Origin of the sequence: Antarctobacter heliothermus (genome assembly GCF_900188425.1) — a bacterium.
Lineage (GTDB): Bacteria > Pseudomonadota > Alphaproteobacteria > Rhodobacterales > Rhodobacteraceae > Antarctobacter > Antarctobacter heliothermus.
On sequence record NZ_FZON01000003.1, the window covers coordinates 107,575 to 163,249 of the forward strand.

The 55,675-nt window shown below is 64.8% G+C and carries 53 protein-coding genes (1 of these 53 cut by a window edge); 35 read left to right on the top strand and 18 right to left on the bottom strand.

Annotated elements, in window-relative coordinates; translation table 11 throughout:
* The 6 genes from CHB90_RS02640 to CHB90_RS02665 all read left to right on the top strand — a co-directional run.
* Positions 1-474, top strand: the 3' portion of a protein-coding gene (locus CHB90_RS02640; RefSeq protein ID WP_089276296.1) for an ABC transporter permease. Its footprint begins 447 nt before the window's first position; 474 of the gene's 921 nt are visible here — the last part of the coding sequence; its start codon lies off the left edge, out of view; the stop codon is at positions 472-474.
* On the top strand, positions 474-1,370 hold the full coding sequence (gene nikC, locus CHB90_RS02645) for a nickel transporter permease (RefSeq protein ID WP_089276297.1): 897 nt from the start codon (positions 474-476) through the stop codon (positions 1,368-1,370). The genes CHB90_RS02640 and nikC overlap by 1 nt, the downstream gene beginning before the upstream one ends.
* Complete coding sequence (locus CHB90_RS02650; RefSeq protein WP_089276298.1) at positions 1,367-3,106, top strand: ABC transporter ATP-binding protein; 1,740 nt, start codon at positions 1,367-1,369, stop codon at positions 3,104-3,106. The genes nikC and CHB90_RS02650 overlap by 4 nt, the downstream gene beginning before the upstream one ends.
* Complete coding sequence (locus CHB90_RS02655; protein WP_089276299.1) at positions 3,103-4,032, top strand: DUF6963 family protein; 930 nt, start codon at positions 3,103-3,105, stop codon at positions 4,030-4,032. Before CHB90_RS02650 ends, CHB90_RS02655 begins: the two co-directional genes overlap by 4 nt.
* Positions 4,029-5,486: an N-acyl-D-amino-acid deacylase family protein gene (locus tag CHB90_RS02660; protein WP_089276367.1), complete on the top strand. Its 1,458-nt coding sequence runs from the start codon at positions 4,029-4,031 to the stop codon at positions 5,484-5,486. Before CHB90_RS02655 ends, CHB90_RS02660 begins: the two co-directional genes overlap by 4 nt.
* Before the next feature lie 366 nt (positions 5,487-5,852).
* Complete coding sequence (locus CHB90_RS02665; protein ID WP_089276300.1) at positions 5,853-6,371, top strand: hypothetical protein; 519 nt, start codon at positions 5,853-5,855, stop codon at positions 6,369-6,371.
* A 423-nt stretch (positions 6,372-6,794) separates the two neighbouring features.
* Here CHB90_RS02665 and CHB90_RS02670 read toward each other — a convergent pair whose 3' ends face one another.
* The gene (locus tag CHB90_RS02670; protein WP_089276301.1) at positions 6,795-7,751 is read right to left on the bottom strand and encodes a homocysteine S-methyltransferase family protein; all 957 of its coding nucleotides are present in this window, start codon (positions 7,749-7,751) and stop codon (positions 6,795-6,797) included.
* A 129-nt stretch (positions 7,752-7,880) separates the two neighbouring features.
* Between CHB90_RS02670 and CHB90_RS02675 the strand changes: the two genes are divergently transcribed.
* From CHB90_RS02675 to CHB90_RS02685, 3 genes are all read left to right on the top strand, one after another.
* A complete protein-coding gene (locus CHB90_RS02675; protein ID WP_089276302.1) occupies positions 7,881-8,510 on the top strand; it encodes a TetR/AcrR family transcriptional regulator in 630 nt (209 codons plus the stop codon).
* A gap of 114 nt (positions 8,511-8,624) precedes the next feature.
* A complete protein-coding gene (locus CHB90_RS02680) occupies positions 8,625-9,800 on the top strand; it encodes a biopolymer transporter ExbB (RefSeq protein ID WP_089276303.1) in 1,176 nt (391 codons plus the stop codon).
* A gap of 3 nt (positions 9,801-9,803) precedes the next feature.
* On the top strand, positions 9,804-13,298 hold the full coding sequence (locus tag CHB90_RS02685) for a peptidoglycan -binding protein (protein ID WP_089276304.1): 3,495 nt from the start codon (positions 9,804-9,806) through the stop codon (positions 13,296-13,298).
* Between the two features lie 15 nt (positions 13,299-13,313).
* On the opposite strand, the gene CHB90_RS02690 is transcribed toward CHB90_RS02685, so the two are convergent.
* The 3 genes from CHB90_RS02690 to gloB form a co-directional block, all read right to left on the bottom strand.
* On the bottom strand, positions 13,314-14,288 hold the full coding sequence (locus CHB90_RS02690; protein ID WP_089276305.1) for a M23 family metallopeptidase: 975 nt from the start codon (positions 14,286-14,288) through the stop codon (positions 13,314-13,316).
* Entirely contained in the window at positions 14,285-16,615 is a 2,331-nt protein-coding gene (clpA, locus tag CHB90_RS02695; RefSeq protein WP_089276306.1) for an ATP-dependent Clp protease ATP-binding subunit ClpA, read from the bottom strand. The genes CHB90_RS02690 and clpA overlap by 4 nt, the downstream gene beginning before the upstream one ends.
* Before the next feature lie 153 nt (positions 16,616-16,768).
* Positions 16,769-17,530: a hydroxyacylglutathione hydrolase gene (gloB, locus tag CHB90_RS02700; protein WP_089276307.1), complete on the bottom strand. Its 762-nt coding sequence runs from the start codon at positions 17,528-17,530 to the stop codon at positions 16,769-16,771.
* Between the two features lie 67 nt (positions 17,531-17,597).
* Here gloB and CHB90_RS02705 point away from each other — a divergent pair, with 67 nt between their 5' ends.
* From CHB90_RS02705 to CHB90_RS02745, 9 genes are all read left to right on the top strand, one after another.
* On the top strand, positions 17,598-18,338 hold the full coding sequence (locus CHB90_RS02705; protein ID WP_089276308.1) for a class I SAM-dependent methyltransferase: 741 nt from the start codon (positions 17,598-17,600) through the stop codon (positions 18,336-18,338).
* A 367-nt stretch (positions 18,339-18,705) separates the two neighbouring features.
* Positions 18,706-19,272 carry a F0F1 ATP synthase subunit delta gene (locus CHB90_RS02710; protein ID WP_089276309.1) on the top strand — a complete coding sequence of 189 codons (567 nt, stop codon included), beginning with the start codon at positions 18,706-18,708 and terminating at the stop codon, positions 19,270-19,272.
* The gene (gene atpA, locus CHB90_RS02715) at positions 19,273-20,814 is read left to right on the top strand and encodes a F0F1 ATP synthase subunit alpha (RefSeq protein ID WP_089276310.1); all 1,542 of its coding nucleotides are present in this window, start codon (positions 19,273-19,275) and stop codon (positions 20,812-20,814) included. It abuts the gene before it with no gap.
* Positions 20,815-20,826: 12 nt separating this feature from the next.
* Positions 20,827-21,708 carry a F0F1 ATP synthase subunit gamma gene (locus tag CHB90_RS02720; RefSeq protein ID WP_089276311.1) on the top strand — a complete coding sequence of 294 codons (882 nt, stop codon included), beginning with the start codon at positions 20,827-20,829 and terminating at the stop codon, positions 21,706-21,708.
* A gap of 19 nt (positions 21,709-21,727) precedes the next feature.
* On the top strand, positions 21,728-23,152 hold the full coding sequence (gene atpD, locus CHB90_RS02725; RefSeq protein WP_089276312.1) for a F0F1 ATP synthase subunit beta: 1,425 nt from the start codon (positions 21,728-21,730) through the stop codon (positions 23,150-23,152).
* Positions 23,153-23,243: 91 nt separating this feature from the next.
* On the top strand, positions 23,244-23,675 hold the full coding sequence (locus CHB90_RS02730; RefSeq protein ID WP_089276368.1) for a F0F1 ATP synthase subunit epsilon: 432 nt from the start codon (positions 23,244-23,246) through the stop codon (positions 23,673-23,675).
* Between the two features lie 98 nt (positions 23,676-23,773).
* Positions 23,774-24,991 carry an MFS transporter gene (locus tag CHB90_RS02735; protein WP_089276313.1) on the top strand — a complete coding sequence of 406 codons (1,218 nt, stop codon included), beginning with the start codon at positions 23,774-23,776 and terminating at the stop codon, positions 24,989-24,991.
* Between the two features lie 71 nt (positions 24,992-25,062).
* Positions 25,063-25,713, top strand: a complete 651-nt coding sequence (locus CHB90_RS02740; RefSeq protein WP_089276314.1) for a MarC family protein — start codon at positions 25,063-25,065, stop codon at positions 25,711-25,713.
* Between the two features lie 75 nt (positions 25,714-25,788).
* Positions 25,789-26,139 (top strand): H-type lectin domain-containing protein, encoded by a 351-nt coding sequence (locus CHB90_RS02745; protein WP_089276315.1) that lies wholly within the window; start codon positions 25,789-25,791, stop codon positions 26,137-26,139.
* On the opposite strand, the gene CHB90_RS02750 is transcribed toward CHB90_RS02745, so the two are convergent.
* Complete coding sequence (locus CHB90_RS02750; protein ID WP_089276316.1) at positions 26,133-26,636, bottom strand: hypothetical protein; 504 nt, start codon at positions 26,634-26,636, stop codon at positions 26,133-26,135. The genes CHB90_RS02745 and CHB90_RS02750 overlap by 7 nt on opposite strands.
* Before the next feature lie 87 nt (positions 26,637-26,723).
* On the bottom strand, positions 26,724-27,731 hold the full coding sequence (locus CHB90_RS02755; protein WP_089276317.1) for a ribose-phosphate pyrophosphokinase: 1,008 nt from the start codon (positions 27,729-27,731) through the stop codon (positions 26,724-26,726).
* A 97-nt stretch (positions 27,732-27,828) separates the two neighbouring features.
* On the opposite strand from CHB90_RS02755, the gene CHB90_RS02760 reads away from it, so the two are divergent.
* Positions 27,829-28,428, top strand: a complete 600-nt coding sequence (locus CHB90_RS02760; protein ID WP_089276318.1) for a 2-hydroxychromene-2-carboxylate isomerase — start codon at positions 27,829-27,831, stop codon at positions 28,426-28,428.
* Positions 28,428-29,240: an alpha/beta fold hydrolase gene (locus tag CHB90_RS02765; RefSeq protein ID WP_089276319.1), complete on the top strand. Its 813-nt coding sequence runs from the start codon at positions 28,428-28,430 to the stop codon at positions 29,238-29,240. The genes CHB90_RS02760 and CHB90_RS02765 overlap by 1 nt, the downstream gene beginning before the upstream one ends.
* Positions 29,241-29,283: 43 nt before the next feature.
* Here the strand turns inward: CHB90_RS02765 and plsY are convergent, their stop codons facing one another.
* From plsY to CHB90_RS02795, 6 genes are read right to left on the bottom strand one after another with little or no spacing between them, the layout of a single operon-like run.
* Entirely contained in the window at positions 29,284-29,865 is a 582-nt protein-coding gene (gene plsY / locus CHB90_RS02770) for a glycerol-3-phosphate 1-O-acyltransferase PlsY (protein WP_245823129.1), read from the bottom strand.
* A gap of 5 nt (positions 29,866-29,870) precedes the next feature.
* On the bottom strand, positions 29,871-31,172 hold the full coding sequence (gene pyrC, locus CHB90_RS02775; protein WP_089276321.1) for a dihydroorotase: 1,302 nt from the start codon (positions 31,170-31,172) through the stop codon (positions 29,871-29,873).
* The gene (locus tag CHB90_RS02780; protein WP_089276322.1) at positions 31,169-31,555 is read right to left on the bottom strand and encodes a hypothetical protein; all 387 of its coding nucleotides are present in this window, start codon (positions 31,553-31,555) and stop codon (positions 31,169-31,171) included. Before CHB90_RS02780 ends, pyrC begins: the two co-directional genes overlap by 4 nt.
* Entirely contained in the window at positions 31,552-32,097 is a 546-nt protein-coding gene (locus CHB90_RS02785) for a hypothetical protein (RefSeq protein WP_089276323.1), read from the bottom strand. Before CHB90_RS02785 ends, CHB90_RS02780 begins: the two co-directional genes overlap by 4 nt.
* A 15-nt stretch (positions 32,098-32,112) precedes the next feature.
* Complete coding sequence (locus CHB90_RS02790; RefSeq protein WP_089276324.1) at positions 32,113-32,655, bottom strand: aspartate carbamoyltransferase catalytic subunit; 543 nt, start codon at positions 32,653-32,655, stop codon at positions 32,113-32,115.
* Complete coding sequence (locus CHB90_RS02795) at positions 32,652-33,602, bottom strand: aspartate carbamoyltransferase catalytic subunit (protein ID WP_089276325.1); 951 nt, start codon at positions 33,600-33,602, stop codon at positions 32,652-32,654. The genes CHB90_RS02790 and CHB90_RS02795 overlap by 4 nt, the downstream gene beginning before the upstream one ends.
* Positions 33,603-33,760: 158 nt before the next feature.
* Between CHB90_RS02795 and CHB90_RS02800 the strand changes: the two genes are divergently transcribed.
* From CHB90_RS02800 to CHB90_RS02820, 5 genes are all read left to right on the top strand, one after another.
* Positions 33,761-34,543 carry a uracil-DNA glycosylase gene (locus tag CHB90_RS02800; protein ID WP_089276326.1) on the top strand — a complete coding sequence of 261 codons (783 nt, stop codon included), beginning with the start codon at positions 33,761-33,763 and terminating at the stop codon, positions 34,541-34,543.
* The gene (locus CHB90_RS02805; RefSeq protein ID WP_089276327.1) at positions 34,540-35,148 is read left to right on the top strand and encodes a LysE family translocator; all 609 of its coding nucleotides are present in this window, start codon (positions 34,540-34,542) and stop codon (positions 35,146-35,148) included. The genes CHB90_RS02800 and CHB90_RS02805 overlap by 4 nt, the downstream gene beginning before the upstream one ends.
* Positions 35,149-35,225: 77 nt before the next feature.
* Complete coding sequence (moaB, locus tag CHB90_RS02810; protein ID WP_089276328.1) at positions 35,226-35,768, top strand: molybdenum cofactor biosynthesis protein B; 543 nt, start codon at positions 35,226-35,228, stop codon at positions 35,766-35,768.
* Positions 35,769-35,850: 82 nt separating this feature from the next.
* Complete coding sequence (locus CHB90_RS02815) at positions 35,851-37,302, top strand: efflux RND transporter periplasmic adaptor subunit (RefSeq protein ID WP_089276329.1); 1,452 nt, start codon at positions 35,851-35,853, stop codon at positions 37,300-37,302.
* A 3-nt stretch (positions 37,303-37,305) separates the two neighbouring features.
* Complete coding sequence (locus CHB90_RS02820; protein WP_089276330.1) at positions 37,306-41,025, top strand: efflux RND transporter permease subunit; 3,720 nt, start codon at positions 37,306-37,308, stop codon at positions 41,023-41,025.
* Positions 41,026-41,131: 106 nt separating this feature from the next.
* On the opposite strand, the gene CHB90_RS02825 is transcribed toward CHB90_RS02820, so the two are convergent.
* Positions 41,132-41,953 (bottom strand): protein-disulfide reductase DsbD domain-containing protein, encoded by an 822-nt coding sequence (locus tag CHB90_RS02825; protein WP_089276331.1) that lies wholly within the window; start codon positions 41,951-41,953, stop codon positions 41,132-41,134.
* 141 nt (positions 41,954-42,094) lie between these two features.
* Between CHB90_RS02825 and CHB90_RS02830 the strand changes: the two genes are divergently transcribed.
* Entirely contained in the window at positions 42,095-42,676 is a 582-nt protein-coding gene (locus tag CHB90_RS02830; RefSeq protein ID WP_089276332.1) for a YqgE/AlgH family protein, read from the top strand.
* A gap of 30 nt (positions 42,677-42,706) precedes the next feature.
* Here CHB90_RS02830 and CHB90_RS02835 read toward each other — a convergent pair whose 3' ends face one another.
* Entirely contained in the window at positions 42,707-43,648 is a 942-nt protein-coding gene (locus CHB90_RS02835; protein ID WP_089276333.1) for an L-threonylcarbamoyladenylate synthase, read from the bottom strand.
* A 124-nt stretch (positions 43,649-43,772) separates the two neighbouring features.
* On the opposite strand from CHB90_RS02835, the gene CHB90_RS02840 reads away from it, so the two are divergent.
* The 4 genes from CHB90_RS02840 (at position 43,773) to CHB90_RS02855 (ending at position 47,480) form a co-directional block, all read left to right on the top strand.
* Positions 43,773-45,473, top strand: a complete 1,701-nt coding sequence (locus CHB90_RS02840; RefSeq protein WP_089276334.1) for an acyl-CoA dehydrogenase family protein — start codon at positions 43,773-43,775, stop codon at positions 45,471-45,473.
* Positions 45,473-46,513 (top strand): MBL fold metallo-hydrolase, encoded by a 1,041-nt coding sequence (locus CHB90_RS02845; RefSeq protein WP_089276335.1) that lies wholly within the window; start codon positions 45,473-45,475, stop codon positions 46,511-46,513. Before CHB90_RS02840 ends, CHB90_RS02845 begins: the two co-directional genes overlap by 1 nt.
* 160 nt (positions 46,514-46,673) lie before the next feature.
* Complete coding sequence (locus CHB90_RS02850) at positions 46,674-46,808, top strand: aa3-type cytochrome c oxidase subunit IV (RefSeq protein ID WP_089276336.1); 135 nt, start codon at positions 46,674-46,676, stop codon at positions 46,806-46,808.
* Between the two features lie 36 nt (positions 46,809-46,844).
* On the top strand, positions 46,845-47,480 hold the full coding sequence (locus CHB90_RS02855) for a hypothetical protein (RefSeq protein WP_245823130.1): 636 nt from the start codon (positions 46,845-46,847) through the stop codon (positions 47,478-47,480).
* Positions 47,481-47,486: 6 nt separating this feature from the next.
* Here CHB90_RS02855 and CHB90_RS02860 read toward each other — a convergent pair whose 3' ends face one another.
* Positions 47,487-47,804, bottom strand: coding sequence for an AzlD domain-containing protein (locus CHB90_RS02860; RefSeq protein ID WP_089276337.1), 318 nt, complete (start codon positions 47,802-47,804; stop codon positions 47,487-47,489).
* Positions 47,801-48,526: an AzlC family ABC transporter permease gene (locus CHB90_RS02865; RefSeq protein ID WP_089276338.1), complete on the bottom strand. Its 726-nt coding sequence runs from the start codon at positions 48,524-48,526 to the stop codon at positions 47,801-47,803. The genes CHB90_RS02860 and CHB90_RS02865 overlap by 4 nt, the downstream gene beginning before the upstream one ends.
* 47 nt (positions 48,527-48,573) lie before the next feature.
* On the opposite strand from CHB90_RS02865, the gene CHB90_RS02870 reads away from it, so the two are divergent.
* The 4 genes from CHB90_RS02870 to CHB90_RS02885 are packed head-to-tail and all read left to right on the top strand — an operon-like array spanning position 48,574 to position 52,713.
* Positions 48,574-49,476: a formate dehydrogenase accessory sulfurtransferase FdhD gene (locus tag CHB90_RS02870; RefSeq protein ID WP_089276339.1), complete on the top strand. Its 903-nt coding sequence runs from the start codon at positions 48,574-48,576 to the stop codon at positions 49,474-49,476.
* Positions 49,473-50,102 (top strand): molybdenum cofactor guanylyltransferase MobA, encoded by a 630-nt coding sequence (gene mobA / locus CHB90_RS02875; RefSeq protein WP_089276340.1) that lies wholly within the window; start codon positions 49,473-49,475, stop codon positions 50,100-50,102. The genes CHB90_RS02870 and mobA overlap by 4 nt, the downstream gene beginning before the upstream one ends.
* Positions 50,099-50,605: a molybdopterin-guanine dinucleotide biosynthesis protein B gene (gene mobB, locus CHB90_RS02880; protein ID WP_089276341.1), complete on the top strand. Its 507-nt coding sequence runs from the start codon at positions 50,099-50,101 to the stop codon at positions 50,603-50,605. The genes mobA and mobB overlap by 4 nt, the downstream gene beginning before the upstream one ends.
* The gene (locus tag CHB90_RS02885; RefSeq protein WP_089276342.1) at positions 50,602-52,713 is read left to right on the top strand and encodes a molybdopterin-binding protein; all 2,112 of its coding nucleotides are present in this window, start codon (positions 50,602-50,604) and stop codon (positions 52,711-52,713) included. The genes mobB and CHB90_RS02885 overlap by 4 nt, the downstream gene beginning before the upstream one ends.
* Before the next feature lie 203 nt (positions 52,714-52,916).
* Here CHB90_RS02885 and CHB90_RS02890 read toward each other — a convergent pair whose 3' ends face one another.
* Together CHB90_RS02890 and greA are read right to left on the bottom strand one after the other, a co-directional pair.
* The gene (locus CHB90_RS02890) at positions 52,917-53,918 is read right to left on the bottom strand and encodes a hypothetical protein (RefSeq protein ID WP_089276343.1); all 1,002 of its coding nucleotides are present in this window, start codon (positions 53,916-53,918) and stop codon (positions 52,917-52,919) included.
* A 10-nt stretch (positions 53,919-53,928) separates the two neighbouring features.
* A complete protein-coding gene (gene greA, locus CHB90_RS02895) occupies positions 53,929-54,399 on the bottom strand; it encodes a transcription elongation factor GreA (protein ID WP_089276344.1) in 471 nt (156 codons plus the stop codon).
* A 175-nt stretch (positions 54,400-54,574) separates the two neighbouring features.
* Here greA and CHB90_RS02900 point away from each other — a divergent pair, with 175 nt between their 5' ends.
* Positions 54,575-55,612, top strand: coding sequence for a hypothetical protein (locus CHB90_RS02900; protein ID WP_089276345.1), 1,038 nt, complete (start codon positions 54,575-54,577; stop codon positions 55,610-55,612).
* Positions 55,613-55,675: the final 63 nt, after the last annotated feature.

Here is a 55,675-nt window from a genome sequence, read left to right on the forward strand (position 1 = left end):
CTGCTCCTCCTTTTCCTTTTTGCGCTGCAGTTGCAGTGGCTGCCAGTCGCGGGCGGCGACTGGCGCAGCCTGATCCTGCCCGCGCTGACATTGGGCCTTGCGAATGCGGCCGTGCTGGCACGCCTGACCCGCTCGGCGATGATCGACATTTTCGATCAGGACTTCATCCGCACCGCCCGCGCCAAAGGCCTGCCGCGCTCCATCGTGCTCTACCGCCATGCCCTGCGCTCGGGCCTCGTGCCGGTCGTCTCGATGCTGGGCCTGCAGTTCGCCTACCTCATGGGCGGGGCCATCGTGATCGAGAACGTCTTTGCCTGGAACGGCGTCGGGCGGCTCGCGATCGAGGCGGTGCTGTCGAGGGATTATCCGCTCATCCAGGGGTTCATCCTTTTCTTTGCAACCGTGGTCGCGCTGGCATCCGTGGTGATCGACATCGCCTACGCCTTCCTCGACCCCCGCATCCGGTATTCGTGATGATCCATTCGTCCTCAACGGTCGAACTGGCCGACGACCTCGCCGCTGACTACGCCCCGCACAAGCGCAGTTTCTGGCGCGCGCTGGTGGCAAGCCCTTCGGGCCTCATCGGCCTCGTGGTCGTGGCGGTGCTCATCCTCGCCGCGCTGCTGGCCCCGGTCATCGCGCCATATGATCCGCTGCGCATGGCGGCGGGCCCCCGGCTGCAGCCGCCATCGCTGAACCACCTCATGGGCACCGACGATTTCGGTCGCGACGTGATCAGCCGGATCATATACGGCGCGCGGTTGACGCTGCAGATCGGGGTGATCGCCGTTGGCATCTCCCTCACAGCCGGACTGCTTCTGGGCCTCGTCGCGGGCTACTCCTCGGGCTGGACCGAACGCATCCTGATGCGACTGGTCGACGTGCTGTTTTCCTTCACCGAGATCGTGATCGCCCTTGCCTGTCTCGCCATCTTCGGCGTCGGGCTGACCAACGCCATGATCGCCATCGGCATCGCCTCGATCCCCTTCTACGCCCGCGTGACCCATTCGGTCGTGCTGGTGGAAAAGGGCAAACCCTATTTCGAAGCCGCCGTCGCGGCCGGGGCAGGGCATATGCGTCTGATCTTCCTGCACCTGCTGCCGAACGTCGTGCCGACGCTGATCGTGATCGGGACACTCGGCGTCTCGACCGCGATCCTTGCCGCCGCAGGCCTGTCGTTCCTTGGCCTCGGCGCACAGCCGCCGCAGCCGGAATGGGGCTTCATGCTGTCATCCTCGCGTGACCTGATTTCCCGCGCGCCCTGGATGATGATCTTTCCCGGCCTCGCCATTGCCATCACCGTCCTCGGGTTCAACCTGCTGGGCGACGGCATCCGCGAGGCCCTCGACCCGAGGCAGAAAGAACGATGACATCTGACACGACTGAACCCCTCCTGTCGGTCAAGGGGCTGACCATCTCCTTCGGCCGGGGCCGGTATCGCAACGTCGTTGTGAAGGACCTCAGCTACGACCTGCATCCCGGCGAAACCCTCGCCATTGTTGGCGAAAGCGGGTCCGGCAAGAGCGTCTCGTCCATGGCGCTGCTCGGCCTGCTGCCGCCCGGCGCGGCGAATGTCGAAAGCGGCACGGCGAGTTTCGACGGGCAGGACCTGCTGCAGCTTTCGGACGAAGAGCTGCGCGGCATCCGGGGCGACCGGGTGACGATGATCTTTCAGGAACCGATGACCTCTCTCACCCCCGTTCTGCGGATCGGCCAGCAGCTGACCGAGGCGCTGATCGAGCACAAGGGCATGTCCGGCAGCGAAGCGGCTGCGCGGGGGCGCGAGATGCTCACCCTCGTCGGTCTCGACAAGGTGGAGCGCCGGATGCGGCAGTTCCCGCACGAACTTTCGGGCGGGATGCGCCAGCGGGTGATGATCGCGATGGCCATGGCCTCCGACCCGGCGATCCTGCTGGCGGACGAACCGACGACGGCGCTGGACGTGACGGTGCAGGCGCAGATCCTCGACCTGATGCGCGATCTGAAGACGAAGTTCGGCACCTCGATCATCCTGATCACCCATGACATGGGCGTGGTGGCCGAAATGGCCGACCGTGTCGTCGTCATGCGCAAGGGCGTGAAGATCGAAGAGGGGCCGGTCGAGTCCATTTTCGAAGTGCCGCAGCACGACTATACCAAGGCCCTGCTGGCCGCCGTGCCGCGCCTTGGCGCCCATGCGGCTGCGGCGCAACCCCGAACCGTTGTGGACGACCCGGCCCGCCCGGGCGACAGGCTGCTGCACACCGAAGGCATGTCCAAGACCTTCCGCGAACGCGGGCTCTTTGTCGCGAAATCCGGCGGGACGGCGGCGATGCAGGACGTCGGCTTTGACCTGGCGACGGGCGAGACGCTGGCGCTGGTCGGCGAAAGCGGCTCGGGCAAGTCGACGACGGGGCGGGCAGTTCTGCGCCTTCTCGACCTTGACGAGGGGGTGATCGAGATCGGCGGCACCGACATGCGCAAGCTGTCGGGCACAGCGGTGCGCAAGGCCCGGCGCGAAATGCAGATGATCTTTCAGGACCCCTTCGCCTCGCTCAACCCGCGCCTCTCTGCGGGGCGGCTGGTGGCGGAGCCGATGGTGATACACGGCCTGGCCTCGGGCAAGGAACTGCAGGACCGGACCGAACAGCTGTTCTTGCGCGTGGGGCTGGAGGCCGACCACATGCGCCGCTTCCCGCACGAATTCTCAGGCGGGCAGCGTCAGCGCCTGTCGATCGCCCGTGCCCTGTCGGTGAACCCCAAGCTGATCGTCGCGGATGAACCGACCTCTGCCCTCGACGTCAGCGTGCAGGCGCAGGTGCTGGAGCTCATGCTGGAACTGCAGCAGAGCCTCGGCCTCGCCTACCTCTTCATCAGCCACGACATGGCCGTGGTGGAAGAGGTCGCGCATCGTGTCGCCGTCATGCGCCGCGGCCGGATCGTGGAGATCGGGCCGCGTCAGGCGGTGCTCAACGATCCCCACCACGCCTACACCCGTGCCCTGCTTGCGGCGGTGCCGGTGCCCGATCCGACCCGGACACGCGGGACCCTGCCGGTGCTGGATATCGACCAGCTGCCTATGGGTCCGCTGGCCGAGGTCGCCCCCCAACACATGGTGGCCAGTTGACCATAGGAATAGCAGTGAATTCATCAGGCGCCGCCCGTGCGGCGCTTGCCGGGCTCGAAGCAGTCGAAGCCGTCGGACGGGGCGCCATCGGCGGCTTCGTTAGCCTCTCGGCGATCCTGCCGGACGGCAGCCTGCACGATCTGGGCGTTCAGCGAGGCGGGGCACAGGCGATGCTGGCGGACCCATCCTTCGCGGCGCTGGCGGAGGCGCGGCTGGCGGTCCTCATGTCCTCCGGTCCCGACCGGCCGGAGCCGCTGTCGCAGTTCACCCCCTGCGCGGCCAACGCGGGGCTGATGACCGGACACCGCCTGCCCAACATGCCAGGTCCGGACGGCCAGCCGCCGAACCTCGTCGCCCTGCAGGCCCTGCGCGAAGGGCGGACACCACAGGACGCCATCTCCCTTGCGCTTGATGCCGCGCCCGACCTCGATGCCGGGCTGATCGCCATATCGACGGCGGGTGAGGTGGCGCTTGGCAATTCCGCCTCCGTTGCCGCGCGGGACGATATCGGGCAGGCGCTGGTGGTCGAACCGGACCTGTCGGTCGCGGTGCTGCACAACTCCATCCTCCCGCATGAGGCGCTGGCCGATCTTGCCGTCTCGGCCATCCGCGACAGGCTGGCCCCGCGCGACGGCTGGTCCGGGTCGGGCAGTGCCATCGGCCTGTCGGTCCATGCCGGTCCTGAGACCCGCGCCCTGATCATCGACCCCGACAGTGGTGCGCCCCTGCGCTTTGTCGCGGCGGGGAAAGAATGGCTGCGCCTGGAATGGGAAGGCTGCCCGGTGCGCCGGGGCGATCCGGTTATCGCCGGGGGACGCACCGTCGGGCGTGTCATTCACGAGGCCTACTGCATCCTGCGTGACGGAACCGTGACGAGCACACGCGGCGGCGACCTGATCACATGGACGGCGGGGGCCGGAACATGAGCGATTACGAATGCGATCTTCTGATCCGCGGCGCAGAGGTTTTTGACGGGTCCGGCGGCGCCCCCTTTGCGGCGGATGTCGCCGTGGCGGGCGACCGGATCGTGGCCGTCGGCCCGGGCCTGACCCTCAAGGCGCGCGAGGTGATCGCGGCGGAGGGGCTGGCCCTCGCCCCCGGTTTCATCGACGTGCACACCCATGACGACATGGCCGTCATGGCCTATGACACCAGCCTGCCGAAGCTCAGCCAAGGGGTGACCACGGTCGTCACGGGCAATTGCGGTATCAGCCTCGGCCCGACGCCCCTTGGCCGCCGGGACACGCCCGTGCCACCGTTGGACCTGATCGCCACGGCAGAGGAATACCGCTACGCGACCTTCGGCGATTTCCTGACTGCGCTACGCGACTGCGGCCCGGCGGTGAACGTCGTGCCGCTGGTCGGGCATACGGTGCTAAGGGCGCGGGCGGTCGACGACCTGACCGGCCCAGCCAGCGCGGAGGAGACGGAGGCCATGCGCCGCGACGTCATCGCCGCACTGGAGCAGGGGGCCGCCGGCCTCTCGACGGGTCTCGCCTATCCGCCCGCCAAGGGCGCCACAACGGACGAGGTGCTGGCGCTGGTGCGCGAGGTCGCCTCATTCGACGCGATCTGGACGACGCATATGCGGGACGAACGCACCGGCGTTGTCTCGGCGGTGGCGGAAACCATCGATATCGCCCGGCGCAGCGGCGCGCGCACGCTGATTTCGCATCACAAATGCTGTGGCGAGGCCGCCTTCGGCCTGTCGCGCACCACGCTGGCGATGATCGAGGAGGCGCGGCGCGAGATCCGGCTGGATATCGACGTCTATCCCTATACCGCCAGCTCCACCGTTCTAATCGAAAGCTTCGCCAAGGACAGCCGCAAGGTCACGGTCAGCTGGTCCGATCCCCATCCCGAAATGGCCGGACGCGACCTTGACGAGATCACGGCTGACTGGGGCATCGCGCCGATGGAGGCGCTGGCGCGCCTCCGTCCAGGCGGGGCGATCTATCACCAGATGGACGATGGCGATCTGGAACGGATCCTCGCCTGGCCTCCGTCGCTTGTCGGATCCGACGGTCTGCCGCGCGACCGTCGCCCGCATCCGCGCCTCTGGGGCGCTTTTCCCCGCGTGCTGGGCCATTACGCCCGGGACCAGGCGCTGCTGACCATGTCGGCGGCCATCGCCAAGATGACTGGACAGACGGCTGACGTCCTGAACCTGCCCGATCGCGGTCGGATCGCCGCAGGCGCCGCCGCCGACCTCGTGCTGTTCGACACTTCTCGCATCCGCGACGCTGCAAGCTTCGATGAGCCGACGCTGCCCGCAGACGGTATTCGGGCGGTCCTTGTCAACGGCACGCTGGCCTACGAGCCTGACATATCGGGTGCTACGCAGGCAGGCCGGATATTGTCGCCGACCGGAGCGCCTTGAGGCAGGCGTCGCCTGCACCTCTGACCGTGGGGTGACCTCGACAAGCATTGCGAGAAACGCCGCTTCCTCACCGATGATTACCGTCATGCAGCTCAGTCAGCACTTCGCGCACTGGCACGGCTGGAGCCCGAACTGGCGCCGGGGTTGATCGACAGCGCCATGCGGAACCTGCGTGACGCGCTTGAAGCGTCGCACCGGGTCGCGGATCTACTTGCCGCCGAGCAAGAGATCGCCCGGAGCCGCGGTCACCACAGCTGACACCGAGATCGGCGGGACTGGATCCCCCGTAGTCAGGGCGCACTGGCCCGGAAACTACCCTTTCTGCTGCAACAGCCGGTGCGCCCGATCCCCCAAAGGAAACCAAACATGACAAATTTTCTGAGCGAGGTCTTCTTCCTCGACCTCGAGGCAAGTTCGCTCGCCCCAAACGGCTGGCCGATTGAGATCGGGCTGACATGGATCGATGAGCTGGATGAACTGGTCACCTGGTCGAGCCTGATCCGCCCGCACCCGAGCTGGAGCACTACCGCTTGGTGTGCCGAAGCCGAAGCGATTCATCGGCTGACACAGGCCTACCTTGGGATCGCACGGCCAGCGGAGGAAGTCGCAGCTGAAGCCAACGCTATGATCGCAGACCGTCTGATGATCTCTGACGGCCGCAAAGCGGACGCGCGCTGGCTGGATCAGCTGTTGGCAACAGCCGAACATGCACGAGGCTTGCCGATCCTCGACTTCGACGCGACGGCTATGCGGCGCTTCGAAGGTGACGCTCTCGACGCCCTCTACACCTCGCCAACCCGCCGCAGGGCACCGCATCGGGCGGGCCCGGACAGTCGCCGATTGGCCCGTGCATGGATGCGCACTCGCAGCCGAGTGGGGGGGTGAACCCCCTTGAGAGGGTCCGACGTTCGCGCCGCCTCCGACCGCACCTCCTGCTCGGTCGGAAAAGGTCCGGCCAGCGACCACCGGCAAAGGTGGATAGGACAAGGATAATAGCATGCCCAAATCTGACACTTCCCCGCGCACGAATTCCGCGCCCACGACCACGATCACTTACCCACTGGCGATGACCAGTCTGATCGGCCTGCTTGCAAATGTTTGGGACCGGTTCGGACGGGCACATCGAGAACGCTCCAGACCAGCTGATCTGCTAAGGCATTGAAATTAAGGTGCGCCGGGGCATATCGTGCTCCGGCGATCTCTCTTAGGCGAAAAGTACAAATAACAGTTGAGCAAGGGGCGCTGCCCCCGTCTCCCTTTGGTCGACTCCCCCGGGATATTTGTGGCCAGAAGAAGCCGGGGCGCAGGTTATGCCGGACCGCGGCGCGCGGCCAGGACCGCCGGAGCGATCAGGGCGAGGTGTTTGTCCCAGCTGCCGCAGCAGCCGCCCCAGATGTCGGCGAGTGGAAATCGGCGGGCGAGCGTGCCCATCTGGCGGCCGAGATCTTTGGGGTCGCCCTCTTCGAGGTGGTTCAGCTTGCACAGGGCGATCTTGTCCATGGCCGCCGCGTTGGGGCGAAAGCTGCGCAGGCGGCGCTGCCAGTCGCCTGTCTCTAGCGCCGGTTCGAATTCCAGCGGGTGTGAGCAGTTGACGCCATAGCTGTCCGGTCGGGCCTCGGGACCGCAGGCGGCGTCCGTGGCGGTGACGGCTTCGGCTAGGCTGGGCCCGGCACGCAACCGGTGGTCCGAGGTCAGGGTGAAGGAGATGTTCACCGGGATGCCCGCGCGCGTGGCAGCGCGCGCGATCCCTTCGGCCTCTGGTACGTTGTTGATGGTGGCGGCCCAGATCAGGTCGACGCCATCATCGGCGTAGGTGCCGATTTGTTGCGCGTGGTAGTCTTCGGATTCTTGCGCCGTGATGGTCCGGTTGAGCGCGTAGGCATCGCCACGCGGTCCTAGGATACCGGCAATGCGGATCTCGGGGATTTGTCCCACATAGGGCGCACTGACCTCACGCAGAAAGGCGATGTTGCGCAGTTGGATCTCTTGCAGGGCAGCGCCCTCATAGCCCACCAAAGTCCCCCAATCGGCGCTGGCGCGATAGTCCAGCCCGCCAAGCAGCGCGCATCCGCCTGCCTTGGCGATCTCGTCCAGCAAACGGCGGTACATATCCGTTGTCACCTGCAGGGCGTTTGGGTTGTCCAGCAGGGTGAAGGCGCAAAAGTGGTCAAACTCGAACCCATGGCGGAACATCAGCTCCGTCTCTGTGCCGCCTTCGGTGAACCAGGGCAGGCCGTCGGGGTGGGGGGCGAAGACCGGGGGCATGGTGCGGCTCCTTTTGCGTCAGTGTGGCGGACGGATGGCGCGCGCGCCAGTGGACTCGTGGTACACTTGACCTTGGGTACAGTGACCCGGGCGTTGCCTTGCGGTATGTTGATCGCAAAAGGAGGGGCCATGACCTTCATCAAGCCACGCAGCACGGCGACGACGCGCGATCGGCTGCTGACCGCGGCCGAGATGGCCATTCTGGACAAGGGATTTGCTGCCACCTCGATCGAGGAGCTGATCGTTGAGGTTGGCATCACAAAGGGCGGTTTCTTTTATCATTTCAAGGACAAGAGCGCGCTGATCGAGGCGATATTGGAGCGCCATCTGGTTGCCGAAGAGGTCTGGCTGGATGACCTGTTCGCCAGCGCGGCGAAAGAGACCGAGGAGCCGCTGGCACAGTTTCTGGTCTTTCTCCGACTGTTGCAGGAGCAGATGGCGGCGCTGCCGGATGTCCATCCCGGTTGCCTGATCGCCGCCACCTGTTTTCAGGAGCGCCTGTTCACGCAGACGGTGCACGATCTGGCGCAGCAGAACCTGTTGAACTGGCGGAGCCGGTTTCACGCCCGGCTGACCGCAATCGCAAAGGTCGATCCGCCCCGATACCAGATCGATCTGGAGGCGATGGCGGACATGTTGGTGGTTCTGGTGGACGGGGCGATCATCCTGTCCAAGACCGTGCGTGAGAAAGAGGTGCTGCCCCGGCAGATCGCCTTGTACGCGTGCTTTGTCGCCGGGGTGTTCGGGGATGTCGGGTAACTGTTGCGCAAAGCGCCGTTTTCTCCCCGATCCTGCGGGAATTGTTCATAACTTCTTGGCTCTGCAGCGCTAAACGCTTAGATGTAGCGCAAGAGAACAAGCGTCAGGTGTCCAATGGACCAGCCCGACCCCGAGGCCGAGCCACAATTCACGCAACCGTTCCGTCAGGTGATCCTCATGCTGGCGGTGCTTGGCCTGTCGGGGTTCGGCGGCTTTCTGGCGTTGCCGCGCGTTTTGCCGGTGTTTCAGTCCAACCCCTACCTGAACGGCTTTATCCTGTTCGTCTTTGTTGTCGGGGTGCTCGCCTGTTTCTGGCAGGTCGCGCAGCTGATGGTTTCGGTCCGCTGGATAGAACGGTTCACCGCACGCGGCGATCAGGGGGTGCGCGCCGTGCCGCCGCGCCTGCTGGCACCGTTGGCGGCGCTTTTGCGACGCCGCCGGGACAAGCGGATGCAGATAACCACCACCTCGACCCGGTCGATCCTTGATTCTGTGGCCCAGCGCATTGACGAGGCGCGTGAGATCACGCGCTACATCGTTTCTCTGCTGATCTTCCTCGGCCTTCTGGGCACCTTTTACGGCCTTGCCACCGTGGTGCCCGCGCTGGTCGAAACGATCCAGAGCCTTGCACCGCAAGAGGGCGAGACCGGCACCGATTCCTTTGCCCGCCTGATGTCGGGGCTGGAGGGGCAGTTGGGCGGCATGGGCGTGGCCTTTGCCAGTTCGCTGCTGGGGCTGGCCTGTTCGCTGATCGTCGGCTTGCTGGAACTGTTCGCGGGCCACGGCCAGAACCGCTTTTACCGTGAGCTTGAGGAATGGCTGTCCTCAATCACGCGGCTGGGCTTTTCCTCTGACAGTGAGGGGCCGGATCTGGGGGCTGCGGGTCTTGTTCTGGACCAGATGGCCGAGCAGATGGAGCGCCTGCAGTACCTCTTTGTCGAATCCGAACAGGGCCGGTCAGAGGTGGACGCCCGGTTGGCGCAACTGGCCGACAGCGTCGAACGCATGACCGAACGGATTGAGGCGACAGCGCCCTCGGCCAATTCACTGGCGCGCATCGCCGAAGGGCAAGAACTGCTGGCGCAGGCGATTCGCGAAAAGGAAACGGATGAGGGGCTGGATGCCGAAAGCCGGATGCGGCTGCGGTCGATCGACGTGCAGATGTTGCGCATCCTTGAGGAAATCAGCGCCGGCCGGCAGGAAAGCATGGCCGAACTGCGGACCGATCTGGCGACCCTGTCGCGGTCTCTTGGTGTGACGCGCAGCGTTCGGCCGCGCGGGGACGGGTGATCCATGGCGCTGTCGCGACGCACCGGCGCGCGCTTTCAGGCCTCTATCTGGCCGGGCTTTGTCGATGCCATGACCGGGCTGTTGCTGGTGCTGACCTTTGTGCTGTCGATCTTCATGGTCATGCAGTTTGTGCTGAACGAGACGATCACCGGGCAGGAATCCGAACTGGACACGCTGAACTCGGAAATCAGTGCCCTGGCGCGGGCGCTGGGCGTCGAAAAGACCAAATCAACGCGGCTGGAAAATGAAGTTGGCCAGCTGAGTTCGACCCTGTCGGACCGTGACTTGCGGCTGGCTGAGCAGGAGAGCATCATCAACAGCCTGACCGCCACACGCGACCGGCAGGCGGATCAACTGACGGCCGCCGCGGCACAGATTGCGTCGTTCGAGGATCGGGTGGCCGCGCTGCTGTTGGAACGTGATACAGCGCAGGCCGAGGTCCGCGATGTGACCGCTGCGCGGGATGCGCTGGTCGAGGAACGGACGGCGCTGTTGGCGGTGCGCGACGACCTGACCGAAGAACGCGATGCGTTGACTGCCGCCTTGACCAGCGCCCGCGATGAGATCGACGATCAGGCCGAGGCGGCAAAACTGGCCGCCGCCCGGCGAGAGGCGTTGGAGGCGTTGATCACCGATCTGCGCGCGCGCAACGCTGATCGAGACGCGCGGATTGGTGCGTTGACCGCCGAACTGACAGAGCTTGAGGCCGACCTGACCGACGAAGAAGCCGCGCGCCTGGCCGAATCAGAGGCCGCGGTGGCGCTGCGCAAACGGTTGGAAGAGGCGGACGCCGACCTGACAGCGATGACCATGGCGTTGGAACAGGAACGCGCGAGGGCCGAGGAAACCCTGACCCTGCTGGCGGCGTCGCGTGAGGCAGAGACGGATCTGAACGCCCGTCTGGCCGCCGCGCTGTTGGCGGGACGTCAACAAGGCGATGACCTTCAGGCGCGCATCGACACGTTGGAGGCGCAATTGGCCGATGCCCGCCGCGCCCAGACGCGGCTGTTGGCGCAATTGGCCGATCTCCAGGACGAAACGGCGCTGACGGCGCAGACGCTAAAGGCGCGTCTGGATGAGGCCACCACCCGGATTGTGCAGTTGGAGGCCGCGCTCAGCGATGCCGAACAGACCGAAAAGCAACTGACCGCCGATCTAGACCGCGCGCGCAGCACCGGGGCAGAGACGGCAGTGACCCTGCAAACCCAGGTGGACGCGGCGCTGGCCCGGATCACTCAGCTAGAGGCGTCCTTGTCCGAGGCGCGTCAGGCCGAAGCGCGGCTCAATCAGGAACTCGCCACGGTTCTGGCAGAGGACGAGGTTGAGGCGCGCGTGCTGCAGAACCGGATCGATGTGGCGCTGGCGCGGATTTCCGAACTGGAGGAAACGCTTGCCGATGCGCGCGCGCAAGGGGCGCAGACCGATAGTCGATTGGCGGCTTTGCGCGATGATCTGACGGCGTCACGCGCCACGCAACGCGATGCAGAGCGGGCGCTGGCCCGCGAAGAGGCCGCGCGCGCATTGGCAGAACGCGGTCTGAAAGACGCGCAGGCAGAGGCAGCGGCGCGCGCCTCCCGGTTGACCGATCTGTCTGCGCAACTGGCGCAGGCGCTTGCCCGTCTGGCTGAGGCCGATGCGCTGAAGACCGAACTGGAGGCGCTGCGCGCCCGCAATCTGGCGTTGGTGTCGGATCTATCAGCGGCCGAGGGCAAGGCTGAGGACCGCGCCGCCGCACTGACTGAACTGCGGTCCGAACGTGACCGGCTGGATGTTGCGCTGGCCCTTGCCCGCAATGAGATCGGCGAGGCGCAGGGCGCCGTGGCGTCCTTGGGCGATGAAGTCGATGCATTGACCGGGCAACTCGCGCAGGCCCGCACAAGGGAAACAGAGCGCGTCGATGTGATCGAGGCGATGCGCGGGCAGATTGCCCAAATCGAAGCGCGGTTGGACGCGGCGTTGAAACGGGTCGAGGATCGGGGCGATCGGATCGACCGGCTGCAAAACGAAAATGCCGACCTGTCCGCCCGACTGGCGCGTTTGGGCGGCGCGGCGGCCCAGCAGGAATCGGCGGTCACGGCACTGGGCGCAGCCAATGCGCGCCTCTCGGCCGAACTGGATGCGACCCGCGCTCGCGCGGTCGAACGCGATGCCCAGATGGCCCGCCTGCAACAGGAATTGGCGCAGGCCGAGGCGCGGGCCGAAGATCGCACCGCAGAGGCGGCAGAACTGGAAACACTGCGCGGTGATCTGGCGCAGTTGCGCACCCGGTTGGAGGCCGCCCAGCGCAGGGCGGCGCAGGGCCTGTCGCGTATCATCACGCTGGACTCTGAAAATGCCGACCTGACGCGCAAGTTGGCCGTGGCGGATGGGCGCGGCGCGGAACGCGACGCAGAGATCGGCCTATTGAAAGGCCGGATCGACCGGATTGCCGCCGAATTGCAGGCGCTGCGGGCCCGCGATGCCCAGCGAGACGGGTTGATTGCCGACCTGCGCCAACAGTTGGCCGAGGCCGAGGCGCGCGCTTTGGAACAGAGTGGCGACAACCGCTCGCTGGAGGAAAAACTGGCTGCAGCGCTGGCCGCCCGCTTGGCCGCCGAGGCATCGGTTGCGGAAACGCGGGACCGGTTGGCGTCAGCGCTTGCGGCGCAAGAGGCGGCAGATGCACAGCTGAACGCAAGACTGGACGCGGCGGAAGAGCGGCAAATTCTGCTCAACCAGGCGCGCGAAAAGCTGGGTCAAACCGAAGAACGCGCGACCCGGGCAGAGTTGCAGGTCGAGGCACTCAACCAGAACGTTGCGGAACTGCGCCGCCAATTGCGCGAATTGCAGGCGTTGCTGGACGATTCACAGGCAAAGGATGCCGCGTCAGAGGTGCGGCTGCAGAATCTCGGCTCTGAGTTGAACGCAGCCATCGCACGCGTGGCATCCGAAGAACGGCGCCGCCGTCTGGCAGAAGAGGCCAGGCGCAAGGCCGAAGAAGAAAAACGCAAGCTGGAACAAGAGCGCGCGGAACGGCTGGAGGCGGAAAAGAAAGATCTCGAAGCGTACCGGTCAGAGTTCTTTGGCAAGCTGCGCGCGGTGATCGGCGACCGCGATGGCATCCGGATCGAAGGGGACCGTTTCGTGTTCTCGTCCGAAGTTCTGTTCGAGGTCGGATCGGCGGACCTGTCCGCTGCGGGGCGCGGAGAGATTGAGGAAGTCGCCGACATCCTGCTGGACATTGCGGACGAGATTCCCAAAGGCATCGACTGGGTGATTCGTGTCGATGGCCACACCGACAACCGACAGATCAGGCCGGGCGGTGAGTTTGCCGACAATTGGGAGCTCAGCCAAGCACGCGCGCTTTCGGTGGTGCGCGACATGATCGACAACTACGGAATCCCGCCACAGCGGTTGGCGGCCAATGGGTTCGGCGAGTTCCAGCCCGTCGATCCGGCGGACACGCCAGAGGCGTGGGCCCGCAATCGGCGGATCGAATTGAAACTGACAGAACGGTAAGGCGGTCTCGCGCGGTCAGTCCGTAACGGTCACATGGGCAAAGCGGTGCGCAATGACCTTACCGGCGCGCGTGAGCCGTGCCCGGCCCAGATAGTCGCCCGAGGGCCAGCCCGCTGCCGGGGCCTTGCGACCAAAGGCGCGCATCTGGCTGACCTGATCGGTGTCCAACGTGATCTCTTTGCGAAACACCTCTGTTCCTGCCGGGCTGTGGGCCGACAGGGTTAACACGTCACCCGGTTGGGGATACCCGGCATGGCCAAACAAAACGATGGGTTGATCGGGGGACAGAGTTGCGCGGCGGGCAGTCCCGTCCGCGACGGATTTCAGCGAGGGCACGTTGTCGGAAAATCCGGCGGTGACCAGCCCGGTCCGGGTGTAGGCGGGGGGATCCGTCCAGAGCGTTTGGACAGGGTCGCCGCAGGTGCCCGTGGCCTGAGGGCGGAAGGGATCGACAACCGCGCCGTCGCGCATCACGGTCATATGCACATGCGGGTGATTGGTCTGGCCTGACAGGCCCACAAGTCCCAATGGATCGCCGGTCTGCACTAAATCGCCAGGTGCGACCGAGACAGAGTTCAGCCGCATATGGCAATACAACGTCTGCCAGCCGCCTTCGTGATCTATCAACACCGCGTTGCCACAGGCGTTTTGCGCGGTGACGCCGCGCATCAACCGATCATCCGGCATTTCGTCACGGATGCGTTTGACGACCCCGGCGGCGGCGGCCAGCACTGGAACGCCGATCTTGATGGCGTCAAAATCCAGCAAGGCGAAATCCGTACCTTTGTGTGCATCGCGCGAATTGATCCCGCAGGCGAAATCACGCTGCCGCCCTTGGGCGGGGTCGTTGTCGACGTAGTCTTCAATGAAACAGGTTTCACCCAGGGTGCAGTCAAGTGGCACGGCTAGGCGAAACGCCTCCGCCCCGGCGACCGGGGCGGAGGTGAGAAGGGCCAGCGCGGCCGCAAGCACGGCGCGCGACCGTGTCATTCCGCCGTCAGCAACGGCGGCTTTTTCGATCCCAGACGTGGCTTGTCCGGGCCGCTCAGGTCAAGGAACAACTCACCATCACGGACCGACACCTTGACGACGCCACCTTTTGCCAGTTGGCCAAAGAGCAATTCCTCGGCCAGAGGTTTCTTGATGTACTCTTGGATCACACGGCCCAGCGGGCGGGCGCCCATCTTGTCGTCATACCCCTTGTCAGCCAGCCATTCGGCGGCGGGTTTGGTCAGCTCGATGGTCACGTTGCGATCCATCAGTTGCGCCTCAAGCTGCAGGACGAACTTTTCGACCACTTGCAGGATCGTGTCCTTTGGCAGCGGACGAAAGCTGATGACGGCATCCAGACGGTTGCGGAACTCTGGCGTAAAGGTCCGTTCGATGGCGGCGGTATCCTCGCCCTCGCGGCGGTCGCGGCCAAAACCGATCGCTGATTTAGCCTGTTCCACAGCGCCTGCGTTTGAGGTCATGATCAGGATCACGTTGCGGAAATCAACCGAACGACCATTGTGATCGGTCAACGTGCCGTGGTCCATCACCTGAAGCAGGATGTTGAACACATCCGGGTGCGCCTTTTCGATCTCGTCCAGCAGCAGCACGCAATGCGGGTGCTGATCGACGCCATCGGTCAACTGCCCACCCTGATCAAAACCGACATAGCCCGGAGGCGCACCAATCAGACGGCTGACGGCGTGTTTCTCCATGTATTCGGACATGTCAAACCGCAGCAGTTCCACACCCAACTGGTCGGCCAATTGCTTGGCGACCTCTGTCTTGCCGACGCCCGTGGGGCCTGCAAACAGATAGTTGCCAATGGGTTTTTCCGGTTCGCGCAGGCCCGCGCGGGCCAGCTTGATTGCCGAAGACAGTGCTGTGATGGCCGCGTCCTGCCCGAAAACCACCCGCTTGAGCGATTTTTCGAGATCCTTGAGCACCTCTGCGTCGTCCTTGGACACGTTTTTCGGGGGAATGCGGGCGATCTTGGCGACCACATCCTCAATCTCCTTGGTGCCGATGGATTTGCGCCGCTTGGAGGCGGCCACAAGATGCTGCGCCGCGCCCGCCTCATCGATGACGTCGATGGCCTTGTCCGGCAGTTTGCGGTCATTGATGTAGCGCGCCGACAGTTCCACGGCGGTCTTGATGGCGTCTGCGGTGTACTTGACGCTGTGGTGATCCTCGAAATAGGGCTTCAACCCCTTGAGGATCTTGACGGTATCCTCGACCGAGGGCTCATTCACGTCGATCTTCTGGAATCGGCGGCTGAGCGCGCGGTCCTTTTCGAAATGCTGGCGGAACTCCTTGTAGGTGGTCGAGCCCATGGTGCGCAGTTTGCCGCCCTGCAACGCAGGCTTCAGCAGGTTCGACGCATCCATCGCGCCGCCAGAGGTGGCGCCCGCACCAATCACAGTGTGGATTTCGTCAATGAAAAGCACGCCATCGGGATGTTCTTCAAGCTCCGTCACCACGGCCTTCAGCCGTTCCTCAAAGTCGCCGCGATAGCGCGTACCTGCCAGCAAGGCGCCCATGTCGAGCGAATAGATGGTCGCATTGGCCAGCACCTCGGGCACTTCGCCAGAGATGATCTTGCGAGCCAGACCTTCGGCGATGGCGGTTTTGCCGACGCCGGGGTCACCCACCAGCAGCGGGTTGTTCTTGCGGCGGCGGCACAGCACCTGGATACACCGCTCTACCTCGGAATCGCGGCCAATCAGCGGGTCAACGTCACCAGCCTGCGCCTTGGCGTTGAGATCCACACAGTATTTGCCCAGCGCCGATTCCTTGTCGGCCCCAGCGGCGGTAGATTCGGCCTGAACGGCCTCTTCCTCGGCGTCGGTGGCACCCTGAACCGGACGCGCCTCGCCGTAGGCGGGGTTCTTGGCAACGCCGTGCGCAATGAAATTCACCGCGTCGTAGCGCGTCATGTCCTGTTCTTGCAGGAAGTAGGCGGCGTTGGATTCGCGTTCGGCAAAAATGGCGACCAGCACGTTGGCACCGGTCACCTCTGTGCGGCCGGAGGACTGCACATGGATCGCGGCGCGCTGGATCACGCGCTGGAACGCGGCTGTCGGCACCGCCTCTGATCCCTCGATGTCGGTGACGAGGTTGGACAGATCGTCGTCGATAAATTCGACCAGCGTGGTGCGCAGCTCTTCGGTATCGACAGAACAGGCTTTCATCACGCGAGAGGCATCGGGCTCATCGATCAGAGCAAGAAGTAGGTGTTCGAGCGTGGCGAATTCGTGGCTGCGCGAGTTCGCGAGCGCCAGAGCCGAGTGAATTGCCTGCTCAAGGGTGTTCGAGAATGAAGGCACGGGCGTGCTCCTCTTGTCTGCGCGGATCCGTTGGTTCGGACCAGCATTGCCTCATAGTGTTAAAGTTTGGTCGATTGCGGCCAACCTTCAAGTTTTTTCTCAGGATTCCTGCATCACTTTTGGACATGGCATCGAAATCTGCCGCGAGCGTGATCAGAAATTGTCCTTGCGTTTGCGCACCTCTGCAAAGACTTCGGCATCGGTTCCGCCGGGCAGTCCGACGGCTTTTTTGACGCTGTCCAGGGGGGCGCGGAGAAACGGGTTCGTGTCCAGTTCTATTGAAAGCGGAACCTGCGCAGTCGGCCGACCCTCGGCGCGGGCGGCGTCGATTTCACTTGCACGAGAGATAAGCGCTTCGTTGCCTGGTTCAATGGTCAGGGCGAAGCGGGCGTTGGCATGGGTGTATTCATGGCCCGAATAGACCATCGTGTCCGGCGGTAGGGCCATCAGCCGCGAAAGGCTGTCCCACATCATGCCCGGCGTGCCCTCAAATATCCGCCCACATCCCAGCGCCATCAGGCTGTCGGCGGTGAACACGGCCTTGGCCTGCGGGTAGTGGTAGGCGACATGGCCCAGTGTGTGACCCGGCACGGCGATCACCTCGCAGCGGCCGTCTCCGGTGCCGCCGGAAAACCCCGGGTCCAGCGCCATGTCCAGTTTCGGCAGCTTGGCCTCTTCGGCCTTGGGGCCCATGACCATGCAGCCGTATTTCTCGCGCAACTCGGCCACGCCTCCTACATGATCGTGGTGATGATGTGTCAGCATGATCACACCCAGCGTCCAGCCACGGGCCTCCAGCGCAGCGATGATCGGGCCGGCCTCTGGGGCGTCGATCAGCGCGGTGCCGTCGGGTCCGTGCACCAGATAGGCGTAATTGTCCGACAGGCAGGGCACGGTCACGATGTCGAGGGGCATGGTCTTTCCTTCGCGGCTTTGTCAGGATGGTTGGGGGCCAGAGTGGCGCATCGTTCGAGGGGGTTCAATGCATCTGGACGTACAGGTGTTGCGGGATTTCTATTATCGCAGTGCGCTTGGGCGCGCTGCGCAAAAAATCCTGCGCGCCCAGGTGTGCAAGTTCTGGCCCGAGGCCAAGGGCCAAACCGTGGTTGGCTATGGCTTTGCGGTCCCGCTCTTGCGGCCCTACCTCAAAAGCTCACGGCGGGTTCTCGCGCTGATGCCGTCGCCGCAGGGGGTCATGCCCTGGCCGGCGGGGATGGCCAACGTGTCTGTCCTGAGCGAAGAGACTCTGTGGCCGCTGGAAACCGGGCACGTCGACCGGCTGATCCTGATGCACGGGCTGGAGACGTCAGAGCGGCCATCTGACCTGCTGGACGAGGCGTATCGGGTGCTGGGTCCTGGCGGCAAGGCGTTGTTCATCCTGCCCAACCGTTCGGGCATCTGGGCGCGGGCCGATCATACGCCATTCGGTTACGGGAGGCCCTACTCTCTGGGGCAACTGGAAACCCAGCTCAAGCGGCATGACTTTGTGCCCGAGGCACATGTCTCGGTCCTGTATCAGCCGCCGTCCACACGGCGATTCTGGATGAAGACGGGGCCGATCTGGGAAAAGGTCGGGCGCGCGGTGCCGGTCACGGCAGGCGGCGTGATGCTGGTCGAGGCGTCCAAACGGCATCCGCCCTCGCGGCGCAGGGTGGGGGAGGCGGCAAAGGTGTTGAACCCGCTGGAGGTGCTGGCCCCCACCGGCAAGGCCAAGCCAGTGTGATCGGGCCGCCGGATCGGCGCTCGTCGCCTGCGGCAACAGTACCCTGCCAACCGTCCTCACCGCGCCCGTCGATTGTGTGTCAGGGGGCGGGATTCTGCCCGGGAATCGTGCATTTGCAGCAAAAATCGTGTCTTCTGTGCATCTTGGCAGGGCACGAATGGTCGCACCAAGAGGGGCATTTCGGTCAAGCCGTTGAAACTAAAACATTTAGCGCAAGCGTTTATCTTTTCTAAGTATGTTGCGAGGTGGGGGTGGCTCTGCTACATCCGCGTCGATTTGATTGCTTTGACGTCGGTCAAGGTATGGAAACGCCGCCAGACGCCGCCCCGGGACGGGGCGCGCGTTGTGTCGGCATACTAACGGAAGGGTGGACGTGTCTGACTCAGCATCGATTTCCTCCGGCATCGCAGAGCGCTATGCCACCGCCGTCTTCGGGATTGTGAAGGAGGCCGGTGAGCTTCCCACACTCGAAGCCAATCTGGATGATCTTTCTGCCGCTCTCAAAGACAGCGCCGACCTGCGGGAGCTCCTGGTGAGTCCCGTGTATTCGCGTGACGCCCAGGGCGCGGCGATCGGCGCGATTGCCGACAAGATGGGCCTGATGCCCGCCTTGAACAACGCGCTGCGCCTCATGGCGTCCAAGCGTCGTCTGTTTGTGGTGCCGCAGATGGTGACCCGCCTGCGCGAGATGATCGCGACGGAAAAGGGTGAAGTGACCGCCGAAGTGACCTCGGCCACCGTGCTGACAGACGCTCAGACCGCCCAGTTGGCGAAAACTCTCAGCGCCAATGTCGGCAAGGATGTAAAGATAAATGCGACCGTCGATGAAAGCCTCATCGGCGGTCTTGTCGTCAAGGTGGGCTCGAAGATGATCGACACTTCGATCCGCTCGAAGCTCAACTCCCTCCAGAATGCAATGAAAGAGGTCGGATAAATGGGTATCCAAGCTGCAGAGATTTCTGCGATCCTGAAGGACCAGATCAAGAACTTCGGCCAAGATGCCGAAGTCGCAGAGATCGGTCGCGTGCTGTCGGTTGGTGACGGTATCGCCCGTGTCCACGGCCTCGACAACATCCAGGCCGGCGAAATGGTCGAGTTCCCGGGTGGCATCATGGGCATGGCGCTGAACCTCGAAACCGACAACGTCGGTATCGTGATCTTCGGCTCAGACCGGGACATCAAGGAAGGCGACACCGTCAAGCGCACCAACTCCATCGTGGACGTGCCCGCGGGCAACGGTCTGCTGGGGCGCGTCGTGGACGGTCTGGGCAACCCGCTGGACGGCAAGGGCCCGATCGAGGCATCCGAGCGCCGCATCGCCGACCAGAAGGCGCCGGGCATCATCCCGCGCAAATCGGTGCATGAACCCATGGCAACCGGCCTCAAGGCCGTCGACGCCATGATCCCGATCGGCCGTGGCCAGCGCGAGCTGATCATTGGTGACCGTCAGACCGGCAAGACCGCCGTGGCGCTCGACGCGATCCTGAACCAGAAGACTTACAACGACGCCGCCGGCGACGATGAAAGCAAAAAGCTGTACTGCGTCTACGTCGCCATCGGTCAAAAGCGTTCGACCGTGGCCCAGCTGGTGAAAAAGCTCGAAGAGACCGGCGCCATCGATTATTCGATCGTCGTGGCCGCCACCGCGTCCGACCCGGCGCCGATGCAGTTCCTGGCGCCCTACGCCGCGACCGCGATGGCCGAGTTCTTCCGCGACAACGGCAAACACGCGCTGATCGTGTACGATGACCTGTCCAAACAGGCCGTGTCCTACCGTCAGATGTCGCTGCTGCTGCGCCGCCCGCCCGGCCGCGAAGCCTATCCCGGCGACGTTTTCTACCTCCACTCGCGCCTGCTGGAGCGTTCGGCCAAACTGAACGAAGACAACGGCTCGGGCTCGTTGACGGCGCTGCCGATCATCGAAACCCAGGGTGGCGACGTGTCGGCCTTTATTCCGACCAACGTGATCTCGATCACCGACGGCCAGATCTTCCTTGAAACCGAACTGTTCTATCAGGGCATCCGTCCCGCCGTGAACACCGGCCTGTCGGTGTCGCGCGTTGGCTCGTCCGCCCAGACGGACGCCATGTCGTCGGTTGCCGGTCCGGTGAAACTGTCGCTGGCTCAGTACCGCGAGATGGCCGCCTTTGCCCAGTTCGGCTCTGACCTTGACGCCGCCACCCAGCAGTTGCTGGCGCGTGGTGCCCGTCTGACCGAACTGATGAAGCAGCCGCAGTATTCGCCGCTGACCAACGCGGAGATCGTCTGCATCATCTTCGCGGGCACAAACGGCTACCTCGACAAGGTGCCAGTGTCGAAGGTGGGTCGTTTCGAAACCGGTCTGCTTGCCTTCCTGCGTGGCAAGAAGGCTGACTTCCTGAACTGGATCGAAACCGAAGATCCCAAGTTCAAGAAGGGTGAGCCGGTTGAAAAGATGAAGGCGGTGCTTGACGAATTTGCCGCCGACTTCTCGTAAGGGGACTCTCTGATGCCCAACCTGAAGGATCTCAAGAACAGGATCGCGTCGGTCAAATCGACCCGCAAGATCACCAAGGCCATGCAGATGGTGGCTGCCGCAAAACTGCGGCGGGCACAGGACGCGGCCGAGGCAGCCCGCCCCTATGCGGAACGCTTCAACGGTGTGATGGCGTCGTTGGCCGCGTCGGTCGGTGACAGTGACAGCGCTCCCCGCCTTTTGGCGGGGACCGGCAAGGACGATGTGCAGCTTCTGGTGGTCATGACCTCGGAACGCGGCCTCTGCGGCGGCTTCAACACGAATATCGTGAAGCTGGCAAAGAGCCGCGCCGAAAAGCTCTTGGCCGAAGGCAAGACGGTCAAGATTCTGACCGTCGGCAAGAAGGGCCGTGAGCAGCTCAAGCGCGAGTACTCGAAGTACTTCGTGGGTCACGTTGACCTCGGGGACGTCAAGCGTCTTGGCTACAACAACGCTCAGGACATCGCGCGCGATGTTCTTGGCCGCTTTGACGCGGGCGAATTCGACGTGGCGACGATCTTCTATGCCGCGTTCCAGTCCGTCATCGCCCAGGTGCCGACAGCGCAGCAGATCATCCCCGCCGCCTACGAAAGCGAAGGGTCGGACGATGCGGGCGAAAGCACGCTCTACGACTACGAGCCCGACGAAGAGGCGATCCTCACCGACCTGTTGCCGCGCGGTGTCGCGACGCAGATTTTCTCGGCCCTGCTCGAGAACTCCGCCTCTGAACAGGGCGCGCGGATGTCGGCGATGGACAACGCCACGCGGAACGCGGGTGATATGATCGACAAGCTGACGATCGAATACAACCGTTCGCGTCAGGCCGTCATCACCAACGAACTGATCGAAATCATTTCGGGCGCCGAGGCGCTCTAAAGAAGACCGGAGACGAAACATGGCAAACGCACAAGGCAAGATCACGCAGGTGATTGGCGCCGTGGTCGACGTTCAGTTCGACGACGACCTGCCGGCAATTCTGAACGCGCTGAACACATCCAACAACGGCAAGAAGCTGGTGTTGGAAGTGGCGCAGCACCTCGGCGAAAACACCGTCCGCACCATCGCGATGGACGCGACCGAAGGTCTGGTTCGCGGCCAGCGCGTCGAAGACACCGGCGGCCCGATCACGGTGCCCGTCGGCAACGCAACGCTGGGCCGCATCCTGAACGTCATCGGTGAGCCGGTTGACGAAGGTGAGCCGCTCAACGCGACAGAGTTCCGCGCCATCCACCAGCCCGCCCCGGAATTCATCGAGCAATCGACCGAATCCGAGGTTCTGGAAACCGGCATCAAGGTCATCGACCTGCTGGCGCCCTACGCCAAGGGTGGTAAAATTGGCCTGTTCGGCGGTGCCGGCGTGGGCAAGACCGTTCTGATCATGGAACTGATCAACAACATCGCCAAGGTGCACTCGGGTTACTCCGTGTTCGCCGGTGTTGGGGAACGGACCCGTGAGGGCAACGACCTTTACCACGAGATGATCGAATCCAACGTTATCAAGCCCGACAACCTCGAAGACAGCCAGGTTGCGCTGGTGTACGGCCAGATGAACGAGCCTCCGGGCGCGCGTGCCCGTGTTGCCCTGACCGGCCTGACGCTGGCCGAACAGTTCCGCGACCAGTCCGGTACAGACGTTCTGTTCTTTGTCGACAACATCTTCCGCTTCACGCAGGCGGGCTCCGAGGTGTCGGCTCTGCTGGGTCGTATTCCTTCGGCGGTGGGCTACCAACCGACGCTGGCCACCGACATGGGTGCCATGCAGGAACGCATCACCTCGACCAAGTCCGGTTCGATCACCTCGATCCAGGCCGTCTACGTTCCCGCGGACGACCTTACCGACCCGGCACCGGCAACCACCTTTGCGCACCTCGACGCGACCACGGTTCTCAACCGTGCGATCTCGGAACTCGGCATCTACCCCGCCGTGGATCCGCTCGACTCCAACTCGCGCCTGATGGACCCGCAGATCGTCGGCGAAGAGCACTATCAGGTCGCGCGTGACGTGCAGGGTATCCTGCAGCGCTACAAGTCGCTTCAGGACATCATCGCCATCCTCGGGATGGACGAACTGTCCGAAGAGGACAAGCTGACCGTGGCCCGTGCCCGCAAGATCCAGCGCTTTCTGTCGCAGCCGTTCGACGTGGCCAAGGTCTTTACCGGCTCGGATGGCATTCAGGTGCCGCTCGCGGACACCGTGTCGTCGTTCAAGGCGGTTGTGGCCGGTGAATACGATCACCTGCCCGAAGCAGCCTTCTACATGGTTGGCGGCATCGACGAGGTGATCGCCAAAGCCGAGAAGCTGGCCGCCGAGGCTGCCTGAGCGTGCGGCGGGGGCAACCCCGCCTTGCGCGAACGATCAAACGCCGGGGGGCAGGCGGGGGTGACCCCGCCACCCGGTACAGGAGATGAACATGGCAGAAACGATGCAATTCGACCTGGTCTCGCCCGAGCGCCGTCTGATGTCGGCCGAGGTGACTTCGGTGCGCATTCCCGGCGCGGATGGCGATCTTACCGCCATGCCGAACCACGCGCCGCTGATCACCACGCTGCGTCCGGGCGTCCTGACGGTCGAAACCGTCAAGGGCGTCGAGGAGTTTGTCGTGACCGGCGGGTTCGCCGAGATCGGCGAAAGCCTGTCGGTGCTGGCGGAAAAGGCGCTGCCGCGCGCGGATGTCGATCAGACCACCTATGAGGCTCTGGTTGACGAGGCGCACCGCGTCTATCAGGTGACCAAGGAAACCGCCGAACATCCCGGTCTGGTGGATGATGCGGTCAAACTGTTGCAGGACATGGTGGCTGTGGGTTCGCATATCGGGCTGGACCCGAAATCGCCCTCGCTCTGAGGCGCTGAGCAAACTATCATTGCAAAGGCTCCGCCACGGCGGGGCCTTTTCATTTTGGACCTGCGCTTTCTGCGCCAAAGAGTCATCGGACGTCAGTCATGTCGGCACCGCGCGGCGCGCTTTGGTTCATCCTTGCGACCATTTTCATTGATGCCATCGGGATTGGTCTGATCTTTCCGATCATGCCCGACCTGATGGAACGTGTCGGGGCCAGCGACACCGCCACTGGCGCGTTCTGGGGCGGGGTGCTGATGTCGGCCTATGCAGGGGCGCAGTTCTTGTTTTCGCCCGCTGTGGGCGGTATTTCGGACGCGCTGGGGCGCAAGCCGGTGCTGCTGTTCACCCTTGCGGCGCTGGCGGTGGACTATGTCATCATGGCGCTGGCGTCGACGTTCTGGGTCTTGCTGATCGGGCGTCTGGTGGCGGGCATCGCCGGGGCGACCTATATCACCGCGACCGCCTATCTGGCCGACATCTCGGACCCCAAGGACCGCGCCGCAAACTTTGGCCTGATCGGCGCAACCTTTGGCGTCGGGTTCATCTTTGGCCCGGCCCTGGGCGGTCTGCTGGCCGGAGTGCACGTGACGGCTCCGTTCTGGGCGGCGGCCGGGCTGGCGGCGGTGAACTTTGCCTTCGGGCTGCTGGTCCTGCCCGAAAGCCTGCCGCCCGCAAAACGCCGCCCCTTTGACCGGCGTGACCTCAACCCCTTTGCCGCGATACTCAAGGCCGCGCGCCTGCCGGGCCTGATGCTGCCGCTGATCGGTCTGTTCCTGTTCGAGTTCGCCAACATGGTCTACCCGGTGCTCTGGGCCTTTTGGACGCGTGAGGCGTTTGGCTGGTCCTCTGCCGTCATTGGCCTGTCTCTGGCCGCTTACGGAGTCGGTGTCGCAATCACCCAAGGCGGGCTGATGCGGGTGCTGATCCCGCGCATCGGCGAATGGCGCACGCTGATGTTCGCCGTGGCGGCGGGCGTTGTCGCCTCGACGGCCTATGGTCTCATATCGGCGGCCTGGCTGGTCTGGGCCTTCCTGCCGTTTGCCTGCCTGTCGGACATGGCCCCACCCAACGCAATCGGCATGGCGTCGAACCTTGTGGACGAGGACCGTCAGGGTCTGTTGCAGGGGGTCATCGCCAGCCTTGCGGCCATCGCCGCCATCCTTGCCCCGTTGATTATCACGCCACTCTTCCGTATATTCGCAGCGCCCGACGCGGTTCTCTACCTGCCAGGTGCACCCTTTCTCGTGACAACTGCCCTGTTGTTGGTCAGTGCGGCGGTATTCTGGCCCATGCGCGCGCATTCCCAAGATGCGGCGTGAGCCTTGCCTTGTGGCGGGTGCCGCCATCTGAAAATAAACTTTCGGTCCCTTTTTTGTGAAAGCTTGCCCATATGGTCTTTGACTTTAGTTCCCTGCTGCGTGAATTCATCACGTTGCTGGTGGTGATCGACCCGATCGGCACGCTGCCTGTGTTCTACTTCGCCACAGCCGCTGTCCCGGCGGCTCTGCATTGGCGCTTTGCCGTGCGGGCGGTCCTTGTCGCCTGGATCGTGCTGATGGGATTCCTTGTGGCCGGGCAGCTCCTGCTCGAAGGGTTGGGCCTGCGCTTTGGGTCTTTCCAGATTGCCGGGGGCATCGTGCTCTTTCTCTTTGCGATGACCATGATCTTTGGCGAGTCCAAACCCCAGCGGGAGATCGAAGAGGCCGGGCGCGGCGACCTGTCCGGCGCGGTCTTTCCCTTGGCGATGCCCTCTATTGCCTCTCCGGGTGCCATGCTGGCCATCGTGGTGCTGACCGACAACCACAAGAACTCGATCCCTGACCAATTGGTCACCGCGGGTCTGCTGACGGTCATCCTTGCCCTGACGCTGGTTCTGCTGCTGTTGGGGACGTTCCTGAAAAAGGTACTGGGAAATTCCGGCGCCTCGGTCATTTCCCGCGTGATGGGGATCATCCTTGCCACGGTCGCGGTGGATGCCATCCTTGTCGGGCTGGATGCGGTTGGTGTCCTGACCGTTGATGCACCCACAAGCCTACTCTGAGTGTAACTGCCTTGCGCCCTTCACATTTTTGCCGGATTGCCCAATTATTCACAGTGCGCGAACAAAGGGCATGAAATGAAGAAACTGACCGGCAGCCGAATTGGCGTGGACCAAGGCGACGATGAAGTCTTTTCGGAATTTGCCACAGGTGGCGAGATGTGGACCGGAGAGGGCAGCCGCGAGCGCCGAAAACGCGTCCGTTTTTCCGAAGCCTTCCGCACGCCGCCTGCGGTTCATGTGGGCCTGTCGCTTTGGGATGTGGATCAGCGCGCCAACGTCCGCGCCGAACTCGTTGCCGAAAACATCGGCAAGGAGGCGTTCGATCTGGTCTTTCGCACCTGGGCCGATACCCGCATTGCGCGCGTTCGGCTCAGCTGGATGGCCCTCGGTGAGGTGTCCAGCGAGGACGACTGGGATCTTTACTGAGCGTTCTGCGGCGGCAGGTTCGTGGTCAGACGCTCTAGGATCACCGGAACCTCCTCTGGCGTCAGCCTGCCGTGCTCTGCCAGAAAATCGGCAATGTCGCGCCCGCTGTAGCGCCCGGTCAACTGACCGTCCCGGGTGATCAGCTTGACCTCGGACAACAGAACAGCGCGCTGATGGCAAACATAACATTTCTGCTGAAACAGCTGGCTGCCCTCCTGGATGGACGTGAAATGCCGCATCAGCACAGCGACCTCTGCCGCCGAAATCCGTCCGTGCCCGGACGCAAGGAACTCGAACACCGGCACGCCGTTGCTGCGACCCACCAGGCCGTCGCCGGTCATCATCAGGCTTTCAAACACAAAATCGCCCGCATGGGCGGCATGGCATTTGGCGCAGGCGCCTTCATACAGTTGATGCGCATCGGTCTGCTGCGCCGAGACCTCAAAGGCCCCCAGCAGCGCCACCAGACCGATCAGCCAAACCCTTGTGAACGACATCGCATACCTCATCCTGAGCTGTTTGCCAGATTGCATGTGCATCCGGCGCGCTCCATGATCCGCGTCAAACCGGGCCCCGACGGCCCCTCAGAGGATTCCCTCGTAGATCGGTCCCAGCGTTCCGGTTTCAAACAGCGACGACACGCTGGTGCCGTTCCAGATGTTCAGGATCGCCTGCGCTAACATCGGCGCGGTCGGCAGGATGCGGATGTTCGGCGCGGCGGCAACGGCGGCAGAGGGCTGGATCGAATCCGTCAGCACCAGCGATTTCATCACTGAATTCGTGATCCGCTCGACCGCCGGTCCGGACATGACGCCGTGGCTGATATAGGCATGAACCTCGGTCGCGCCGTGTTCCATCAGCACCTCCGCCGCCTTGCACAGGGTGCCCGCCGTGTCACACATGTCGTCCACGATGATGCAGCGTTTGCCCTCGACGCTGCCGATCACCGTCATTTCGGCCACTTCACCCGGCTTTTCGCGGCGCTTGTCGACAATCGACAGAGGGGCCTCGATCCGCTTGGCCAGCTCGCGCGCCCGCGCCACGCCGCCGACGTCGGGCGAAATCACCATCACGTCGCTGAGATCCTCGAACTGGTTCTTGATATCCAGCGCAAAGATCGGCGAGGCATAGAGGTTGTCAACCGGAATATCGAAAAAGCCCTGGATCTGGGCCGCGTGCAGGTCCATCGTCAGCACCCGTTCGATCCCGGCCTCGGCGATCATGTTCGCCACCAGCTTGGCGGTGATCGGTGTGCGCGCCTTGGTACGGCGATCCTGTCGGGCATAGCCGAAATAGGGGATCACGGCGGTGATGCGCGCCGCCGACGACCGGCGCAAAGCGTCGGCCATGATCAGCAGTTCCATCAAGTTGTCGTTCGCCGGGTTCGACGTCGACTGCATGATGAACATATCCTCGCCGCGGACGTTCTCGAACACCTCGACAAAGATTTCCTGATCGTTGAACTGTTCGACACGGGCGTCGACCAGTTTGACGCTCATCCCGCGATACAGCGACATGCGGCGGGCGACGGCTTCGGCCAACGGTCTGTTGGCGTTACCGGAAATGATCTTGGGTTCGATGACGGTGGGCATGGGGCATGGCCTTCGGCAGGTGACGGATTCGTGACATTGCGGTCCGGTTAGCATGCGCCTAACGTCTGCGCCAGCGCAGGACCCAGGAGGCGACGACATGGCCCATATCGACTATTTCCTTTCCACGATTTCCCCCTTCACCTATTTCGCGGGTTTGCGGCTGGAGGAGATCGCCGCCAAACACGGCGCCACCATCGCCTACAAGCCGATCGACATCATCGCCCTGTTCGGGCGCACCGGCGGCACCCCTCCGGGGCAACGGCACCAGAATCGGCAGGCGTACCGGCTGCAGGAGCTGGCGCGCGCCTCGGCCAAGACCGGACTGCCCTATCACGAAAAACCAGCGCATTTCCCGACCAATGCCGCGCCGTCCTCCTACGCGGTGATCGCGGCGCAAAAGGCGGGTGGCGGCGACCTGGGCAAACTGTGTCACAGCCTGCTCGCGGCCGTCTGGGCCGAAGAAAGGGATATTGCAGAGGATGCGGTGATCAAATCCTGCCTCGAAGGTGCGGGCTTTGACCCCGCGCTGGCCGACACCGGCCTGCTGACCGGGGCAGAGATCTATCCAGCCAACCTCGAAGAGGCGGTTGAAAAAGGCGTGTTCGGCGCGCCCTTTTACGTCGTGGACAGCGGCCAGCTGTTCTGGGGCAATGACCGGCTTGACGATCTGGACGCGCATCTCGCGGGCAAGCTCTGATGCGTGACCACAGCGCCGGTTCTGACCTGAACTGGCGCACATGGGGAAACGGGCCAGCCCAAGTGCTGGCCCTGCACTGCGGTCTGGGACAGGGCGGAATGTGGCGGGCGGCGGCCGCGCCGCTGTTGGATCGCTGCACTGTGCGCGCGCCCGATCTGCCGGGGCATGGCAAAAGCCCGCCGTTCCCGGTTGGCGAGGACGTGCACGACGCGGCCTGCGCCACCGTGCGCCCGCACCTGACCGATGGCATCCACCTTGTCGGCCACAGCTTTGGGGCGACCCTTGCCCTGCGCCTCGCACTGGGGTCGCCCGCGCGGATCGCCTCGCTGACGCTGATAGAGCCGGTGTTCTTTGCCGCCGCCGCCGACAGCGCGCTCAAACGCGACCACAAGGCGGCGGAGGACGCGCTGTACGCCGAATGTGAAGCAGGCAACCTGAGGCAAGGCGCGCGGCTGTTCAACCGGCTGTGGGGCGGCGGCGTGCCTTGGGACAGCTTTCCGGACAAGGTGCAGCAAGCCATGGCCCGGCAGATGCCCTTTGTCTGCGCCACCGAACCGGCGCTTTGGCAGGACCGTGCAGGGATGCTGGCAAAAGGCGGGCTAGAGCGGATTACATGTCCGGTCTCCCTGTTGCGCGGATCGCAAACCGTGCCGATCATCGCAGAGGTTCACAAAGGTCTCATGGACCGCCTGCCCCTGGCCCGCGAAACCGTCGTCGAGGGCGCGGGCCACATGGTGCTGCTCAGCCATCCGCAGGCGGTCACACAGGCGCTTGCCAAGGCGCTCACCGACCCCAACGCTTCTTCTTTGTAAAAACACCCCGGGGGGAGGCCGAAGGCCGGGGGGCAGCGCCCCCTTACTTTTGCCCGATCTTTGGCTCTGTCCCGGCGCGCAGCCGCGCGATATTGGCCGAATGCCGCCACCAGACCAGCGCCGCCAGCACCACGCCGCTGACCAGCAGTTCGGGCCGCCCCGTCACCACCATCCAGACCAGCGACCCGGCCGAGGCCGCCAGCGCCCCCACCGACGACACCCGCGACAGATAGGCCGCCAGCGCCCATGTGGCGCAGCACAGCAGGCCCACCGGCCAGGCCAGTGCCAGCATCAGGCCCAGAAATGTCGCCACGCCCTTGCCGCCCTTGAAGCCCAGCCAGACCGGAAAGCAATGCCCGGCAAAGGCCGCGACACCGGCCACCTGCATGACCCAGATATCGCCGCCAAAACCCCAGGCCAGCAGCACCGCCATGGCCCCCTTGCCGCCGTCCAGCAGCAGCGTCGCCAGGGCGGCAGGTTTGTTGCCGGTGCGCAGCACGTTGGTGGCGCCGATGTTGCCCGACCCGATCTTGCGCAGATCACCCAGCCCCATGGCGCGAGAGATCAGCACACCAAAGGGCACTGAACCCAGCAGATAGCCCAGAACCGCCCAGAGGATCATCATGCCGCTCATCCCTCGAATACCCGTCGTCCGCCGACCCATGTGCCCAGAACGCGCCCTTGCAGACGTGCGCCGTCAAACGGCGTGTTCTTGGATTTTGAGCGCAGCTTGAACCTGTCCAGCACAATCGGCTTGTCCGCGTCGAACAGCACAAGATCCGCAGGCGCACCCTTGGCGATCCGCCCGCAATCCAGACCCAGCCGCCGCGCCGGGTTATACGACAGCGCGCGAAACAGCGTGGTCAGCTCCAACTCCCCGCCGTGATACAGGCGCAGCAACACCGGCAGCATGGTTTCCAGCCCCACAGCCCCGCTGGCGGCCTCTTCAAACGGCAGGCGCTTGCTCTCCTCGTCCTGCGGCGAGTGATAGCTGCCGATGATGTCGATCAGCCCGCTGCGGACCGCCTCGACAATCGCTTGCCGGTCCTCCTCAGAGCGCAGCGGCGGTGTCACCTTGAAGAAGGTGCGATAGTCGGCCACGTCCAACTCATTCAGCGTCAGGTGATGCATCGAGGTGCCGGCGGTCACGTCAAAGCCGTTGGCCTTGGCGCGTTCCAGCGCGGGCAGGGCGCGGGCGGTGGTGATCTTGTCGGCGTGATAGCGCACGCCCGTCATCTCGATCAGGGCGATGTCGCGGTCCAGCCCCATGCGTTCCGCCATCGGCGACACGGCGGGCAGGCCGCGCAGGGTCGCGAACTTGCCGCTGGTCACCGACGCCCCCTTGGACAGGCCGGGGTCCTGCGGGTGGGCGATGATCAACGCGCCAAGGCTGCGGGCATAGGTCATGGCACGGCTGAGCACCTTGGTGTCGCTGACCACATGGGTGCAATCGGTAAAGGCCACTGCCCCGGCATCCATCAGAAAGCCGATCTCTGTCATTTCGCGCCCCTGCCGCCCCTTGGTCAGGGCGGCCATGGGCAGGACGTTGACAGGGGCCTCTTCCATCGCGCGGCGGCGGATGAACTCCAGCGCCTCTGGCGTGTCGATGCAGGGCAGGGTGTCGGGCCGGGTGACCATGGTGGTCACGCCACCCGCCGCCGCCGCCTGACCGGCGCTGCCATAGCTTTCCTTGTGCCGCTCTCCCGGCTCTCCGACCTTGACGCCGATGTCGACAATGCCGGGGGCGAGAAAGGCATTGCCCGCGTCGACACGATCCGGCGAGATGTTTCGCGCGCGAAACATATCTTCAATATCAATGCCTTGCGTTAATACTTCGGTAATCTTTCCGGCCTCGACCAGCACCGCGCCGGGGGTGATGGTGCCAGCCTCGGGGTCGATCAGTCGGGCGTTGTGGATCAGTGTCGTGGTCATTCGTGGCCTCGTGGGCGGGCGGCCTCGATGCGGGCCTTGGTGGCCTGCGGGTCCGCCTGAAACTTGATCAGGTGTTTGTCGCCAGTCCGGGTGATCACCTGAACGGCGGCCCCGATGGTGCGCAGTTTGTCGATGTCGGACAACGCCACGCGGCGGCCCTGTGGCCCTTCGAGCGTGTCGCCGGTCATTTGCCAGATATGGCCCATTTCCTCATCCATCAGATACCAGCCACGCAGCGCGACGGCGGCCAACCCGCCGATGGCGCCGGTCCAGACATGCGGATTGCCCAGCGCCCAGAGGATCGCCATGCCGACCGCCATCGCCACGGCGGCCATGATCCAGTGGGTGCGGATATAGGTGAGACGGTCAGGTGGGAATGTCATGGCTCGCCCCGTTGAATGTCGCGAAACAGGCCATAGACCTCACGCGCGTCGGCGATATGTTCAAAGCCGATGCGCACGTCGCGGTAGCCGTTCTTGGTCCGCTGCCGTTCTGTGGCAAAGAACACCGACCCCAGCGCGCCGGTCTCCAGCGTCAGCGGGCTGTCCTTGGCAATCGGATAACTCTTGAGCGTCTTGCCGCGCAGCGGCACGTTGGACGCAACAAAGGCGCGCTGATCGGTCAGCGTGTACCAGGTGTGTCGGCGCAGATAGGGACGCCCCAGCACCGGCCACAGCACAATGGCCACGCCGACGCCGAAATGCAGCAGGCCGAACATCCAGAACGATCCGCCCGCGCCCCACACCAGCGCCATCCAGACCAGCGCAAAACCACCAAAGAACAGCCCGAACACCATCAACGCATAGTCGCCGCCGCGCAGGTGGATGCCGCTGTCGGGGCGGCCTTGCCAGTGGATCGACTCGCCGGGATCAAGAATGCCGTCCCAACCGGGCGGCGCCTGGGCGGGGGCGTCGGGCAGGGTCATGTCAGGCCACCCCGCTCATACCAGCGCCAGCCAGAGCACCAGCGCCAGAACCAGCGCGATGGCGGCCAGGATCAGCTTGAGCAGACCGGAATTGCCGCGAGAGGTGGAGGCGGGCGCGCCGCCCGATCCCTGCCCGCGCGCGGATTTGGACGTGACCTTGGGGCCCTTGGGGGCCGGGCGCGCGCCGGAATAGCTGCCGATCAGTTTGAGCGGGCTGGAAATGGTCAGGGTCTGCGAGGTCGCATCGAAGGCCTGCGGCGGCAGCACAAGGACATGGCCCCGGAGCGCATCAAGACGCGTCCGGTCATCGCCCAATGCGCGGGCCTGTACGTCATATGCCTCTGCAAGGTAGCGCGACAGCGGCATCTCGTCCAAATCCCGGATCGACACGACGTCGACAAACGCCTCTCGCAGACGAAGGGCCCCAAGCGCGTATTTCAGCGGCCACTCGCCAGTCCCCGCCATCTGGGTGAATCGCTCGACCGCCTCGGGCGGCAGATCCAGATGCAGCACACGCACCGTGCCGGTGTCCGAACTGTTAACCTCAACCTGTGTCATGCGATGACCTCTGTCGGGCGGGCGCGCAGGTTGCGGGCCAGCAGATCCATCGCGGCCATACGCACCGCCACGCCCATTTCGACCTGATCCTGAATGACGGAGCGGTTGATGTCATCCGCCAGGGTGCCGTCAATCTCGACGCCACGATTCATCGGGCCGGGGTGCATGACAATCGCATCTTCCTTGGCATAGGACAGCTTGTCCGCGTCCAGACCGTAACGGTGGTAATACTCGCGCTCGGAGGGGATGAACCCGCCATCCATGCGTTCCTTTTGCAGGCGCAACATCATCACCACATCCACGCCCTTCAATCCCTCGCGCATGTCGTCAAAGATCTCGACCCCGAAGGCGTCGATGCCCGCAGGCATCAGGGTGGACGGCCCGATCAGCCGGATGCGGTTTTCCATCTTGTGCAGCAGCAGCAGGTTCGACCGCGCCACGCGGCTGTGGGCGATGTCGCCGCAGATCGCGATGGACAGCCGGTGCAGCCGCCCCTTGGCGCGGCGGATCGTCAGCGCGTCCAGCAGCGCCTGTGTCGGGTGTTCGTGCCGCCCGTCGCCGGCATTCAGCACCGCGCAGTTGACCTTTTGCGCCAGCAGGTCGACCGCTCCGGAATGCGGGTGGCGCACCACCAACAGGTCGGGGTGCATGGCGTTCAGGGTCATCGCCGTGTCGATCAGCGTCTCGCCCTTTTTGATAGAAGACGCCTGCATCGACATGTTCATGACGTCCGCACCCAAACGTTTGCCCGCCAGTTCAAAACTGGCCTGCGTGCGGGTGGAGTTTTCAAAGAACATGTTGATCTGCGTCAGACCGGCCAGCGCATTGGCGTGCTTGTCGCGGCGGCGGTTGAAATCGACGTATTGGTCCGACAGATCGAGAATCGTGGTGATCTCATCCGGACGCAGGGGTTCGATCCCCAACAGGTGACGGTGGTCGAAGCGCATCAGGTCCCCTCGGCGGCGTTTGCCCTTCTTAGGTTTGAGGGACGGGCGGGGCAAGCCTCTGGCGGCGTGTTGCGCGGCCGGGTTGGAAGATGGGTATTTTTACAGAGAAGAAACACGGGCGATTTTCTTCCTCTGTGGCGGGCGCTACGGTGCCGGACATGGATCACATGGACTGGTACGCCGCAAAGGCGCTTTTGGAATGGCAGATGGAGATGGGGGTGGACGCGGCGCTGTGCGACGCGCCTGTCGACCGTTTTGCCGCCGAGGCGGACCTGCGGGCGCAGCATGCCGAGCGGGTGAGACAACCGGGTGTGGCGACTGCCGCGCCCGCGCCCAAGGTCGCGGAGGTCGATCCGGTGGCGGAGGCGCGCGCCCTGGCGGCGGCGGCGCAGGATCTGGACGGGTTGCGCGCGGCCATGGCCGGGTTTGAGCATTGCCAGTTGAAAAAGGGCGCGCGCAATCTGGTGTTTGCCGATGGCGCACCGGGCGCGCGGGTCATGCTGGTGGGGGAGGCCCCGGGCCGGGATGAGGATTTGCAGGGCAAGCCGTTTGTGGGCCGCGCCGGGCAGTTGCTGGACCGGATGCTGGCCGCGGTGAGTCTGAGCCGGGCCGATACGGTCTATATCACCAATGTCCTGCCGTGGCGGCCGCCGCAGAACCGCGATCCCAAGCCGGACGAGATTGCCATGCTGATGCCCTTCCTCCAGCGCCATATCGCGCTGGTCAATCCCGATCTGCTGGTGATCATGGGCAACACCTCGGCGCAGGCCCTGTTGGGGCGGCGCGGCATCACCCGGTTGCGCGGCCAGTGGCAAGAGGCGGCCGGTCGTCCCGCGTTGCCGATGCTGCATCCCGCCTATCTGTTGCGGACCCCACATGCCAAGCGCGAGGCCTGGGGGGATTGGCTGGCGCTGAAGGCGCGGTTGAGGGCATTGAAATGATCGCCGATCCGATCCTGTTGCTGGCGTTCATTCCGGTGGGTCTGGCGCTGAACGCCACGCCGGGTCCGGACATGATGTTTTGTCTGGCGCAGGGGTTGCGCGGCGGTGCGCGTTGCGGCTGGGCCGCCTCTGCCGGCGTTGCGCTGGGGGGCATGGTACATGTCCTGCTGGCGGGGTTGGGGCTGGTGGCCCTTGTGGCGGCTGTGCCGGGCGCCTTTGACGTGATCCGCTGGGGCGGGGCGGCCTATCTGGCGTGGATCGCGTGGAAGACGTTGCGAACACCCATCGCGGGCAGCGACGCCCCGGTGATGGTGCCTGCCAGGGCGGCGCGGCAGGGCTTTGTGGTCAATATCACCAACCCAAAGTTCATCCTGTTTGTGCTGGCCTTTGTGCCGCAGTTCATCGACCCCACGCTGCCGGTGCTGCCGCAGTTCCTGATTTACGGGCTGCTCATGTCGACCGGCGGGCTGCTGGTCAACGGGCTGGTCGGGCAATTTGCCGGCCAGATGCGGCGGTATCTGCACAGCGGCGCGACCACGGAGCGCGCCCTGCGCTATGGCTGTGCCACGCTGTTTGGCGGGCTGGCGCTCCGGCTGGCGATCTGAGGGCTGACCTTTCGTCCGCTTGACACGGTCGTCGCGCTGCCGACAGTGCGCGGGGTTCACTGTCCCGGAGAGATCCCATGCCCCGCATCGACGAAACAAAACACTTCATTCCGGTCCGCATTGCCGTCCTGACGGTGTCGGACACGCGGGGCCTGGCCGAGGATCGGTCTGGCGACACACTGGTGCAGCGGTTGACCGAAGCGGGTCATATTCTGGCAGATCGCGCAATCGTGAAGGACGAGCGGGCAGAGATTGCCGACCATTTGCGCGCCTGGATTGCCAATCCGGAGGTGGACGTGGTGATCTCGACCGGCGGCACCGGATTGACGGGCCGCGACGTGACGGTTGAGGCGCACAGGGATGTCTACGAAAAGGAGATCGATGCCTTTGGCACGGTGTTCACCATGGTTTCCTACCAGAAAATCGGCACTTCGGCGGTGCAAAGCCGCGCCACGGGGGGTGTTGCCGGCGGCACTTATCTGTTTGCCTTGCCCGGCTCGACCGGGGCCTGCAAGGACGCCTGGGACGAGATTTTGCGCTGGCAGCTGGACTATCGCCACCTGCCTTGCAACTTTGTCGAGATTTTTCCCCGACTCGACGAACATCAGCGACGGAAGTGATCGGCACTTGCGTATAATCCGATAGGGTTGGAAAGACCCCCTGTGCCGCTATTTCTGCGGTGTGGTCCGCGGAGTTGTAAAAATGCGTTTTCTGCGAAAGAGCCTGACCGGGCTGTTCCTGTTGTCGATAACCCTTGGCCTGCTGGCCTTTGCCGGGATCATGGTGCGGGATGCCGTTGTCGCACAAATGGCCAAGGAGGCCGTTGTGCCACAGGCGCGCGAACGTGTCTTTTCGGTCAACGTCGTGTCTGTCCAGTTGGAAACGGCGGTGCCCGTCCTGACCTCTTTCGGTGAGGTGCAAAGCCGCCGAACATTGGAAATCCGCGCAGCGGCGGCCGGGACGGTGGTGAAACTGGACCCGGCCTTTGTCGAAGGCGGGCAGGTGACAGGGGGGCAGGTGCTGGCGCTGATCGACCCGGCGAATGCCCAGGCCGCGCTGGACCGCGCCGAAAGCGATTTGCTGGACGCCCGCGCCGAGGTCCGCGAGGCCGAGCGCGCGCTGATCATTGCGCGCGATGAACTGACCGCTGCCGAGGATCAGGTGGTGCTGCGTGAGACCGCGCTGCGGCGCCAGCGCGACCTGCTGGAACGCAATGTCGGCACGGCAGCGGCGGTAGAATCGGCGGAACTGTCCTTGTCCAGTGAACGGCAGGCAGTGCTGACCCGGCGGCAGGCGGTTGCCACCGCCGAGGCGCGGATAGATCAGGCCGCAACACGGCTGCGCCGGGGTGAGATCGCCCGCGACGAGGCCGAGCGGCGTCTGGACGACACCGAAATCCGCGCCGAGTATGCTGGTACGTTGTCGGATGTGACGGTTGTGGCCGGGCGGTTGGTGTCGACCAACGAGCAATTGGCGCAATTGGTGGACCCGCAGGCGCTGGAGGTCGCGTTCCGTGTCTCGACCCAGCAATACGCGCGTCTGCTGGATGAGGCAGGCAAGCTGCGCGGCGCGCCGGTGACGGTGACGCTGGATTTCTATGGCACCAACATTTCGGCGCAGGGCGTGATCTCCCGCGAGGGGGCCGCCGTGGGCGAGGGCCAGACCGGCCGTCAGCTGTTTGCCACGCTAGAGGCGCCGCGCGGGTTCAAACCCGGTGATTTTGTTACCGTCAGCATCGAGGAGGCCCCGCTGGACTATGTCGCGCGCCTGCCGGCGACGGCGGTGAATGCCGCACAAGAAGTGCTGGTTGTCGGGGCGGAGGACCGGCTGGAAACGGTGCAGGTGGACGTGTTGCGGCGGCAGGGCGACGACGTTCTGGTCCGCGGGCGGAACATGGCGGACCGTGAGGTGGTGGCCCAGCGCACGCCGCTGCTGGGCGCGGGCATCAAGGTCAAGCCGCTGCGCCAGGGCGCGGCACCAGACGTTCCGGACATGGTCGAACTGACGGATGAGCGGCGCGCGAAACTGGTCGCCTTCATCGAGGAAAACACCCGGATGCCGGAGGCGGCCAAGACCCGCCTGCTGGCACAGTTGTCGCAAAAACAGGTGCCGACAGAGATGGTCGAGCGCCTTGAATCCCGTATGGGGGGCTAAGATATGGCGCGCGCACTTCCCACTGCTGCTGGCGGTCTGTTCGGCTACTTTGTGCGCCATCCCACGGTGGCCAACCTGCTGCTGGTCATGATGCTGGCCGCCGGGGCCTTTGCGGTTCCCAACATGCGGGCGCAGTTCTTCCCCGACGTGATCATTGATGAAATTGACGTCACTGTGACCTGGGACGGGGCCGGGGCCGAGGATGTGGACGCCGCCATTGTGCAGGTGCTGGAGCCGACGCTGCTGTCGGTGGATGGGGTGATTTCCTCCACCGCCGTGTCGCGAGAGGGCCGCGCCGCGATCGAACTGGAATTTGAACCGGGCTGGGACATTGCCCGCGCCGCCGACGATGTTCAGCAGGCGGTGGATGCAATCAACACCTTGCCAGAGGACGCCGACGACCCGAACGTGCGCCGGGGCGGCTGGCGTGACCGGGTTACCGATCTGGTGATCACCGGGCCGGTCGGTGTCGATCAACTGGCGCGCTTTGCCGATGAGATGATCGTGCGTCTGTTCGCCGAGGGTGTGACCCAGACCTCGATCCGGGGTTTAGCCGCGCCGCAGACGGTGATCGAGGTGCCAGTCCAGAATCTGATCGCCCACGGTATCACCATGGTCGAGATTTCAGAGGCCATCGCCGCCGAGGTGCAGGCCGACCCGGCAGGTGACGTCGCGGGCGCGGGCGCGCGGGTGCGCACCGGGATCGAGAAACGCTCTGCCGATGCCATTGCGGCGATTGTGTTGCGCTCGAACCCCGGCGGCACCAACCTGACCGTCGGTGACGTGGCGCGCATCCGGGTCGAGGGGATCGACCGCGAGCGCAGCTATTTTGTTGGTCAGAACCCGGCGATCTCGATCCGGGTCGACCGATCTGCCGGGGGCGACGCCATCGGCATTCAGGCCACGGTCGAAAAGGTCGCCGCCGAGCTGACCGCAGCCCTGCCCGAAGGTGTCGGGATCGACCTGATCCGCACTCGGTCAGAGGCGATCACCGGCCGTCTGAATATTCTGATCGACAACGCGGTGACCGGGCTGGCGCTGGTTGTGGCGCTGCTGTTCCTGTTTCTCAACACCCGCACCGCGTTCTGGGTGGCGGCGGGGATTCCCACTGCGCTGCTGTCGGCCATTGCGCTGATGTATGTCGCCGGGCTGACGATCAACATGATCTCGCTTTTTGCGCTGATCATCACGCTGGGCATCGTGGTGGATGACGCCATCGTGGTGGGCGAACACGCCGACCACCTGTCCCGCCATGGACACAGCCCGTTCGAGGCCGCAGAGGGCGCGGCCCAACGCATGGCCCTGCCGGTGTTTTCGGCGACCATCACCACGGTCATTGCCTTCTTTGGTCTTGTGGCCATCGGCGGACGGTTCGGCGATTTGATCTCGGATATTCCGTTTACAGTGATCGTGGTGCTGATGGCCTCGCTGGTCGAATGTTTCCTGATCCTGCCCAACCACATGGCCCATGCGCTGAAACCACGCCCCCAAACGGCGACCAAGCTGTGGCGCGCTGGGCTGGGGGTGCTGGGCGTGACGCTGGTCTGTGTGCTGGCGGTGGCGCTGGCGGTGTTGGCGGCACTGGCGCTGCCCGGCGTGCTGGAGGCTGTGTGGGGCGTATTCGCCGATGCACCAGAGGCGGTTGTCGCGGCCCGGCAATGGGCGATGGACCTGCGCGCCGCCCTGTGGGCCGATCTCCCGCTGGTCCTTGGCGGGCTTGCGGCGCTGTTCGCGACGGGCATCGTGATCCGGTTGGCGCTGATGCCCACGGCATCGCGCGCGGTCGCGCTGCGCACCCTGTCGGATGGCGGTATCGACATGGCCTCGACCCTGGTCAATCGTGGCTTTCGCTGGGTGCGAGAGACGCTGTTCCGGCCCTTTATGCGTGGGGTGATCGCTGCGCGGTATGCGGTCTTTGCGCTGCTGACGCTGGCGCTGGCAACGCAGATCACCGCCTTTGTCAACGGAGACGTGACCTGGCGCTTTTTCAACTCGCCCGAGCAGGGCTCGGTGACCGGCAACTTTGCCATGTCCCCCAGCGCCACGCGGGCGGATACGCTGGAACAGATGCGCCTGTTTCAGGAGGCGACAGAGGCCTTGGGCCGCGAATATGAAGAACGCTATGGCACCAACCCGCTGGATTATGTGCTGGCCGAAATCGGCGGCAATGCGGGGCGCTCGCTGCCCGGTGCCGATACCAAGGACCCGGAACAACTTGGCGCCATTTCCATCGAACTGATCGACGCTGACCTGCGGCCCTATTCGTCGTTCGCCTTTGTCGGCGAATTGCAGGACCGCGTGACCCGCCACCCGCTGGCGGAAACCATCTCTTTCCGGGGCTGGCGCGGCGGGCCGGGCGGCGATTCGCTGGATGTGCAGTTCTATGGCGCGGGGTCGGAGACGCTGAAGGCCGCCGCCGAGGATCTCAAGGAGGCTGTTCTGCGGTTCCCCGAGGTCTCGGCGGTCGAGGACAACCTGTCGTATGACAAGGATGAGCTGATCCTTGAACTGACGCCACAGGGGCTGGCGCTGGGCTTTGACATCGACGGGCTGGGGCGCACCCTGCGCAACCGGCTGGGCGGGATCGAGGCCGCGACCTATCCCGATGGTCCGCGCTCTGCCGAGATCCGGGTGGAGCTGCCAGAGGATGAGCTGACCGCCGATTTCATGGAGCGGATGCAGTTGCGCACCGCCGCCGGGGCCTATGTGCCGCTGGCGGACATTGTCCGCGTGGACCGCCGCACCGGGTTCTCGACCGTGCGGCGCGAAAACGGGCTGCGGTTGGTGTCGGTCACCGGGGACATTTCCGAGGACGATGCCGCCCGCGCCGAGGCCGTGGTCAAGGCGTTGCAAGAGGAAATCCTGCCGGAAATCGCTGCAAACCGGCAGGTGGAGTACCGCCTTGCCGGACTGGCCGAACAGGAAAACGAGTTCCTGACCGACGCGCGCAACGGGCTGATCATGGTGCTGCTGGGGATCTACCTTGTGCTGGCCTGGGTCTTTGCCAGTTGGACGCGGCCCTTTGTGGTCATGGCGATTGTGCCATTCGGCCTTGTGGGGACCATCTATGGTCACGCGATCTGGGACATCCCGCTGAGCATGTTCACCGTGGTGGGATTGCTGGGCATGACCGGCATCATCATCAACGACTCGATCGTTCTGGTGACGCAGATCGACGCCTACGCCAAGGACCGGGGGCTGATCCCCTCGATAATCGACGGCGCAGCGGATCGTTTGCGGGCGGTGTTCCTGACCACGGCGACCACGGTGCTGGGCCTTGCGCCGCTGCTGTACGAATCCTCGTCGCAGGCGCAGTTTCTTAAGCCGACAGTGATCACGCTGGTCTACGGGCTGGGGTTTGGCGTGGTGCTGGTGCTGATGATCGTGCCCGCGCTGGTGGCGATCCAGCATGACGTCGGGCGACAGGTGGCGGCGCTGAAACGCGGCATGCGGTTCCGGGATGCGGCGGTGCGCAGCGTGCTGGTGATCGGGGCGGCGCTGATGCTGGGCTGGCTGGCGGCGACGCTGGGCTATACCGCGTGGACCGGGACACTGTTGCCCGCGCTGGCGGGTTGGATGCCGCAGGGCATGTCGCCGACACTTGCAGCGCTGGTCCTGTTCCTGATGGGGGCAGTGGTGGTGCCTCTGGCGCTGTACCTGATCAGCGGTCTGGTCGTCGCCGCCCGCCGTCTGATGGGCCGATCCGCAGGGACGGTCGGCTAACCGGCGCGCCGGACCGCAGGCAAAGGCCCCGGGTCAGGACCGGGGCGCGCACTATGCGGGGCAGCGGCGTTCTGCGTCGATTGCCCGTGATATCAGTCAGTGCGGGTCAGCCGGTGCAGCCGCGAATGTCGACCGGCATCCTGCCGCCCAGAACGGTGATCCGCAGGCCAGAGCGGTCCAGCGCAAAGGCCCCGCCGGACATATGCGTGACACGGGTTTGTGCCACCAGCTGTCCGCCCTGCCATCCGGTGTCCGGGTCAGCAATCCACAGGTTGGGATCGGCGGCCTCGATCACGGTTTCCTCACGCCCGGTGCCGCGTGGCATGTCGATGGCAACACGCAGGCCCATACCGTCGGCGCGCGGGGTGATCTTGCACGCCACATGGGTGACCCCCGCATCGCTGGCCCCAAACGGCACATCGGCCATGGCGGCGGCAATCGCCGGGTCCGGTTTGGTCTGATCGGCAGGCAGGACCGCCGAGACCCGGATACGGTGCGGCAGGCAGACGTCCTTGCAGATGCCGATGTCGATGACCCCACCCAGCCGCGCATCGCGGCCAGAGTCCTGCAGCCGCACCTTCAGCGGCAGGATCACGCCGCCCTTGTAGCCGACCGACCGCATCCCCGATTGCCAGAAAACCTGCGGCGCGGGCCAGTAGACGCCGATGGCGGCCATGTTCTGGGCGCCGCGCCAATCGAATTGTGGCGGGATGCCCGCATCGCCCGGGCTGCGCCAATAGGTCTTCCATCCCGGCGCCAGCTTGAGGTGCAGGGCGGCCATGTGGTCGCCATTGGGCAGCCGCCAGCCGGGCAGCAATTGCGCCTCGACCACGTCGTCATAGGACTGGGCAGCGGCCTGTGTGGCAGCCAGTGTCGTGGCAAGGGCGGGCATCAGGGCCAGCAGGATCGTCAGGGCAAAACGTTTCATGACCTAGGCATGTGCCGCGTTTGCGCAGAAATGAAAAGTCACGTTCAAGCGAACGCAGCGTGGCTCTGACGAAGATGTGACGCACTTGTCAGTCCCGGCGCGCGCCGTCATGTTACTCCTGTTCGCAAGAAGGGGAGGCCCATGGCCGTCGCACAGGCAACCGAATCCACCAATCTGACCGGGCATCTGCTGATCGCCATGCCGGGCATGGGGGATCCGCGGTTCGAACACAGCGTGGTGTTCATCTGCGACCACTCCGACGAAGGCGCGATGGGGCTGATCGTCAACAAGGCCAGCAAAGACGTCGACATGCCGACGCTGCTGGCGCAGCTAGATATTGAATCGGCCCATGATCTGTCGCATCGCACGGTGCATTTCGGCGGTCCAGTGGAAATGGGGCGCGGATTTGTCCTGCACACGCCGGACTATCAATCCATCGTGACCACGCTGGAGGTCCGCGATGACATCCACATGACCGCGACGCTGGACATCCTTGAGGATCTTGCCAAGGGCGACGGCCCGGACAAGTGGATGATGATGCTGGGCTACGCCGGCTGGGCGGCGGGGCAGTTGGAAAGCGAGATCGCCCAGAACGGTTGGCTGGTCTGCGACGCCAGCCCCGCGTTGATCTTTGACCACCGGGATGCGGGAAAATGGGAGGCGGCGCTGGCCACCCTGGGCGTGGCGGCATTGGCGCTGAGTTCCGAAGGCGGTCGCGCCTGATGACCTCATTTTCTGACACCCGGTCCGGGTCTAGCGTTCCGCAGCCGCGCGGCTGAGGCGGTCGTTGATCGCCACGCCCAGCCCCAGGTGCGGGATCGGTGAAATGGCGATGACCGGCGCGCCGGTGGCATCAAGCCGGTGCAGATACTCGAACAGATTGGCCGCAGCCTCTGTCAGATCCTCGGCAGGGGACAGGTTCAGGTCACAGTCCACCGCGCCGAATCCCAGCCGCGCCTCGCCCGGTTCGAATTCGACCGCGTTCAGCCGGACACTGGCCCTTGGCGCATAATGTGAGCGGGTCTGGCCGGGCGCGTTGATCCCGTCGGTTTCGCGTCGCAGCGCGATATGGGTATTCAGGGCGGCGCTCAGGGCCTCTTCGGTGATGCCGCCGGGGCGCAACAGCGTCGGCGGCGTGCCGGTCAACCCGAGGATCGTCGATTCAAGGCCGACAGCGCAGGGGCCGCCATCAACCACCGCCTCTATCCGGTCGCCCAGATCGGCCATCACATGCGTCGCGCGGGTCGGGCTGATCTGGCCGGATCGGTTGGCAGAGGGCGCGGCCACCGGCCCGTCAAAGAGGCGCAGCAGGTTCTGCGCCACTGGCGCGGCAGGCATCCGCACCGCCAGACTGTCCAGTCCCGCCGTCACCAGCCGTGAGATCCCCGCATCCGCGCGCAGCGGCAGCACCAGCGTCAAGGGGCCGGGCCAAAAGGCATCGGCCAGCGCCTGCGCCGCCTCGGACCAGTGTACCAGCGTCTTTACCTGCTCCAGCTCGGCGCAATGCACGATCAGCGGGTTGAACTCGGGCCGACCCTTGGCAGCAAAGATGCGCGCCACGGCGCGGTCCTGCCGGGCATCGGCGCCCAGTCCGTAAACCGTCTCTGTCGGGAAGGCGACCAGCCCGCCATCGGTCAACAGACCGGCGGCGCGGCTCAGATCCTGCGTGCTGGCGCTCAGGCGAAGGGCGGGCATCGCGGCGGTCCTCTCGTGACGCGGCGTTCTGGTTGCGGCGGGGGCGGGGGCGTCTACCCTCTGCCACATGCCTGCGGGCGTGCTACAAGAGCTGCGCCAGCTTGCCAAGACAGAGGAGAACCCCATGCCCTATCGTGCGCCAATCGATGCCTATATGCGGCTTTTGCGCGACGTTGTCGGTTATGACCGCGTCGCCGGGACAGAGCGGTTTGGTGAGGCGACGCCGGACATGGTCGCCGCCATCCTCGGCGAGGCTGGCAAACTGTGCGAAGAGGTGTTGGCCCCCTTGCAGCGGTCCGGTGACCTTGACCCGGCGCGACTGGAAAATGGCAAGGTGCGCACCTCCAAGGGGTTTGCCGACGGCTACAGGGCAATGGCCGAGGGCGGCTGGATCGCCACCTCCGCGCCAGAGGAATTTGGCGGCATGGGCCTGCCGTTGACGGTGACGACCTGCGTCAACGACATGGTCGGCGCGGCCTGCCTGTCGTTGCAACTGAACCCGCTGATGAGCCAAGGCCAGATCGACGCGCTGGAACATCACGCCAGCGATGAGTTGCGCAACCTCTACCTGCCCAAGCTGATCTCTGGCGAATGGGCCGGCACCATGAACCTGACCGAACCGCAGGCCGGGTCCGACGTCGGCGCGCTGTCGTCCAAGGCGGTGCCAAATGACGATGGCACCTACGCGATCACCGGGCAAAAAATCTATATCTCGTGGGGCGACAACGATTTTACCGAAAACGTCTGCCACCTTGTGCTGGCGCGGCTGCCCGATGGCGTGCCCGGCACCAAGGGCATCAGCCTGTTTCTGGTGCCCAAGCTGATCCCGGATGACAACGGCAATCCCGGCGTGGCCAATGACCTGCATGTGGTCAGCCTTGAACACAAGATGGGGCTGCACGGCTCACCGACCTGCGTGATGCAGTATGACGGCGCCAAGGGCTGGCTGGTCGGCGAACCGCACGACGGTATGCGCGCCATGTTCACCATGATGAACAACGCCCGCCTTGGCGTGGGTGTGCAGGGCGTCAGCGTGGCTGAGGGCGCGCTGCAACACGCGCTGACCTATGCGCAGGAGCGCAAGCAGGGCCGCACCCCCGAGGGCACCATCATCGGCCACGCCGATGTGCGCCGGATGCTGGCCACCATGCGCGCCGAAACCTTTGCCGCCCGCGCCATTGCGCTGTCGCTGGCGGTGGCCATCGACACCGGCAACGCGACCGGCGATGCGGAATGGACCGCGCGCGCCGCGCTGCTGACCCCCATCACCAAGGCCTTTGGCACCGAAACCGGCATCAAGGTCGCCGACATGGGCATTCAGGTGCATGGCGGCATGGGCTTTATCGAGGAAACCGGCGCGGCGCAGTACCTGCGCGACGTCCGGGTCACCGCGATCTACGAGGGCACCAACGGCATTCAGGCGATGGACCTTGTCGGGCGCAAGATGATGGATGGCGGCGAGGCCGCCTTTGCCCTACTGGACGAAATCGAAGCCGGGGCAGAGGCCGCGCGCGCCGACCTGCCGGATCTGGCAGAGGCGGTCTGGCAATCGGCCGAATCGCTGCGCGAGACCACAGAGGCACTGCTGGCCCGCGAGATGCCCGACCGTTTCGGCGGCGCGCTGCCATATCTGCGTGGCTTTGCCCGCGTTTTGGGCGCGCATTTCCACCTGCGCGCCGCGATGGCGGCACCGGACAGTGCCGATGCGCGGCTGGCGGCGTTCTACATCCTGCGGATGTTGCCGGAACACGCCGGTCTGCTGGCCGAGGCGCGCGCCGATGTCAGCGCGCTGGGCAACCTCAGCACCGAGGATCTGGTGGCGTGATGGACGGCACGGCACAGACAATACGCTATCCGTGGGAAACCCCGCCGGAACCGGGGCAGGCCATCGAACTGGCCGAGGGCGTGTTGTGGATGCGCCTGCCGCTGCCGATGAAGCTGGACCATGTGAACGTCTATGCGCTGGACGACGGCGACGGCTGGACCGTGGTCGACACCGGCTTTGCCTCCAACACGTCGCGCCGGATCTGGGGCGACCTGATGGCCGGGCCGCTGGGCGGCAAACCGGTGCGCCGGGTCATTGTCACCCATCACCACCCCGATCACATGGGACTGGCGGGCTGGTTCCAGTCTGCGCATGGCGCGGAACTGGTGACAACGCGCACCGCTTGGCTGTTTGCGCGGATGTTGCAACTGGACGCACAGGACCGGCCGACGCAGGAAACACTGGACTATTGGCGCGGCGCGGGGATGGACCCGGACATTCTGGCCGAACGCATGGCCGAACGCCCGTTCAACTTTGCCGATTGCGTGGCCCCGATGCCGCTGGGCTTTACCCGCATCAAGCAGGGGGACACGCTGCGCGTCGGGGGCCGGACTTGGGACGTGCATATCGGCAACGGCCACGCGCCGGAACATGCAACCCTGTGGTCGCGCGACGATGATCTGGTGCTGGCGGGCGATCAGATCCTGCCCTCGATCAGCTCCAACCTTGGGGTCTACGCGACAGAGCCAGAGGCAGACCCGGTGGCGGGCTGGCTGGAAAGCTGTGAGCGGTTGGGCGCGCTGGCGCGTCCCGGTCATCTGGTGATGGGCGGGCACAAACTGCCCTTTACCGGGCTGACCCCGCGCATGACCCAACTGATCGAGAATCACCATAGCGCGCTGAACCGGTTGCACGCTTATCTGACCACCGCCCAGACAGCGGGGGAGTGTTTTCCACCGCTGTTCAAACGCCGGATCGGCAGCGGCGAATACGGTCTGGCCCTGGTCGAGTCGATGGCCCATTGCCTGCACCTGTGGCACGCGGGCCGCGCCACGCGCAGCCGCCGTGACGACGGGGCATGGGTGTTTCAGGCGGTTTGATTCGGGGGGGTGACGGCGCGTACTGCGCAAACTTCGGGCACTATGGGTCACACCTGCGTGGGCCGCGACATCCTTGCCGCCCCCCGGCGCGTGACAGCCGCGCCGAATTGCGCTAACCCGTTGCGGAACGCAAACATCGGACAGGCCGCAGGAAAACATCATGGCTGAGCACAAGCACGGATCTATGGATACCACCACTCAAGAGAAGACCTTTGAGGGCTTCATCAATTTCACGATCCGCTCTGTGATCGTGATTCTGGTCCTCGTGATTTTCATGGCGATCTTCAATTCCTGATCGCACGAAACGCCTGAACGGGCGGGGTGGTATGACATGATGAACAGACGTACGGCGATGATGGCGCTGGGGGCGACGGCTGTTGTCGCCGGGTGCGGCAATGCCTCGGGGCGCAATTCCTCGCCGGAAGAGGCGGCGCGCGCCGCCTATCGCCATCCCGGCCCGCCTGAGATCGTGTTGTACACGATGATCAACAACCGCACCGGATCGGGCGCCCATTCCGCCATGTTGATCAATGCGCCGTCGCAGCGGGTGATCTTTGACCCTGCTGGCACGGCGCGGTTTACCGGCGTGCCGGAAATCGGTGACGTTCTGTACGGCATCACCCCCCAGGCGCGGCGCTTTTTCGAAAGCGCGCATGCGCGCTCGACCTACCGCATGCGCATTCTCAGCAGTCCTGTCGACGGGGCAGTGGCCGAACGCGCGCTGCAGATCGCTGAAAGCAAGGGGCCGGTGGGACCGGCGCTGTGTTCAAACGCGGTCTCTGACATCATCGGCAAACTGCCAGGGTTTGAATCGGTGCGCGGCATCTGGATGCCGAACAAGCTGGCCGACAGGTTTGCGCGGTTGCCCGGCGTCACCGAAAGCGTGCTGCGTGAGGACGATTCCGACGACAAGGAAGCGGCCATCGCCGAGCTCGAGGCACAAAAAGCGCGCAAGCAGCAGAACTGAGGCGGCTCAGAACGGCAGCCAGGCGCCCGCGATCATCACCGCGGCGCCTGCGCCGACCGCGCCGTACAGGCTTTTCCAGACATATCCCACGATCAGCGCCGCCGCTGCTGCCGTCAGGCGCAGCGGGTCGGTTTCGCCGCCCGTTGCCGTGGGCCAGACCACCAGCGGCGCAACCAGCGCGGGCATGACCGCGACAGCGGTATAGCGCAGGTGCCGCAGCAGCCAGTCCGGCATAGCGCGGTCCCCGACCAGTCCCAGAAACAAAAAGCGCAGCCCGAACGACCCCAGCCCCATGCCGATGATGACGATCCACAGGTCATTCATGCGCCCGGCCTCCGGTCTGCTTGCATCCCGGCGCGGCGTTCGACCTCTGCGCCTGTCATCATGCCCGCCAGTGCGCCCACCATCAGCCCCAGGTTATAGGGCAAAAAGGCAAACAGCAGCGCCATCACGGCGGCCACCACTGCGGCGGCCCGATGTGCCCCGGTCCGCAAGGCGGGTGCAAACAGTGCGATAAAGGCGATGGGCAGCACAAAATCCAGCCCCATCTCCGACGGCACGGATTCGCCCACCCAGGCCCCGAACAGCGTGAATAGATACCAGGGCGGGCAGATCGGCGTCACAACCCCCATGAAAAACGCGAACTTCTGCGCCACGGTCTGGTTCGGTCGCGCCTCAAAGTCGATCACAGAGGCGGCATAGGTCTGGTCGACCAGGAAATACGCCACCAGCCCGCGTTTCCACAGCGGCAACGGCCCAAGGTGCGGCGTGATCGAGGCAGAGTACATCGCCATGCGCAGGTTGACCGCCAACGCCGAGATCAGCACCACCACCGTCGGCGCGTTTTCGTTCATCAGTTGCACGGCGGTGAACTGCGCCGCGCCCGCGATCACGACAACCGAAAACATCAGCGTCTCGAACAGGCTCAGCCCGGCCTCGGTCGCCACCACGCCGAACAGCATGGCGAACGGCCCGACGACAAACAGGAAGGGCAGCGCATTCCGCACGCCCCGCCAATAGCTTGACATCACTTGCTGACCGTCCATGACTACACCCTCAATTGCCCGAATGCCCTACCCAAGCGAGGCCACAGATGCAATCGCCCGAAGCGGGATCAAAGCGCCCCGAACCCGACTACCTGATCGCCCCGGACCCGGCGGCCCCGCGCCTGACCCGCGCCGTCACCGGCACCGATCACACCGGGGCCACGGTCACGGTGCGCGTGGTAGAGGAACGCCCGCTGACGATTTTTCTCAACCGGCAGGAAATTGTCACCGCCATGACCATTGGCGACTACCCCGAATATCTGGCGATCGGTTTCCTGCGCAATCAGGGGATGCTGGCGGATGATGAGAAAATCACCGGCGTCGACTATGACGAGGAACTGGAAACCGTGGTCGTGCGCACCGCCTCGCAGACCACCTACGAAGAGAAGATGCAGAAGAAAACGCGCACCTCGGGCTGCGCCGTCGGCACTGTCTTTGGTGACATGATGGAGGGGCTGGAACAGGTCAGCCTGCCCGCGACAGAGGTGCGCACCTCATGGCTGTACGCGCTGGCGCACCGGATCAACACCACCCCGTCCCTGTACCTTGAGGCGGGCGCCATCCACGGCACCGTCCTGTGCCAGGGCGACCGCCCGCTGGTCTACATGGAGGATGTCGGGCGCCACAACGCGGTCGACAAGATTGCAGGCTGGATGTTCCGCAATGGTATTCCGGCCCATGACAAGATCCTCTATACCACCGGGCGGTTGACCTCGGAAATGGTGATCAAGACCGCGCTCATGGGCATCCCGGTGCTGGCGTCGCGCTCTGGCTTTACCGCGTGGGGCGTCGAGATCGCGCAACAGGTTGGCCTGACCTGCATCGGGCGGATGCGCGGCAAGCGGTTTACCTGCCTGTCCGGCGCGGACCGCCTCGTGCGCGACATCGACCCCGACAGCGTGGTCGAAGAGGATCGCAAACATCGCCGAAAAAGCGCGGGGACCGAATGAAACAGCCCGTCGGAGTGATCCTTGCGGGCGGTCTGGCCTCGCGCATGGGCGGCGGCGACAAGGCGCTGTTGCCGCTGGGCGGCCAAACGCTGTTGGCCCGCGTGATCGACCGCCTGTCACCGCAGGTGGCGGCGCTGGCCCTGAACGCCAATGGCGACGCCGCGCGCTTTGCGGACTACGGCCTGCCGGTGGTGGCCGATTCCATCGCCGATTATCCCGGCCCGCTCGCCGGGGTTCTGGCCGGTCTGGACTGGGCGGCAGAGCAGGGGGCCGACACGGTGGTCAGCGTCGCCGCCGACACGCCGTTTTTCCCCTGTGATCTGGTGCCGCGCCTGCTGTTGGCGTCTGAGGGACAGGACCATCCGCTGGTTCTGGCCGCCACCAAGGGCGACACCCAGACCCGCAGCAAATCCCGCTCTGGCCTGATCCGCCACCCCACCTTTGGCCTCTGGCCGGTGGCCCTGCGCGACGATCTGCGCGCGGCGCTGGCGGGCGGGTTGAAAAAGGTCGTGCTCTGGACCGAACAGCACGGCGGGCGTGAGACGCTGTTTCCCGCCACGCCCTTTGATCCGTTTTTCAACGTGAACACGCCAGAGGATCTGGCACAGGCGGAGGCGCTGCTATGAGGCTCTACGGCGTGACGGGCTGGAAAAACGCCGGCAAGACCGGCCTGATGGAACGGCTGGTGACAGAGATCACCACACGCGGGTTGACCGTCAGCACCGTCAAACACGCGCACCACAGCTTTGACGTCGATCACCCCGGCAAGGACAGCTATCGCCACCGGCAGGCGGGCGCGTCAGAGGTGGTTCTGGCCTCGCGCAACCGGGTGGCGCATATGGTCGAACTGCGCGGCGCGCAGGAACCCACGCTGGACTCGCTGCTGGCCCGGCTGGCCCCGGTCGATCTGGTGCTGGTCGAGGGCTACAAGCGCGACCGCCACCCCAAGGTCGAGGCGCACAGGGCAGAGACCGGCAATGCGCTGATCGCGCCGGGGGACACGACAATCCGCGCCGTGGCCTCGGACGTGCCGCTGGATCTGGACCGCCCGGTGTTCGATCTGAACGACACCCGCGCCATTGCCGATTTCATCCTGACGGAGGTCGGTTTGGCGAAAGCTGCGGAATGAGCCGTTTTGACCGCTTTCTCATGGTCGATTGGTCGGGCGGCAATGACACCGGGCCGCGTCCGCGCAAGGACGCCATCTGGATCGGCGAAAGTGGCCCTGACGGGGATGCCGCGCCGCTGTACCAGCGCAACCGGAATGTCGCCGAGGAAACGCTGGCCGCCCGGATCGAGGCGGCGCTGGTGGCCGGAGAGCGGCTGTGCATCGGGTTCGATTTTCCCTTCGGCTATCCGGCAGGCTTTGCCGCCGCGCTGACGGGCCGCGCCGATCCCTTTGCGGTCTGGGGCTGGCTGGCAGAGCGGATCAAGGATGCGCCTCGGGACAACAACCGTTTTGACGTGGCCGCCGGGATCAACCTGCAAATGGCACAGGGGCAGGGCCCGTTCTGGGGCAATGGTTTGAGGCGCGACATCGCGGGGCTTCCGCGCACCAAGGCAGGCTATCGCAATCCGTTCCCCGACCGCCGGGTGATCGAAACCCGCGCCAAGGGGGCCTTTACCTGCTGGCAGCTGTCGGGCGCTGGCGCGGTCGGATCGCAGGTGCTTATGGGCCTGCCGGTGCTGGAGCGTCTGCGGCAACGGTTCGCGGGCCAGGTGGCGGTTTGGCCGTTCCAGCCGCTGGACCGCCCCATTGCCTTTGTCGAAATCTGGCCGTCGCTGATCAATGACACCGTTAAGGCGGCGACCGGCGAGGGCGACATCCGCGACGCGGTGCAGGTGCGGTTGGTCGCGCGTGCGCTGGGCGGGCTTGCGCCCGACCGTCTGGATGCCATGCTACAGGTCGACGCCCCCGAAGAGGGCTGGATCCTCGGCCACGGGTTCGAGGATGAACTGACTGCAACGCGAGGGCGCGCCATGTCTCTGAAACCGCCGCCCCTGACAAACGACTGCTTCGCCCTGCCGCCGGGGGTGAACTGGACCCCGGTCGATCAAGCGCTGGCGCTGTTGCGCGAACGCCTGCATCCGGTGGTGCCGTGCGAAACCGTGCCGTTGATGCAGGCCTCGGGCCGCGTGCTGGCCGAAGACCTCAGCGCCCGCCGCGCCAACCCGCCGCTGCCCAATACCGCCGTCGATGGCTATGGCTTTGCCGCCGAAGCCATTGCGGGCCTGGATGAAATCACCCTACCACTGGTCGCAGGTCGCGCCGCCGCCGGACTGTCCTACCCGGGTGAGGTCCCCCCCGGCTATGCCATTCGCATGCTGACAGGCGCCTCCTTGCCGCTGGGCGTCGATACGGTTGTGCTGGACGAGGATTGCACCACGGGCGAGGGGCAAGTGGCCTTTCGCGGCCCGGTCAAACCCGGCGCCAACACCCGCCGCGCGGGAGAGGACGTGGCCCAAGGCGCGCCGATCCTGCCCCGGGGCCGCGTTCTGACACCCGCCGACCTCGCGCTGGCCGCTGCCACCGGCCTGTCCGATCTGCCGGTTCATGCCCCCCTGCGCGTCGGCGTGCTGTCCACCGGCAATGAGGTCGTGCCCGCAGGCAGCGCCGCAGCACCAGGGCAGATTTTCGACGCCAACCGCCCCATGCTGCTCAGCCTGATCGCGCGGTTTGGCCATGTCCCTGTCGACCTGGGTCACGTCCCCGATGACCGCGCCGCCCTGCGCGCCCGTCTCGATAGCGCCGAAGCGGATGCGATCCTGACCTCGGGCGGCGCCTCCGCCGGGGATGAGGATCACGTCTCGGCCCTCCTGAGCGACAGCGGCGCGCTGAACGCCTGGCGCATCGCGCTGAAGCCTGGCCGCCCGCTGGCGCTGGGAATGTGGCAGGGCAAGCCGGTGTTCGGCCTGCCCGGCAACCCGGTCGCGGCCTTTGTCTGTACACTGGTCTTTGCCCGCCCCGCATTGCGCCTTCTGGCCGGCGCCGACTGGTCAGCGCCCGAAGGTTTCGACGTGCCTGCCGCCTTCACGAAAAACAAGAAACCGGGCCGCCGGGAATACCTGCGCGCCCGCCTGCGCGAAGGCCGGGCCGAAGTCTTCAAATCCGAAGGATCGGGCCGCATCTCGGGTCTCAGCTGGGCCGAGGGGCTGGTCGAATTGCCCGATGGCGCGGCGCACATTACCCCCGGTACACCCGTGCGCTATATCCCCTTCGGCAGTTTCGGCGTCTGACGCTCCGCAATCAGAGAGCGTCATGCCAAAGGCATGCTTCCAGCACCCCCTTCGGCCTGCGGCCTCACCCCCGGGGATATTTCAGGACAGAAGAAACACAAGCGCGCCCCACGGCTTCTTCTTTGGAAAAATATCCCGGGGGAGTCGCGCTCTTGCGCGGCGGGGGCAGCGCCCCCATCCTGTGGCAAGGTCGGGCGCAGGGGTCAGTCGAACGTGCCGGCCACACGCCCCAGCAGCATAAATGCGCGTGAGGTCCGGGTCATCGCAAAGGCCGAGATATCCTCGTCTGTTGCGGTGGGTTCGAACCCGGCAAAGCTGGTGTCAAAGCGGCGCAGGAAATGGTGTGCGGCGTCGCGAAAGATCGGATCTTCGCGCATCCGGCCCGCCGCCAGCGCCAGCGAGGACCGGTCCCGGATACCCCCCAATGAGGCGATCGACCGCCCGCGTTCGCCCTTGGCAAAGGCGCGCCAGATCTCGGGGCGGGCCATGTCCGGGCGCAGGTCGTCCATGTAGATGCCGTCCTGGCTCATCAGGGTCAGGACGTCCTGTGCCGCCTGGATCAGCTTGGCGGTGCCGCGATCCTTCAGCGCGCGGCGCAGCGCGGCAAACCCGTCCTCGTCCTCTGCCGTTTCCGGGAAATGCAGCGCGCGGATATAATCGCCGTTGGACAGCGGCGGCTGCAGCGCCTCCGCGGGCGTGCCCAGCGACAGGGTCGGCTGGTGGTCGCCTTCGGCCCCGTCGGGCGCAGGCAGGGCCGCCGGACCGCCCGCCTGCCGGATGCCGCCCAGCATGGCCAACGTACCCTCAAGGTTTTTCTGCGCGCCCGCGATGTCGTCCAGCCGTTTCAGCAGGGCGGGATGCGGCGGCTGGCCCTTGCCGCTTTGGGCCTGGGCCACATAGGCCTGCCGGATCGCGTCGATGGCCGCCTGCAGGCGCGCGCTTTCGGTGCGCATCACCCGGGCCGCGCGGATGGCCAGCGCCGCCACCCAGATCATCGCCACCGGCATCACGATCACCATGACGCCGAGCAGGAATCGCAGCGCCCCGCTTTGGGCCGTGGGGACGCTGAGGAAATACCAACCCGACAGGCCGACCCAGATCACGCTGACCGCCATGGCAGCGATCTCGATGCCGGTCACCCCATCGGCCTCACTGCGCGCGTAAAGGCCGGGCAGCGTCGGGCGGGCGTCCTTGGGGTCGCTCATTGGGAAAGCCTTACTTGTAGGCGATGCTCAGGATTTCGTACGACTTGGAGCCGCCGGGGGTGTTCACCTCGACGCTGTCGCCTTCGTCCTTGCCGATCAGCGCGCGTGCGATGGGGGATTTGATGTTCAGCAGGCCCTTTTCGACGCTGGCCTCGTGTTGGCCGACAATCTGCCAGGTCTTTTCCTCGTCCGTGTCCTCATCGACCAGGGTCACGGTGGCGCCGAACTTGATCGTGCCTGACAGGGTCTTTGGGTCGATCACCTCGGCCAGACCGATAGCGCCTTCGAGTTCCTTGATGCGGCCCTCGATGAACCCCTGCTTTTCGCGCGCCGAATGGTATTCGGCGTTCTCTTTCAGGTCACCCAGTTCGCGCGCCTCTGCGATCGCCTGAATGATGGCGGGACGCTCAACGGATTTGAGCTGTTTCAATTCGGTCTCAAGCGCGGTGTAACCCGCGCGGGTCATCGGGAACTTGTCCATTTTCGGATCGTCTTTGCCTTGTCAGCGAGAGTTGAAGAAGTGTCGTCGCGTGGCTTGTCGATGTAAAGCCAAGCTGCACGCCAGACCAGCGGGAATTTACCGACAGCTCATGTCTTTGACATATGAGGGACTGCGGGTACTCTGTCGGACACTTGTATAACAGCAGGATTTTGACATGCGTTCCATTTTTTCCTTTGCAGCTGCGCTGGCGCTGGCCGGGTTTTCCGCCGGTGCCGCCCAATCCCAGTCCATCGAGACAATCAGCGTTTCGCCAGACGGCAAGACGGTGCTTGTCGGCGCGTCGAACCGGACGGTTTACACGATCTCTGCCGACTCGATGGAGGTCACCGGGCGCCGCTATGTGCCCCATCTGGTGCGCCAGATCGTACATGGCGCCATCGGTGAGATGGTCTTTTTCCGCGACGATGCGGATGTGGTGACCGCCTTCAAGGTCGATGGCATGACCGAGGCGTGGACCGTGTCGGATGTCGATGACATGGCCTATGACGCCCAGACGCGGGTGATTGCCGCGCTGGACCAGCATTACAAGGATGATTCGGTGCGTCTGTTGCAGGCCTCGACCGGCGAGCAGCTGGCGCGCGTTGCCATGGGCAAGATCAAGGCGAATTTGATCGCGCTGGAGCCGGGCGCTGACAAGGCCCTGATCCTGACCGGCTATACCAAGACCGACGCCGAGGAAAAGCAGGACGAGCCTGAGGATCTGACCAAACTGCAAAAGGCCGATTTCAAGCAAAAGACCGATGGCTATGTCAGCAATGTGGTCACGGTCGATTTCCTCTCCGAGAGTTTCGAGATGGCCGAGACACCGTATCGCGTCTCCTACCCCAAGGCGGTGCGGGTGAGCGATGGCAAGATGATGGTTTTGCGGACCAATGTGGATTCGATGATGCTGGGCTCGGATGGCGCCGGCGCGCTGATCGACCTAGGGGAGGATTATTTCAACCACGTCGGAATCGACGCCAAGGGGGAAAGCTATATCCTGTCAAAGGGGGTTGAACTGCGGTTCGCGCCGGTCAGCGGCGAAGGGGCCGAAGGGTTGCTGAAAGGCGACCGCCTGCGGGGTGGTCCGGCGGAATGGATCACCACGATGGCCGAGGCGGCTGACGGCACTTTGTATTTCGGCACCAATGCCTATCGCCTGCTCAAGGTCGGCCCGACGCGGGGCAAGATCGAGATTATGCCGGTGTTCTAGGCGGACCGGGCGCGGGGTGGTGGCCCCGCGCCGTTTCCGGCGGCGCGCAACGCCTTTTCCTGC

What these genes read in the sequence shown, in the direction of transcription:
- nikC (WP_089276297.1), top strand. Translation starts at nt 474, where the DNA reads ATGATCCATTCGTCCTCAACGGTCGAACTGGCCGACGACCTCGCCGCT.
- CHB90_RS02650 (WP_089276298.1), top strand. Translation starts at nt 1,367, where the DNA reads ATGACATCTGACACGACTGAACCCCTCCTGTCGGTCAAGGGGCTGACC.
- CHB90_RS02660 (WP_089276367.1), top strand. Translation starts at nt 4,029, where the DNA reads ATGAGCGATTACGAATGCGATCTTCTGATCCGCGGCGCAGAGGTTTTT.
- CHB90_RS02665 (WP_089276300.1), top strand. Translation starts at nt 5,853, where the DNA reads ATGACAAATTTTCTGAGCGAGGTCTTCTTCCTCGACCTCGAGGCAAGT.
- CHB90_RS02670 (WP_089276301.1), bottom strand. Translation starts at nt 7,751, where the DNA reads ATGCCCCCGGTCTTCGCCCCCCACCCCGACGGCCTGCCCTGGTTCACC.
- CHB90_RS02675 (WP_089276302.1), top strand. Translation starts at nt 7,881, where the DNA reads ATGACCTTCATCAAGCCACGCAGCACGGCGACGACGCGCGATCGGCTG.
- CHB90_RS02680 (WP_089276303.1), top strand. Translation starts at nt 8,625, where the DNA reads ATGGACCAGCCCGACCCCGAGGCCGAGCCACAATTCACGCAACCGTTC.
- CHB90_RS02685 (WP_089276304.1), top strand. Translation starts at nt 9,804, where the DNA reads ATGGCGCTGTCGCGACGCACCGGCGCGCGCTTTCAGGCCTCTATCTGG.
- CHB90_RS02690 (WP_089276305.1), bottom strand. Translation starts at nt 14,288, where the DNA reads ATGACACGGTCGCGCGCCGTGCTTGCGGCCGCGCTGGCCCTTCTCACC.
- gloB (WP_089276307.1), bottom strand. Translation starts at nt 17,530, where the DNA reads ATGCCCCTCGACATCGTGACCGTGCCCTGCCTGTCGGACAATTACGCC.
- CHB90_RS02705 (WP_089276308.1), top strand. Translation starts at nt 17,598, where the DNA reads ATGCATCTGGACGTACAGGTGTTGCGGGATTTCTATTATCGCAGTGCG.
- atpA (WP_089276310.1), top strand. Translation starts at nt 19,273, where the DNA reads ATGGGTATCCAAGCTGCAGAGATTTCTGCGATCCTGAAGGACCAGATC.
- CHB90_RS02720 (WP_089276311.1), top strand. Translation starts at nt 20,827, where the DNA reads ATGCCCAACCTGAAGGATCTCAAGAACAGGATCGCGTCGGTCAAATCG.
- atpD (WP_089276312.1), top strand. Translation starts at nt 21,728, where the DNA reads ATGGCAAACGCACAAGGCAAGATCACGCAGGTGATTGGCGCCGTGGTC.
- CHB90_RS02730 (WP_089276368.1), top strand. Translation starts at nt 23,244, where the DNA reads ATGGCAGAAACGATGCAATTCGACCTGGTCTCGCCCGAGCGCCGTCTG.
- CHB90_RS02735 (WP_089276313.1), top strand. Translation starts at nt 23,774, where the DNA reads ATGTCGGCACCGCGCGGCGCGCTTTGGTTCATCCTTGCGACCATTTTC.
- CHB90_RS02740 (WP_089276314.1), top strand. Translation starts at nt 25,063, where the DNA reads ATGGTCTTTGACTTTAGTTCCCTGCTGCGTGAATTCATCACGTTGCTG.
- CHB90_RS02745 (WP_089276315.1), top strand. Translation starts at nt 25,789, where the DNA reads ATGAAGAAACTGACCGGCAGCCGAATTGGCGTGGACCAAGGCGACGAT.
- CHB90_RS02750 (WP_089276316.1), bottom strand. Translation starts at nt 26,636, where the DNA reads ATGTCGTTCACAAGGGTTTGGCTGATCGGTCTGGTGGCGCTGCTGGGG.
- CHB90_RS02755 (WP_089276317.1), bottom strand. Translation starts at nt 27,731, where the DNA reads ATGCCCACCGTCATCGAACCCAAGATCATTTCCGGTAACGCCAACAGA.
- CHB90_RS02760 (WP_089276318.1), top strand. Translation starts at nt 27,829, where the DNA reads ATGGCCCATATCGACTATTTCCTTTCCACGATTTCCCCCTTCACCTAT.
- CHB90_RS02765 (WP_089276319.1), top strand. Translation starts at nt 28,428, where the DNA reads ATGCGTGACCACAGCGCCGGTTCTGACCTGAACTGGCGCACATGGGGA.
- plsY (WP_245823129.1), bottom strand. Translation starts at nt 29,865, where the DNA reads ATGATGATCCTCTGGGCGGTTCTGGGCTATCTGCTGGGTTCAGTGCCC.
- pyrC (WP_089276321.1), bottom strand. Translation starts at nt 31,172, where the DNA reads ATGACCACGACACTGATCCACAACGCCCGACTGATCGACCCCGAGGCT.
- CHB90_RS02780 (WP_089276322.1), bottom strand. Translation starts at nt 31,555, where the DNA reads ATGACATTCCCACCTGACCGTCTCACCTATATCCGCACCCACTGGATC.
- CHB90_RS02785 (WP_089276323.1), bottom strand. Translation starts at nt 32,097, where the DNA reads ATGACCCTGCCCGACGCCCCCGCCCAGGCGCCGCCCGGTTGGGACGGC.
- CHB90_RS02790 (WP_089276324.1), bottom strand. Translation starts at nt 32,655, where the DNA reads ATGACACAGGTTGAGGTTAACAGTTCGGACACCGGCACGGTGCGTGTG.
- CHB90_RS02795 (WP_089276325.1), bottom strand. Translation starts at nt 33,602, where the DNA reads ATGCGCTTCGACCACCGTCACCTGTTGGGGATCGAACCCCTGCGTCCG.
- CHB90_RS02800 (WP_089276326.1), top strand. Translation starts at nt 33,761, where the DNA reads ATGGATCACATGGACTGGTACGCCGCAAAGGCGCTTTTGGAATGGCAG.
- CHB90_RS02805 (WP_089276327.1), top strand. Translation starts at nt 34,540, where the DNA reads ATGATCGCCGATCCGATCCTGTTGCTGGCGTTCATTCCGGTGGGTCTG.
- moaB (WP_089276328.1), top strand. Translation starts at nt 35,226, where the DNA reads ATGCCCCGCATCGACGAAACAAAACACTTCATTCCGGTCCGCATTGCC.
- CHB90_RS02815 (WP_089276329.1), top strand. Translation starts at nt 35,851, where the DNA reads ATGCGTTTTCTGCGAAAGAGCCTGACCGGGCTGTTCCTGTTGTCGATA.
- CHB90_RS02820 (WP_089276330.1), top strand. Translation starts at nt 37,306, where the DNA reads ATGGCGCGCGCACTTCCCACTGCTGCTGGCGGTCTGTTCGGCTACTTT.
- CHB90_RS02825 (WP_089276331.1), bottom strand. Translation starts at nt 41,953, where the DNA reads ATGAAACGTTTTGCCCTGACGATCCTGCTGGCCCTGATGCCCGCCCTT.
- CHB90_RS02830 (WP_089276332.1), top strand. Translation starts at nt 42,095, where the DNA reads ATGGCCGTCGCACAGGCAACCGAATCCACCAATCTGACCGGGCATCTG.
- CHB90_RS02835 (WP_089276333.1), bottom strand. Translation starts at nt 43,648, where the DNA reads ATGCCCGCCCTTCGCCTGAGCGCCAGCACGCAGGATCTGAGCCGCGCC.
- CHB90_RS02840 (WP_089276334.1), top strand. Translation starts at nt 43,773, where the DNA reads ATGCCCTATCGTGCGCCAATCGATGCCTATATGCGGCTTTTGCGCGAC.
- CHB90_RS02845 (WP_089276335.1), top strand. Translation starts at nt 45,473, where the DNA reads ATGGACGGCACGGCACAGACAATACGCTATCCGTGGGAAACCCCGCCG.
- CHB90_RS02850 (WP_089276336.1), top strand. Translation starts at nt 46,674, where the DNA reads ATGGCTGAGCACAAGCACGGATCTATGGATACCACCACTCAAGAGAAG.
- CHB90_RS02855 (WP_245823130.1), top strand. Translation starts at nt 46,845, where the DNA reads ATGATGAACAGACGTACGGCGATGATGGCGCTGGGGGCGACGGCTGTT.
- CHB90_RS02860 (WP_089276337.1), bottom strand. Translation starts at nt 47,804, where the DNA reads ATGAATGACCTGTGGATCGTCATCATCGGCATGGGGCTGGGGTCGTTC.
- CHB90_RS02865 (WP_089276338.1), bottom strand. Translation starts at nt 48,526, where the DNA reads ATGGACGGTCAGCAAGTGATGTCAAGCTATTGGCGGGGCGTGCGGAAT.
- CHB90_RS02870 (WP_089276339.1), top strand. Translation starts at nt 48,574, where the DNA reads ATGCAATCGCCCGAAGCGGGATCAAAGCGCCCCGAACCCGACTACCTG.
- mobA (WP_089276340.1), top strand. Translation starts at nt 49,473, where the DNA reads ATGAAACAGCCCGTCGGAGTGATCCTTGCGGGCGGTCTGGCCTCGCGC.
- mobB (WP_089276341.1), top strand. Translation starts at nt 50,099, where the DNA reads ATGAGGCTCTACGGCGTGACGGGCTGGAAAAACGCCGGCAAGACCGGC.
- CHB90_RS02885 (WP_089276342.1), top strand. Translation starts at nt 50,602, where the DNA reads ATGAGCCGTTTTGACCGCTTTCTCATGGTCGATTGGTCGGGCGGCAAT.
- CHB90_RS02890 (WP_089276343.1), bottom strand. Translation starts at nt 53,918, where the DNA reads ATGAGCGACCCCAAGGACGCCCGCCCGACGCTGCCCGGCCTTTACGCG.
- greA (WP_089276344.1), bottom strand. Translation starts at nt 54,399, where the DNA reads ATGGACAAGTTCCCGATGACCCGCGCGGGTTACACCGCGCTTGAGACC.
- CHB90_RS02900 (WP_089276345.1), top strand. Translation starts at nt 54,575, where the DNA reads ATGCGTTCCATTTTTTCCTTTGCAGCTGCGCTGGCGCTGGCCGGGTTT.